Source organism: Streptomyces sp. NPDC007907 (assembly GCF_042959365.1).
GTDB classification, from domain to species: Bacteria; Actinomycetota; Actinomycetes; order Streptomycetales; family Streptomycetaceae; genus Streptomyces; species Streptomyces indiaensis.
The window spans coordinates 812,740-867,945 of record NZ_JBIBKR010000002.1 but is presented as its reverse complement, the minus strand read 5'-3'; the positions used below and the strand labels follow the sequence as shown (position 1 = coordinate 867,945).

At 70.7% G+C, this 55,206-nt stretch carries 53 protein-coding genes and 4 pseudogenes (1 of these 57 only partly in view); 30 read left to right on the top strand and 27 right to left on the bottom strand.

Going from position 1 to position 55,206, the window contains the following annotated elements:
- A protein-coding gene (locus tag ACFZDI_RS10080; RefSeq protein WP_391249537.1) for a MerR family transcriptional regulator crosses the window boundary here: on the bottom strand, positions 1–707 show its 5' portion. Its footprint begins 238 nt before the window's first position; the window shows 707 of its 945 coding nt (coding positions 1–707); it begins with the start codon at positions 705–707; its stop codon lies beyond the left edge, outside the window.
- A 122-nt stretch (positions 708–829) separates the two neighbouring features.
- Between ACFZDI_RS10080 and ACFZDI_RS10075 the strand changes: the two genes are divergently transcribed.
- Positions 830–2,353 carry an alpha/beta hydrolase gene (locus ACFZDI_RS10075; RefSeq protein WP_391249130.1) on the top strand — a complete coding sequence of 508 codons (1,524 nt, stop codon included), beginning with the start codon at positions 830–832 and terminating at the stop codon, positions 2,351–2,353.
- Positions 2,354–2,510: 157 nt separating this feature from the next.
- Positions 2,511–3,575, top strand: a complete 1,065-nt coding sequence (locus tag ACFZDI_RS10070; protein WP_391249128.1) for a fatty acid desaturase — start codon at positions 2,511–2,513, stop codon at positions 3,573–3,575.
- A 55-nt stretch (positions 3,576–3,630) separates the two neighbouring features.
- On the opposite strand, the gene ACFZDI_RS10065 is transcribed toward ACFZDI_RS10070, so the two are convergent.
- The 3 genes from ACFZDI_RS10065 to ACFZDI_RS10055 all read right to left on the bottom strand — a co-directional run bounded on the left by ACFZDI_RS10065 (position 3,631) and on the right by ACFZDI_RS10055 (position 5,681).
- Positions 3,631–3,867: a hypothetical protein gene (locus ACFZDI_RS10065; RefSeq protein ID WP_234750102.1), complete on the bottom strand. Its 237-nt coding sequence runs from the start codon at positions 3,865–3,867 to the stop codon at positions 3,631–3,633.
- 91 nt (positions 3,868–3,958) lie between these two features.
- Positions 3,959–5,233, bottom strand: a complete 1,275-nt coding sequence (locus ACFZDI_RS10060; protein ID WP_391249126.1) for an NlpC/P60 family protein — start codon at positions 5,231–5,233, stop codon at positions 3,959–3,961.
- 259 nt (positions 5,234–5,492) lie between these two features.
- Positions 5,493–5,681, bottom strand: coding sequence for a hypothetical protein (locus ACFZDI_RS10055; RefSeq protein ID WP_234750266.1), 189 nt, complete (start codon positions 5,679–5,681; stop codon positions 5,493–5,495).
- 181 nt (positions 5,682–5,862) lie between these two features.
- Here ACFZDI_RS10055 and ACFZDI_RS10050 point away from each other — a divergent pair, with 181 nt between their 5' ends.
- A complete protein-coding gene (locus ACFZDI_RS10050; RefSeq protein ID WP_391249124.1) occupies positions 5,863–7,089 on the top strand; it encodes a magnesium transporter MgtE N-terminal domain-containing protein in 1,227 nt (408 codons plus the stop codon).
- Between the two features lie 141 nt (positions 7,090–7,230).
- Positions 7,231–7,821, top strand: coding sequence for a hypothetical protein (locus ACFZDI_RS10045; RefSeq protein ID WP_391249121.1), 591 nt, complete (start codon positions 7,231–7,233; stop codon positions 7,819–7,821).
- A gap of 325 nt (positions 7,822–8,146) precedes the next feature.
- Here the strand turns inward: ACFZDI_RS10045 and ACFZDI_RS10040 are convergent, their stop codons facing one another.
- The 3 genes from ACFZDI_RS10040 to ACFZDI_RS10030 form a co-directional block, all read right to left on the bottom strand.
- Positions 8,147–11,560 carry a CHAT domain-containing protein gene (locus tag ACFZDI_RS10040; RefSeq protein ID WP_391249119.1) on the bottom strand — a complete coding sequence of 1,138 codons (3,414 nt, stop codon included), beginning with the start codon at positions 11,558–11,560 and terminating at the stop codon, positions 8,147–8,149.
- A gap of 135 nt (positions 11,561–11,695) precedes the next feature.
- A complete protein-coding gene (locus ACFZDI_RS10035) occupies positions 11,696–12,415 on the bottom strand; it encodes a PspA/IM30 family protein (protein ID WP_391249117.1) in 720 nt (239 codons plus the stop codon).
- 3 nt (positions 12,416–12,418) lie between these two features.
- Positions 12,419–13,054, bottom strand: coding sequence for a hypothetical protein (locus ACFZDI_RS10030; protein WP_391249114.1), 636 nt, complete (start codon positions 13,052–13,054; stop codon positions 12,419–12,421).
- 447 nt (positions 13,055–13,501) lie between these two features.
- On the opposite strand from ACFZDI_RS10030, the gene ACFZDI_RS10025 reads away from it, so the two are divergent.
- The 4 genes and pseudogenes from ACFZDI_RS10025 to ACFZDI_RS10010 all read left to right on the top strand — a co-directional run.
- Complete coding sequence (locus ACFZDI_RS10025) at positions 13,502–13,663, top strand: AbgT family transporter (protein WP_391249112.1); 162 nt, start codon at positions 13,502–13,504, stop codon at positions 13,661–13,663.
- Between the two features lie 20 nt (positions 13,664–13,683).
- Positions 13,684–14,070 (top strand): DUF5937 family protein, encoded by a 387-nt coding sequence (locus tag ACFZDI_RS10020; RefSeq protein ID WP_391249110.1) that lies wholly within the window; start codon positions 13,684–13,686, stop codon positions 14,068–14,070.
- 60 nt (positions 14,071–14,130) lie between these two features.
- Complete coding sequence (locus tag ACFZDI_RS10015; RefSeq protein ID WP_391249108.1) at positions 14,131–14,427, top strand: DUF5937 family protein; 297 nt, start codon at positions 14,131–14,133, stop codon at positions 14,425–14,427.
- Between the two features lie 94 nt (positions 14,428–14,521).
- Positions 14,522–14,590 (top strand): annotated as a pseudogene (locus ACFZDI_RS10010) (hypothetical protein); the annotation flags it as partial.
- Between the two features lie 177 nt (positions 14,591–14,767).
- On the opposite strand, the gene ACFZDI_RS10005 reads toward ACFZDI_RS10010, so the two are convergent.
- Positions 14,768–15,169, bottom strand: a complete 402-nt coding sequence (locus ACFZDI_RS10005) for a hypothetical protein (RefSeq protein WP_391249106.1) — start codon at positions 15,167–15,169, stop codon at positions 14,768–14,770.
- 195 nt (positions 15,170–15,364) lie between these two features.
- On the opposite strand from ACFZDI_RS10005, the gene ACFZDI_RS10000 reads away from it, so the two are divergent.
- On the top strand, positions 15,365–16,366 hold the full coding sequence (locus tag ACFZDI_RS10000; RefSeq protein ID WP_391249103.1) for a TIGR00341 family protein: 1,002 nt from the start codon (positions 15,365–15,367) through the stop codon (positions 16,364–16,366).
- A gap of 156 nt (positions 16,367–16,522) precedes the next feature.
- Positions 16,523–17,410 carry a universal stress protein gene (locus ACFZDI_RS09995; protein WP_391249101.1) on the top strand — a complete coding sequence of 296 codons (888 nt, stop codon included), beginning with the start codon at positions 16,523–16,525 and terminating at the stop codon, positions 17,408–17,410.
- A gap of 4 nt (positions 17,411–17,414) precedes the next feature.
- Here ACFZDI_RS09995 and ACFZDI_RS09990 read toward each other — a convergent pair whose 3' ends face one another.
- A complete protein-coding gene (locus tag ACFZDI_RS09990; RefSeq protein ID WP_234845997.1) occupies positions 17,415–18,440 on the bottom strand; it encodes a 6-phosphofructokinase in 1,026 nt (341 codons plus the stop codon).
- Positions 18,441–18,695: 255 nt separating this feature from the next.
- On the opposite strand from ACFZDI_RS09990, the gene ppk2 reads away from it, so the two are divergent.
- On the top strand, positions 18,696–19,499 hold the full coding sequence (ppk2, locus tag ACFZDI_RS09985) for a polyphosphate kinase 2 (protein ID WP_234845998.1): 804 nt from the start codon (positions 18,696–18,698) through the stop codon (positions 19,497–19,499).
- A gap of 207 nt (positions 19,500–19,706) precedes the next feature.
- Positions 19,707–19,910: a hypothetical protein gene (locus tag ACFZDI_RS09980; protein WP_391249098.1), complete on the top strand. Its 204-nt coding sequence runs from the start codon at positions 19,707–19,709 to the stop codon at positions 19,908–19,910.
- Between the two features lie 39 nt (positions 19,911–19,949).
- Here the strand turns inward: ACFZDI_RS09980 and ACFZDI_RS09975 are convergent, their stop codons facing one another.
- Positions 19,950–20,411: a hypothetical protein gene (locus ACFZDI_RS09975; protein ID WP_391249096.1), complete on the bottom strand. Its 462-nt coding sequence runs from the start codon at positions 20,409–20,411 to the stop codon at positions 19,950–19,952.
- 189 nt (positions 20,412–20,600) lie between these two features.
- Between ACFZDI_RS09975 and ACFZDI_RS09970 the strand changes: the two genes are divergently transcribed.
- Both ACFZDI_RS09970 and ACFZDI_RS09965 read left to right on the top strand, forming a co-directional pair.
- Positions 20,601–21,437 carry a DUF2182 domain-containing protein gene (locus tag ACFZDI_RS09970; protein ID WP_391249094.1) on the top strand — a complete coding sequence of 279 codons (837 nt, stop codon included), beginning with the start codon at positions 20,601–20,603 and terminating at the stop codon, positions 21,435–21,437.
- A gap of 110 nt (positions 21,438–21,547) precedes the next feature.
- Positions 21,548–22,204: a DUF1326 domain-containing protein gene (locus ACFZDI_RS09965; protein ID WP_234846002.1), complete on the top strand. Its 657-nt coding sequence runs from the start codon at positions 21,548–21,550 to the stop codon at positions 22,202–22,204.
- An 84-nt stretch (positions 22,205–22,288) separates the two neighbouring features.
- Here the strand turns inward: ACFZDI_RS09965 and ACFZDI_RS09960 are convergent, their stop codons facing one another.
- Positions 22,289–23,743 carry a tannase/feruloyl esterase family alpha/beta hydrolase gene (locus tag ACFZDI_RS09960; protein ID WP_391249092.1) on the bottom strand — a complete coding sequence of 485 codons (1,455 nt, stop codon included), beginning with the start codon at positions 23,741–23,743 and terminating at the stop codon, positions 22,289–22,291.
- A 337-nt stretch (positions 23,744–24,080) separates the two neighbouring features.
- Here ACFZDI_RS09960 and ACFZDI_RS09955 point away from each other — a divergent pair.
- A pseudogene (locus tag ACFZDI_RS09955) lies at positions 24,081–25,091 on the top strand (alpha/beta hydrolase family esterase); the annotation flags it as partial.
- Between the two features lie 36 nt (positions 25,092–25,127).
- On the opposite strand, the gene ACFZDI_RS09950 reads toward ACFZDI_RS09955, so the two are convergent.
- Positions 25,128–25,562 carry a VOC family protein gene (locus tag ACFZDI_RS09950; RefSeq protein ID WP_234846004.1) on the bottom strand — a complete coding sequence of 145 codons (435 nt, stop codon included), beginning with the start codon at positions 25,560–25,562 and terminating at the stop codon, positions 25,128–25,130.
- A gap of 168 nt (positions 25,563–25,730) precedes the next feature.
- Here ACFZDI_RS09950 and ACFZDI_RS09945 point away from each other — a divergent pair.
- Positions 25,731–26,281 (top strand): annotated as a pseudogene (locus ACFZDI_RS09945) (alpha/beta hydrolase).
- 54 nt (positions 26,282–26,335) lie between these two features.
- Here ACFZDI_RS09945 and ACFZDI_RS09940 read toward each other — a convergent pair.
- Both ACFZDI_RS09940 and ACFZDI_RS09935 read right to left on the bottom strand, forming a co-directional pair.
- Positions 26,336–26,977, bottom strand: coding sequence for a hypothetical protein (locus ACFZDI_RS09940; protein WP_391249090.1), 642 nt, complete (start codon positions 26,975–26,977; stop codon positions 26,336–26,338).
- 317 nt (positions 26,978–27,294) lie between these two features.
- Positions 27,295–27,879 carry a hypothetical protein gene (locus ACFZDI_RS09935; protein ID WP_391249088.1) on the bottom strand — a complete coding sequence of 195 codons (585 nt, stop codon included), beginning with the start codon at positions 27,877–27,879 and terminating at the stop codon, positions 27,295–27,297.
- Between the two features lie 194 nt (positions 27,880–28,073).
- On the opposite strand from ACFZDI_RS09935, the gene ACFZDI_RS09930 reads away from it, so the two are divergent.
- A complete protein-coding gene (locus ACFZDI_RS09930) occupies positions 28,074–29,249 on the top strand; it encodes a spore photoproduct lyase family protein (protein ID WP_391249086.1) in 1,176 nt (391 codons plus the stop codon).
- A gap of 260 nt (positions 29,250–29,509) precedes the next feature.
- Here ACFZDI_RS09930 and ACFZDI_RS09925 read toward each other — a convergent pair whose 3' ends face one another.
- From ACFZDI_RS09925 to ACFZDI_RS09910, 4 genes are all read right to left on the bottom strand, one after another.
- Positions 29,510–29,902 (bottom strand): DUF6281 family protein, encoded by a 393-nt coding sequence (locus tag ACFZDI_RS09925; RefSeq protein WP_391249084.1) that lies wholly within the window; start codon positions 29,900–29,902, stop codon positions 29,510–29,512.
- A 192-nt stretch (positions 29,903–30,094) separates the two neighbouring features.
- The gene (locus ACFZDI_RS09920) at positions 30,095–30,970 is read right to left on the bottom strand and encodes a geranyl diphosphate 2-C-methyltransferase (protein WP_391249082.1); all 876 of its coding nucleotides are present in this window, start codon (positions 30,968–30,970) and stop codon (positions 30,095–30,097) included.
- Positions 30,971–30,987: 17 nt separating this feature from the next.
- On the bottom strand, positions 30,988–32,472 hold the full coding sequence (locus tag ACFZDI_RS09915) for a family 2 encapsulin nanocompartment cargo protein terpene cyclase (protein ID WP_391249080.1): 1,485 nt from the start codon (positions 32,470–32,472) through the stop codon (positions 30,988–30,990).
- 136 nt (positions 32,473–32,608) lie between these two features.
- A complete protein-coding gene (locus tag ACFZDI_RS09910; protein WP_391249078.1) occupies positions 32,609–34,024 on the bottom strand; it encodes a family 2B encapsulin nanocompartment shell protein in 1,416 nt (471 codons plus the stop codon).
- Between the two features lie 246 nt (positions 34,025–34,270).
- Between ACFZDI_RS09910 and ACFZDI_RS09905 the strand changes: the two genes are divergently transcribed.
- The 4 genes from ACFZDI_RS09905 to ACFZDI_RS09890 all read left to right on the top strand — a co-directional run bounded on the left by ACFZDI_RS09905 (position 34,271) and on the right by ACFZDI_RS09890 (position 38,177).
- Entirely contained in the window at positions 34,271–34,801 is a 531-nt protein-coding gene (locus ACFZDI_RS09905; RefSeq protein ID WP_391249076.1) for an AAA family ATPase, read from the top strand.
- Positions 34,798–35,223, top strand: a complete 426-nt coding sequence (locus ACFZDI_RS09900) for a glutaredoxin domain-containing protein (protein WP_391249074.1) — start codon at positions 34,798–34,800, stop codon at positions 35,221–35,223. Before ACFZDI_RS09905 ends, ACFZDI_RS09900 begins: the two co-directional genes overlap by 4 nt.
- Before the next feature lie 179 nt (positions 35,224–35,402).
- The gene (locus ACFZDI_RS09895) at positions 35,403–36,554 is read left to right on the top strand and encodes a trypsin-like serine protease (protein ID WP_391249072.1); all 1,152 of its coding nucleotides are present in this window, start codon (positions 35,403–35,405) and stop codon (positions 36,552–36,554) included.
- A 276-nt stretch (positions 36,555–36,830) separates the two neighbouring features.
- Positions 36,831–38,177 (top strand): jacalin-like lectin, encoded by a 1,347-nt coding sequence (locus ACFZDI_RS09890; protein WP_391249070.1) that lies wholly within the window; start codon positions 36,831–36,833, stop codon positions 38,175–38,177.
- 71 nt (positions 38,178–38,248) lie between these two features.
- Here the strand turns inward: ACFZDI_RS09890 and ACFZDI_RS09885 are convergent, their stop codons facing one another.
- Positions 38,249–38,743: a MarR family transcriptional regulator gene (locus ACFZDI_RS09885; RefSeq protein WP_391249068.1), complete on the bottom strand. Its 495-nt coding sequence runs from the start codon at positions 38,741–38,743 to the stop codon at positions 38,249–38,251.
- Between the two features lie 233 nt (positions 38,744–38,976).
- Between ACFZDI_RS09885 and ACFZDI_RS09880 the strand changes: the two genes are divergently transcribed.
- Positions 38,977–39,348, top strand: a complete 372-nt coding sequence (locus ACFZDI_RS09880; RefSeq protein WP_391249066.1) for a hypothetical protein — start codon at positions 38,977–38,979, stop codon at positions 39,346–39,348.
- 29 nt (positions 39,349–39,377) lie between these two features.
- Here the strand turns inward: ACFZDI_RS09880 and ACFZDI_RS09875 are convergent, their stop codons facing one another.
- Positions 39,378–40,574: a cytochrome P450 gene (locus tag ACFZDI_RS09875; RefSeq protein ID WP_391249064.1), complete on the bottom strand. Its 1,197-nt coding sequence runs from the start codon at positions 40,572–40,574 to the stop codon at positions 39,378–39,380.
- A 155-nt stretch (positions 40,575–40,729) separates the two neighbouring features.
- Between ACFZDI_RS09875 and ACFZDI_RS09870 the strand changes: the two genes are divergently transcribed.
- Complete coding sequence (locus ACFZDI_RS09870) at positions 40,730–42,235, top strand: FAD-dependent oxidoreductase (RefSeq protein WP_391249062.1); 1,506 nt, start codon at positions 40,730–40,732, stop codon at positions 42,233–42,235.
- 87 nt (positions 42,236–42,322) lie between these two features.
- Here the strand turns inward: ACFZDI_RS09870 and ACFZDI_RS09865 are convergent, their stop codons facing one another.
- On the bottom strand, positions 42,323–42,490 hold the full coding sequence (locus ACFZDI_RS09865) for a hypothetical protein (RefSeq protein ID WP_234846026.1): 168 nt from the start codon (positions 42,488–42,490) through the stop codon (positions 42,323–42,325).
- A 282-nt stretch (positions 42,491–42,772) separates the two neighbouring features.
- Between ACFZDI_RS09865 and ACFZDI_RS09860 the strand changes: the two genes are divergently transcribed.
- Entirely contained in the window at positions 42,773–43,426 is a 654-nt protein-coding gene (locus tag ACFZDI_RS09860; protein ID WP_391249060.1) for a hypothetical protein, read from the top strand.
- An 85-nt stretch (positions 43,427–43,511) separates the two neighbouring features.
- On the top strand, positions 43,512–44,066 hold the full coding sequence (locus tag ACFZDI_RS09855; RefSeq protein WP_391249058.1) for a GNAT family N-acetyltransferase: 555 nt from the start codon (positions 43,512–43,514) through the stop codon (positions 44,064–44,066).
- On the opposite strand, the gene ACFZDI_RS09850 is transcribed toward ACFZDI_RS09855, so the two are convergent.
- The 5 genes and pseudogenes from ACFZDI_RS09850 to ACFZDI_RS09830 form a co-directional block, all read right to left on the bottom strand.
- Positions 43,981–44,235 carry a hypothetical protein gene (locus ACFZDI_RS09850; RefSeq protein ID WP_391249535.1) on the bottom strand — a complete coding sequence of 85 codons (255 nt, stop codon included), beginning with the start codon at positions 44,233–44,235 and terminating at the stop codon, positions 43,981–43,983. The two genes, ACFZDI_RS09855 and ACFZDI_RS09850, sit on opposite strands and share 86 nt — an antisense overlap.
- A 46-nt stretch (positions 44,236–44,281) precedes the next feature.
- A complete protein-coding gene (locus ACFZDI_RS09845; RefSeq protein ID WP_391249056.1) occupies positions 44,282–44,698 on the bottom strand; it encodes a DUF5994 family protein in 417 nt (138 codons plus the stop codon).
- Between the two features lie 39 nt (positions 44,699–44,737).
- Positions 44,738–45,748: a fatty acid desaturase gene (locus tag ACFZDI_RS09840; RefSeq protein ID WP_391249054.1), complete on the bottom strand. Its 1,011-nt coding sequence runs from the start codon at positions 45,746–45,748 to the stop codon at positions 44,738–44,740.
- Positions 45,749–46,316: 568 nt separating this feature from the next.
- Positions 46,317–46,727, bottom strand: a pseudogene (locus ACFZDI_RS09835) (DUF5994 family protein); the annotation flags it as partial.
- A gap of 59 nt (positions 46,728–46,786) precedes the next feature.
- A complete protein-coding gene (locus ACFZDI_RS09830) occupies positions 46,787–47,038 on the bottom strand; it encodes a hypothetical protein (protein ID WP_234846032.1) in 252 nt (83 codons plus the stop codon).
- A 979-nt stretch (positions 47,039–48,017) separates the two neighbouring features.
- Between ACFZDI_RS09830 and ACFZDI_RS09825 the strand changes: the two genes are divergently transcribed.
- A complete protein-coding gene (locus ACFZDI_RS09825; protein WP_391249052.1) occupies positions 48,018–48,692 on the top strand; it encodes a hypothetical protein in 675 nt (224 codons plus the stop codon).
- Positions 48,693–48,724: 32 nt separating this feature from the next.
- Here the strand turns inward: ACFZDI_RS09825 and ACFZDI_RS09820 are convergent, their stop codons facing one another.
- Positions 48,725–50,560, bottom strand: coding sequence for a SpoIIE family protein phosphatase (locus tag ACFZDI_RS09820; RefSeq protein ID WP_391249050.1), 1,836 nt, complete (start codon positions 50,558–50,560; stop codon positions 48,725–48,727).
- 408 nt (positions 50,561–50,968) lie between these two features.
- Here ACFZDI_RS09820 and ACFZDI_RS09815 point away from each other — a divergent pair, with 408 nt between their 5' ends.
- The 4 genes from ACFZDI_RS09815 (at position 50,969) to ACFZDI_RS09800 (ending at position 55,024) form a co-directional block, all read left to right on the top strand.
- A complete protein-coding gene (locus tag ACFZDI_RS09815; RefSeq protein ID WP_391249048.1) occupies positions 50,969–51,565 on the top strand; it encodes a DUF5994 family protein in 597 nt (198 codons plus the stop codon).
- A 661-nt stretch (positions 51,566–52,226) separates the two neighbouring features.
- Positions 52,227–52,697, top strand: coding sequence for a hypothetical protein (locus ACFZDI_RS09810; protein ID WP_391249045.1), 471 nt, complete (start codon positions 52,227–52,229; stop codon positions 52,695–52,697).
- 112 nt (positions 52,698–52,809) lie between these two features.
- Complete coding sequence (locus tag ACFZDI_RS09805) at positions 52,810–53,910, top strand: right-handed parallel beta-helix repeat-containing protein (RefSeq protein ID WP_391249042.1); 1,101 nt, start codon at positions 52,810–52,812, stop codon at positions 53,908–53,910.
- Positions 53,911–53,995: 85 nt separating this feature from the next.
- Positions 53,996–55,024 carry a methyltransferase gene (locus ACFZDI_RS09800; protein ID WP_391249040.1) on the top strand — a complete coding sequence of 343 codons (1,029 nt, stop codon included), beginning with the start codon at positions 53,996–53,998 and terminating at the stop codon, positions 55,022–55,024.
- Positions 55,025–55,206: the final 182 nt, after the last annotated feature.

Below are 55,206 nucleotides of genomic sequence, written 5' to 3'. Positions count from 1 at the left end.
GGCTGCGGGGCACGTGCCCGGCGCAGATGGGGAGTTGCGAGTTCGAAGGCCTCGATGAGGCCCGCGTACAGCACGACGGCGCCGTCGGCCCCCGCCACTCGGTGCACCTCCGGTTGGGGCTGCCGGCCGTCCGGGCAGGGCGCGGTCGTCATCGCGTGCAGCCGGGCGAAGGCCAGTACCTGAGAGGGGTGCGGCTCGTCCGGCGGCTGAGGGACGGCCGCCTCCAGGAATGCCGTGGTGGCCCGGCGCGGCATACGCGGTGGCAGCCAGGCACGCCAGAACCTGGCCAGGGGTGCGGTGCTCGGCGGGGTGTTCAACGCACTGAGCAGCCGCAACCGACCGGCGCGCCGGCCCGGCGGGCAGTCGCGCACCAGTTGGAGTGCTGCCTCGCGCCAGCGCAGGGTCTTCAGTTCGCTGCCTAGCTCGCTCAGACGGCTGTCGAGGGCACTCTCCAGCGCACGGCCGGCTGCCTCCTCGTCGTCCAGGACGCGGCGTATCTCGGGCAGGGGCAGGTCGAGGGAGCGCAGGGAACGGATCAGCTGCAGACGTTCCAGGGCCGGGGGGCCGTAGCGGCGGTGCCCGCCACTGCTGCGCGCGGCCTCCGGGAGCAGGCCTTGGTCGGAGTAGAAGCGGACGGTCTTCACGGTGGCACCGGCGCGCTCGGCGAGCTCCCCGATGCTCCACAACAGCTCATGAGCAGTGGACAGTTGAACCTCCCTTTAGGGGAGTTCCTACGGTACCGGGACGCGGGCCGGGGCAGACGCCGTGGTCCGCGGACGATGACGTACGCGACCGGCGCGCGTCACGAGACCAGTCCGGGGAGGACTTTGTGCACGTGTTCATCATGGTGGCGGGTGCGTTCACCGGGACCCATGTCTGGCAGGAGACGGCCGCGCGGCTGGTCGCGGCGGGCGGCACGGCACAGGTGGTGCCGCTGACGGACCTCGACCCGGACCGGTCCGCCACGGCGCCGCACGTCGGTCTGGAGACGCACATCGAGGACGTGCTCGCGGCGATCGACGCGGTGGACGCGACGTCCGGGCGGCAGATCGTGCTCGTCGGTCACGACTACGGGATCCACCCGGTGCTCGGCGCCGCCGACCGGCGTGCGGAGCGCATCGCGCGGGTCGTCTGTCTGGACAGCGGGATGCCGCAGAACGGTGTTCCGGCGCTGGCCGCCGTGCCGGACCAAGTGCTGCGTGCGCAGCTCGCCGAACGGGCCGAGGCAGGTGAGCGCGAGGGGGTGCTGGCGCCACCGGCCCTTGAGGAGTGGGAACGCTGGGGCAGCACCGATGGCGTCGGTGAGGCGGACCTGGCGCGGCTGACCGCCCTGGCGGTCCCGCAGCCGCTGGGCACCCTGTTCCAGCCACTGCGGCTGACCGGAGCGGTGGCAGCGATTCCCGTCACCGGCGTGCTGTGTACCCGCAACGGTGCCAGCATCGACATGCTGCAAAGGCTCGTCGACTTCGGCGATCCCGCGCTGGCCGTCCTGACGCAACCTCAGGTCACCTTCTTCGAGCTGCCCACCGGGCACTGGCCGATGTTGTCCTGTCCTGGCGCGCTGGCGGAGGTGCTGTTGCAGGCCGCTGCCGGTGATGGGCACCGTCTGCGGCCGGCCGGCGACGACGCGTCGACGCCCGCCCATCTGCGTCCGTTCCCCGTGGATGTACCCGAACTGCCGCGCGACCGCCAGGGTCCTGTCGATCTGTACGTCCCCGAGGGCGAGGGCCCGCGACCGGCCGTGGTGTTCGTGCACGGCGGGCCGGTGCCCGAGGGAGCCCGGCCGAGCCCGCGCGAGTGGCCGACCCTGATGGGACACGCCCGCCTGGCCGCCGCCGAGGGCATGGTCGGCGTGAGCCTCGAGCACGGTCTCCACGACGTCGCGGACTACGAGCGTGCCGCCGCGGACATCGCCGCCGGGGTGGACAGGGTGCGGGCCGACCCCCGGGTGGACCCCGACCGGGTCGCCCTGTGGTTCTTCTCCGGCAGCGGCCCCCTCACCGCGGACTGGCTGGCACAGCCGCCCGCCTGGCTGCGCTGCCTGGCCGCCTCCTACCCCGTCCTGGCTCCCCTTCCCGCCTGGGGCATGGCCGGCAGCCGCTTCCATCCCGCCAGGGCGATCCGACAGGCCGGGTCTCTGCCCGTCGTCGTCCTCCGTGCCGGGCTGGAGTCACCCGAGATCGCCGCGACCGTCGACGCGTTCGTGACCGCGGCCGACGAGTGCGCGGCGCGGCTCGAACTGGTCGACGTGCCCAACGGCCACCACGGGTTCGAAACCATCGACCCACCGGAGGAGACGGTCCCTGCCGTGCGCCGGGTGATGCGCTCAGTGGTCACCCACCTGACCGGGTGACTCCTCCGGTCACGGCGGCGGACTCAGCGCCGTGACGGAAGGCGATGCGGCGGGCCTGCTGCGGTTCTCCCCCCGCAACCGTGGCGGCGCTGGCACCACCTCATGCAGGGGGCGGACACCATTCTGCCGCCGGAGCGTGACTTCGATACTGAGCACCATGACCCATTCACTGGTGCTTCCGGCAGGCCCGCCCACGCGAGGAGAACGACAGAGGAAGAACAAGGGGAGTGACTTCTCCGCATTGTCACGGCGCATAGCCGAGGCCGGGCTTCTCCGGCGCCGTCCGCTGTATTACACGGTCCGTTTCGGACTGGTCGCCCTCGCACTCGCCGGGTGCGTCGGCGCGTTCATCGCACTGGGGGACACCTGGGGCCAGCTGTTCGTCGCCGTCGCCCTGGCCGTGGTCTTCGGCCAGCTCGGACTGGCCGCCCACGACCTCGCTCACCGGCAGGTCTTCTCCGGTCGGCGGTCCAGTGAGGCGGGGGGACTGCTGGTCGCCGACCTGTTGCTGGGCATGAGCTACGGGTGGTGGATGAACAAGCACACCCGGCACCACGCGAACCCCAACCACGAGGGAAAGGACCCGGACGTCTCGCCGGACATCCTCGTCTGGTCGCGTCGGCAGGCGCGCACCGCCCGGGGTCTGCCGCGTTTCATCGGAAAGCACCAAGCCGTGCTGTTCTTCCCGCTGTTGACCCTGGAAGGGCTGAACCTGAGCTTCAGCAGCTTCCGGTCCCTGAAAAGTCCGTCGATGAAAAAGCCGGCACTGGAAGGCTCCCTGCTGGTGGCGCATTTCGTGGTGTACTTCGGGGGACTGTTCACCGTCCTCTCCCCCGCCAAGGCGCTTCTCTTCCTCGCCGTCCACCAAGGCCTGTTCGGGATCTACCTCGGTTCGGTGTTCGCACCCAACCACAAGGGGATGCCGATGATCGAGGAGGGGACCTCGCTGGACTTCCTGCGCCGCCAGGTCCTCACCTCACGCAACGTCCGGGGTGGCGCACTGGTCGACGCCTTCATGGGCGGGCTCAACTACCAGATCGAGCACCACCTCTTCCCGAGCATGCCGACACCCGCGCTCGCCGGGGCCCAGGTCATCACCGAGCGGTACTGCGCGGAGTTGGGCATCCCCTACCACCAGACCGGGCTGATCGCCTCGCACCGGGAGGCGCTGCGTCACCTCAGGAGCGTCGGCGAGCCGCTGCGTGCCCGGGCAGACGGCTGAACCGGTCTCCTCGGCCGCATGGGCAGGCACCATCAGGGGCGCGTACGGCCCGATGTCACTCCGCCGCTTCACCTCGGCGGCGGGCCCGCGCCCGTTCACCCGCACCCCGTGCCTTGCCCATGAGCCGGTCCCGACCCCACGACAGCAGGAAGGCCAGGGGCGTGACGAGGAGACCGAGCAGCAGTGCCTGGTCCCAGTCCATGCCGTCTCTTCGATAGCGCAGCATCAATACGATCAGGGCGTAGGCCAGCACGACGAACAGGGCGATCTTCAACGGTTTGGGCACTGTCATGAGCCCTCAAGTGCCCTGCTTCCTCAGGGACACGGCGGAATCTCGCCCCTCACTTCTCCCCCCGAGGCCCGTCGGCAGCCGAAGCCAGGTGTCAGACCGGGCGGATCGCGCCCTTGATCGCCGCCTGGCCGGCGAAGAACACCGACTCCTCACAGATGAGCGCTCCCGGACCCGGGGCGTGGATCATCATGCCGTCGCCGCTCCAGATGCCGACGTGACTGAGGTCGTCATGGAAGAAGACCAGGTCGCCGACCTGGACATCGGCGAGCGAGACCTGCACTCCGGCCCCCCACTGGGCCTGGGTGCTCCGGGGAAGCATGACACCGACAGCCTTCCACGCGGCCTGCGTGAGCCCGGGGGCGTCGTACGAGCCGGGCCCGACCGCACCCCACACGCAGGGCCGACCGATCTGCGCCCGGGCGAAGACGATGACCCGCTCGGCCTGTGTGCTGTGGCCGCCGGCCGGCACCGGCCAGGAACCGGCGAAGTCGCCCGGTGTGTAGGTGGTGGAGGGCGGTTGGTGCGCGGCGAGGCTTTCCGGGGCGGGCGGGGCGGCGGCAACTGCCAGTGCGGCAGGGGCGGATGCAGTGACCGGCTCTGTGGCCGCCTCCGCCAGGGCGGTCGCCGCCGGCCACGGTGCCGGGATGTCGGGCAAGCCCACCTCACTGTAGGGGGCGGTCACTTCGACCGAACGACCGTCGCTGTAGAAGGCGGTGGGGTCGAGTGACGGAGACGCGGCGTACGGCGCGGTGAGCTGTGGGCCGGACTCCCAGGCGGGCCCGGGTGCGGGCGCTGCCGGTACGGGCGTTGGTGCGGGCTCGTACAGCGACCACGGCGCCCCATCGCCGTCGAAGGCCGACGGTGCCTCGGCTGCCGGTGCGCTTGCGACCGGCCGGAGCTCGCCCTCCGCAGCCTCTGCGGTACGCGGGCCGGGGAGCTCGGGGAGGAGTTCGGTGGCCGGGGCCGGGGCCGGGACCGATCCGGCGGTCAGCTCCAGCGCACCACCGGTGGACGCCTTGGGTGCTTCGAGGGCGCGGAGTTCCTCGGGACGCTCAGCGGGGCGCACGGGACGTGCTTTCTGGGGCGCGCGGTCGGGGCGGACCGGCGCCTTTCGCTGCGCGTGCCAGGCCGGCACGGACGGGCCGAACTTGGCGCGGGCGGCGTCGAACCACTGGCGGGCGAAGCTTCCGACCGCCGGCTCCATCTCGTCCTCGGACCGGCTTTGGACGGCCGCGCCCCGTTGACGCGGGATCGCGAGGGCGCGGGTCGCGTTGAAGGTGCCCGTATCGCTCTCGGCCCGGTCGTAGAGGTTGTTGACCCGCCGCCGGACCTCCTCGGGGCTCGGCGCCTCGCTCTCACTGGCCAACGCGGGCACCAGCCAAGGGGGTCACTCCGGGGAGCGGGGTTCGTTCCAGCGCCATGGAGAGGCACTCCTTCCGTCCGAGAGCGCACGAGAACCACCCGTCCATCGGCAGAAGTCGTGCAGGCGGTAACCAACTTAACCAACTTGTGAGCCTTCCGTGAAGATCGAAGTCGTGAATGCCCTATATGCTTCTGTGACCTTCACCCCTCCCGCCGCGCCACCGAGACGTTCTGTAACCGCCCTGGAGCCTGCGCGTGACGCCCTATCGGCGTTCGAGGAAGCTCGCCATGGTCAACAGCAGCAGCATGGTGCCGGAGAACGCGCCGGCACCGACCAACACGGCGTGTGCGGGCGTCGCACCGTCGAGCCGGGCGAGCAGACCACCACCCAGGCCCACGACGACTGCGAGTTGCAGCATCAGTGCCAGCCAGATCATCCGGGTGCCGGACATGTGGAAGACCCCCCCTTGAATCGACGCGGCCACAACAGGCGCGCCCCCAGGAAACGGGGGAACCGCCGGCGCGATCCATGGAACAGGGACGACTCCGGTCTCTTCCGCACGAAGACCTCGGACATGGGACACCATGGGACACGATGAGTCAGGCGTCGGACAGGATGGGAAGGTGCGGGACGTGACTTCACCGTCGGCGGCGGGAGGCGCCGCCCGGCCGGACCTGCGACCGGATCCGGAGACCGTCACCAGCGTATCCGAACTCGGTTACCAATTACGCCTGTTACGCCTCGCGGCAGGTGCGCCCACTCTCCGCCGGATGGAGGCCTCGGCGGCTGAAGGTGGCACGTCCCTCCCCCGCAGCACCATCAGCAACGCCATGTCCGGCAGGCATCTGCCCGCCCTGAGCACCGTCTTGGCGTTCGTGTCGGTCTGCGGATGTCCCGCACATGAGATCAGCCGGTGGCGGGCGGCTTGGCAGCGTGCGTACGCCGATCGCTACATGCATCCTTGGGACCCGGTGCGGTCAGCCCCTCACGTCACGGCAGCCCCTCCGGGCGACGGCGGTGCGGAGACGGCGGACGAGGTGGATGCGGAGGCGACGGACGGTGTCCTCGCCGCGCGGATCGCTTCCCTCCCCCTCGTCCAGTCCGCCGAGCGGCTCACGGCGCTGGGCCCCCACCGGGCCGCAGCGATTCTCACTGCTCTGGGCGCGGGCCCGGCGTCCGCGCGGATGGCCCTGATGCCGCACGAGCAGACCAGAACGATCCTGGTGGTGATGACGCCGGACGTGGCCGCGGAGTGCATGGCGCGGTGGAACGAGGAGAGGGTCCTCTCCCTGGTGTCGGACATGGCCGAGGACGCTGCGGCTGCCCGGATGACCGAACTGCCCCAGGCGACCGCCGCCGGTCTTCTGATCCGGATGACGGCGTCCAAGCGCAACACGATCCTGACGTTCCTGGCCCCGCACCTGGTCAGCCGGCTGCTGGCTGAGCTGAGCGACGACGACGCACTCGAACTGCTGCGGACGATGGACGTGCGGATGGCCGCCCGCGTGTGGTCGGACCGACTCCTCAGGCTCCTGCTCGCCTGCGCCGACACCGCGTGGGCGGTCGATGTGCTGAACGCGAAGGACCCCGGCAGCCTGTTCCCCATGCTGGAACGCGCGACCGACGAAGAGCGTTTCGCCACGTTCCGCATGGTCGACCCCGTGCAGCGGGGCGAACTGATCCGTTTCATCGAACCCGACGAGCCACGCTACTGGGGCTGGATGAAGGCGATCGGCAAGGACAGTGTGACCGAAGCCATCGAAGCACTGGAACCCGCCCACGCCGCTGACGTGCTCGCGCTCGCCCGACGGACGTGGGGGTCGTCGTTCCCCGACCCACGGCAGCAGACCCAGGCCTGATCGAGGCGGCCCCACCGCCACTTCCCCACCGGGGCGTTGCAGCACGGCCCCGGCGGGCGCCTGCCCGAGTCCGCTCTTTACACAAAGCACCTCCGTGGTGACACTGGGTCCTCATCGTTGGGTCTCGAGGGGGCGCGCCACGTGAGCGACAGTCCATCGGAGTGGGCAAAGCCGACACCGCTCGGATACGGAAGCGCCTCCGAGGCAGCCCACTTCGTCGCAGCTCCACTGCTTGCCGGAGCCTGTATCGCCACGGTCGGCGTACTGGGTTCCGATGGTGACAAGTTCCGCTGGCCAGGCCCCGCGATGCTGCTGCTAACTCTTGCCTTCGTCGTCCTGATCGCGAGCGTGCAGTACGGGTTCCACGCTCGTCGGCACTTCTATTCCCCCGCCGATATCGACGACTGGTACCCGCCCGGCGCGCGTCGGCCGACCGAGGAGACCCTTCGCTCGGCGCAGCGGCGAGACCTCGCGGAGTGGCGGCGTATGAGCCGGCGAGGGAGCACGGCCTACAACATGGGCATCGTGCTGCTCGGTACGGGCGTCACACTGGTGCTGGCCCCGCCCGAAACTGCGTCCCTCGAGCACGCCACCTGCCGTTGGGCAGCGGTCACCGTGACGGCGGTGGGAAGTCTGGCGGAGCTCGAGTGGATCCTGCGCCAGGAGCGGGTGCGCAGGGCTCTCGTCCGAGTGGCTCGAAGTGCCAATGCAGGAGGAAACCCTGATGACTGATCACCGGCACGATCAGTACGCGGCGACGTCTCCAAGTCCGGCGTTCACGCGTTGCTGCGACTGCGGAGGCCCGTTGCTCTTCCGAGGTCGGCCCTTCAAACCTCAATGGCGCATGTGGGGGATCGACGGCGCCCAGATCGTCGCAGAGTCTTCGTATGACCACGCGGACAACTGCGAGGTCTCGACCGTTCCGGCCGCCAGGCTGCTCGGCTTGGACAGGGAGCATGCCTTGGCGGAGGCGCGCCGTCTGCGGGCGGAAGAGGGAGAAGGTTCCCCAGCACCGTCGGATCCGTGAAACCACGAGGGGATCCCGGTTCGGGCAGGATCACGATGATTCCCCCACGGTTCGCGTCAGCTCGTCGACGAGACGCTGAGCCTCCACCGCCTGCGCGCGGTAGGGCTCCGCGAGCAACCGGAAATCGCGCAGGGCCTGTTGCGCATAGAGGAGCGCATCTTCCACCCGACCGGCGCGGTGCACGAGAAAGTCCGCGAAGTCCATCCGACTCTGTGCGGCGCGAGCGGTGTGACCCGCGCGCTCGTGATCCCGGACAGCCTGACGGAAGTGCCGGGCGGCCATGTCTGTCACGTCGATCCGCTGGTACACCCCGCCGAGTTGGTGGTGCAGGGACGCCGTGAGGTGAGCGGTTCCGTCATCATCCGGGAACAGGGCAAGCGCCTCGGTGTAGCAGCTCTGGGCCAGGAGCAGTTCAGCAATCGCCTCCTTCGGTAGGGGCACGGTGACCCGGCCGGAGCGACTCGTGTCGAGTGCCCCGGACTCGACGAGCCCCTGCAGGTGCTCGGCGCTGAGTCGGCCCGCCCGCTGTACGTGGAGGGCGCCCGACCCGTCCAAGGCGCGCGCCAGGGTGAGGTGGTCATTGGTCCCCCGCGTCAGGGCTTCCCCCCGATCGAAGCAGTCCTTCGCCATGTCCTCGAAGCGTGGGGAACGCCGGGCCCGATACCAGTGGCCGAGCCGAATGCGTGCTGTTGCCTCGAGAGTCCGGTCGCCGCTGCGGTGCGCGAGTTCGACCGCCCGCTGAAGACTGGACTCGGTGTTCTCGACAAGCAAGCGCTGCACGTCCTGGCGTGGGTCCGCCCCGGTCACGGTGCGCGACGAGGCGGGCATTCGATCGCGGTCCGTACGCCCTGGCTCCGGGCCCGTGACCGAGTGATCGGGCCGCGCCCGCTCGGTCTCGGTCAGATACTGGGCGAGGACAGCATGGAGGGAGGGGTCTCGGAACACCAGGTCGGGGCGTGGAGTGCCGGAGCCGGGGACGAGCAGTACGGGGGACAGACCCTCGACCAGGCTGCGCCACCGCTCCCGCCGTCCTCTCTCCAAGTACAGCATGCGCAGCGCCTGCATCGGGCCCATGACCTCTTCCGCGCGTGCGTGCTCCAGGGCGAACCTTCGTGCCTGAAGCAGGTTGTCCTCTTCCAGCGCGATGAGGTCGAGGACTGCTCTGCCTCCCTCGTTGTACGTGCGGAACAGAGCGTGCCCGTACTGATCGTAAATTGCGCTGAGGACTGTGCGTACCGTCGCCGACAGGTCGTGTACCCAGTCCTCCAGCAGCGGGCGTAGAGCTGTGGGTAGCAAGGGGTGGATCGCGTGGCAGCCGCTGCTGATCGGGGGGAGCCAGCCCAGGGCCGTCACCGCGGCGAGGAGGCGGGCGGCGCTGTCCCGGTCCAGGGCAGGTACGTACCGGCCGGCACGGGTGTATTGAAGTCGCCGGGTCAGATCCGACAGCGGCAGGGCGGCGACGGTGGCGCGGAAGAAGAGCAGGAGGCTCAGCGCCCGCTGTTCTCGCTCGTCGAGGCTGTCGCGCAGAGCCAGGGTGATGGCAGCGGAGTCCGGCGCCCCTTCTCCGGGGCGGAGCGGTCGACCGGTGCCGCTGTGCAGCGTCTCCAGCCAGGCGTCGACCCCGCCTGCTCGTTCCATGTCGGGCAACTGGCGGCACAGGGCATGCAGGGCCATGGGATTCCCCTGGCTGAATCGGATCACTGGCTCGGGCAGAGCAGGCACGTCCGGCCCCAAGACGCGTGCCGCCAGTTCCGCCCGTTCGGCAACGCCCAGGGACCTCACTGCGACGCGCTCGAGTGGCCCCGGTAACCAGGACATCTCGCAGCGGGCGGTGAGCAACAGCCGTACCGGCCCCCCGGCTAAGTCGGCGAGCAGGCCGGCCAGGTGGGCGCGCTCGGCGGAACTCCACGTGTCGGCTGAGTCGGCGTCGTCCCAGATCCACAGGACGGAAGCCGGTGATGCCGCGTCGGAGGGCGGCAGCGGTGGCGTCTCCAGACATCGCCCTACGGCATCCAGCTCAAAGCAACCGGTGGTCCGCAGGGAGGTGAAGATCACCGGCCCGGACACGCCTCCGGTCCGGCGGTACCAGCGGGCGAAGTCCGTGGCCGTGGCTGTCTTGCCGCTCCCAACCTCACCGTGCAAGAGCACTGGCCGGTGGCGGTCGAACGCCCGGTCCACCACGATGATCGTGTCGTCTCCGCCCACGAAACCGATGGCCGGTGGGGGCGGCAGGTACGTGTCCCCGGGGTGGGTGGCCAGGCCCGGCGACGCGGGTCGGGACAGGGCCGCTGGTCGGCCCGTCCCGTCGAACAGTTGCAGGGGACCGCGCTGGTACACCACGGGGACCAGCCACTCGTCCGTGCGTGGTCCCGATCCGCCCGGCACGGCCAGGACGGTGCGGGCCTGCGTCACCGCCTCAGCCACCTCGGCGCCGTCCACGAGCCGTTCGTACAGCACGGACACGAAGGTGGCAGCAGCGGAGACGTACACGTTGTAACGCATCGCCACGACGGTGTCGAGGCCCGCACGCAGGGCGTTGCGTGCCAGAGAGCCGAACCCCCGCGGCTGTCGTGGGCCGGAGTCCGGGTCCGCCACAGGAGCGGGGGCGTAGGGGGCGCTCGGGTCGACGCGGTCCGAGCGGCACGCGTTCACGATGAGGACGGGCACGCCGGCCCGAGTGAGCAGCGCACCGAACTCTCCCCCGGTGACTCGACGGGCGTTCGTCTCGGAACCGGGGTCCTCGAACAACGCCGCGCCCTGCGGGGGCTGCCCGGGCAGCCCCGGCAGGGAGCCAAACACGCCGTGTCCGTCGAAATGGACGATGTGGAAGGGCTCGCCCCGCTGCCGGGCGGCCAGCAGGGTGCGTTCGAGTTGCTCGTACGTCGGCGGACGCAGAACCTGGAGGTGTACGTCCGCCCGCCGCTCGGTGGACCCGAGCAGCCGGCGTGCGACGGATCGGAAGGGCACGTCCCGTTCGTTCAATGGCCGACAGATGACGAGCAGGATTCTGAGCGCATCCCCATGGCTGGGTGTCCTGCGCTCTTGGGCGTTTTGTCCTGACGGCAGCACATGAGTGAACGAGCGGGCCGCCAGCGACAGGACGGGCCCGTTGGGCGCCCGCAGCAGTTCGAACGGCACACCCACCAGGTCGTTGAGATCGGAGCCGACCTCGACCCGAAGGTCCCCCATCTGTTCTCTGGCCCGTCGCCACAGCGCCCGGGCATCCTCCGAGGAGTCGAACAGCCCACGGAACAGCGCCTCACCGAGTTCGTGGATGCGCACAGAGCAGCGCGCGGCGATGACCGGCGCCGGGTCGGACGGGAACTCGCGGTAGTCCTCGAGGTACCACCGGATCTCCTCCTGGTCCTGTGGACTGATCTCCAGCTCGGGCACGAGGACCAAGGCGCTGTCCCGCCGCGCGCCGTCGCGGAGAACGATCTCCACGGAGTCGGCATCCTTATCCCCTGAGCTCAACCCGATACGCATGACCCTTTGCTCGGACCGTGACACAGCCCTCCCCCTCACTTCCCTGTGCCGTTTCCGCCGGCAGTCCCGCCGTTGCACGGGCGTGCAGCGATGTCAGTACTCCGTCAAGCCGCGGTAGCCGTTCAGTTCCTCGTCGATCCGGGTCTCCTGGTTGGAGTAGCGCAGGTCCGCGATCTGCATGTCCTCACGGTCGAAGGCGGTGGTAGAGCGGGCCTCCGCCTCTGCCGCGAAATCGCGGACCCGTGCGGTCAAATCGGCGCCCAAGGCGTCAAAGTCCCGGAGCCTGTCCGCCAGATCCGCCTGCTGCCGGTGGGCCTCCGCGGCCCGGTAGTGCCATTCCAGGGTGTTCAGCTTCCGCTGGAGGTTCGCGCGGTATTCGCGCAGCAGTGTCTGGCACTGCTGGTATCTCCGCACGGTTTCCTCGGCCATGACGAGATCCGCCTCGCTGGAGGCGAGATCGGCGCGTAGGCGGTGGGCGCGTTTCAAGGCGGTGCGGGCCTTGGGGGGCGGGTCCTGTGTTTCTCCGATGCCCTTCATCGCGGCCGCCGCCTGGGCGGTCAGGTCCCGTTCTTCGGCGGCTGTGTCCGCCCGGTACCGCCTCAGCGCGTTCCGGTCCGTCAATACCTGCACGATCCGCCGTTCGCCGTCCTGCGACAGAGTGTCAAGCTGCCCGATCATGTGCTGCGCCGGGCGTAGTCCGGACGCGCCCACACTGTCGAGGGCCTGGAATAACTCGATAACCTGACGGGCCCAGCCCAGGGCCTCGCCCCAGCGTGCGGGAAGCCCGCCGTTGTGCTCCGGCGGTGTGGCCATGCGTTACTCCTCTTCCATGCCTTGGGAGAGTTCCCGGATGGTTTCGGCCAGCGCGAGCATGTGGCGACCCGCGGTGTCGGCCTCGTGGGCGGTGCTCCCCGCCGCCATGGCGACGCCCAGGTTGTGGTGCAGCGCGTCGGCCGCCTCACCGATGCGGTGCAGACGAGACGCGTCCCGCTCCAGCAGCAGGCGCGGCTCCTCAGGCAACTGCCGCCAGTCGTAACCGAAAAAGCGGGCGAGCGAGACCACTTTGACCGTCACCAGGCTCAGGGCCGTCATGGCGGAGGCGGCACCGGCCCGCACCTCGTCCGTCAGCGCCCGCGGTACGGCGGCACGTTCCGCCACGCCCGTCCCGGCGTGCAGCCTCAGCAGACAGCGGGCCGACTGCACCAGCGGGTCACGTATCGGCCATTTCGGCAACTCAGCCGCCGTCGCCTCCAGATGGTGGGCGTCGCTCGACTGCACGGCGCGGATGATTTCAGTGCTCATCCAAGACGGGTCGGTGACCTGCGCGAGCCGCGCTGACTGCGCGGCGGCGGCCTGGGCCTTCTTACGCGCCTTCTCCTCTTCTTCCTTCTTTTCCGAACTGATGAGCCATACGACGGCTCCGACGCATAAGAGAATGATGAACAGTTCCAAGTTGCCTCCGGCGGAAGGGACCCTTGGCTCGGCCACAGCCATGGTGGCAGGGCAAGGAGCAGATGCGCCATTGGCGCGCATCGCCGGATTGGTCCGTGGCACCCTGGCCTGTTGGTCTTTGGGTTGACGCCTCCTCAGGATTTGCTCATCGCAAGGCGGATGAGCCGCCTTCCAGCCAGATCCTCAGGTGGGACGGGTGTATGGCGTCCATGTGGATTGTGTTCGTGGCCACGGTCGTGCGGCGGGCTGTCGCCTCCGGCTCGCCCGGGTTGGTTGACGTCGCGGGGGAAGTGGCTGGAGGAGTTGTCCAGGCGCATGCGGTGTCCCGTGGCACCAGCGCTGATGCCGATGCTGCTCGGTACCACCCCGGCCACGACGATGCGCTCTACCGCATCTCCGACTCCTGCACGAACTCCATCACACCGATGAGCACGTCGTTCATGCTGTGTGCTGGCTACCTGCAGGCCCCCTGCGCCGCGGGCGGGAATCGGCACACTGATCTCCTTCGCCCTGCCCTTCGCCATGATCACGCTGGCGGTCTGGGTGCTGATGTTCTTCGTCTGGTACCTGCTGGGCATTCCGCTCCGCCCAGGGACGCCAGTGCGGTAGTTCCGCCGTACGGTGACAGCGTGAACATCGTCCTCGACCTCGGAGGACTCGGCCCCGCGGACCTCGCGGCCGGGTCCTCCGCGCTGCCGGAACTGATGGCCAGCCTGAATGTGCTCGCCGAACCCGAACACCTTCCGGAGGCCGCCGACTGGGCGGCCCGCGCCACCTCGGCGGACCCCGAGCTGCACGACGAAGTCCTCTTCTTCGCTCCGCTGTGGGCCCGCTTCCGCTGTCGTTCTTCCCCCGCGCCTTGCCGCTCGCGGCGGGCCTGGACGAGGAACTGGCCGCGATCTCGACACTGCAGGGCGATGAATTCCTGGAGATGGTGGCCCCCGGGCGTTCTCGGAACCATGGCGCTGCCCGACCCGCCGGCCCACGAGATACGTGCCGGAACCACCGCTGCCTAGGACTACACGCGCCGCTGTCTGCGCCGTTCCTACGCCCGCGGGGAACTGGCGTGATAGTTGATGGCGGCCCCGCTGGAGTTGCGGGACCGGCTTCTGACGGTACGGCGGGCCGCCGACACCGCGTTCTTCACCGAGGACTGGCGGCGGCTGGGGCCGGCCCTCGGGGACCACGCCCGGGAAGTGCGCCGCAGGCCGGCAGCCCGCTCGCCCGCCGACGTGCTCGCCGAGCTGCTGCCGACGACGGTGCGTGTCGGGCCAGGAGAACGCATCCGCCTGGACAAGCTGCAGACCGGCGAGGTGAGGGTCGCTCCGCGACCCCTGGTCCTCATCCGTCGGCCCGGGTGCGGCCGCATCTGACGGTCAAGCACAAGCACGCCTCCTGCGTGACGGTGCAGTACCCGGTGCCCGCCGCGACTCCGGGCGGTCAGCTCACCTGACCTCACCCGCCCGGATGGAGCTGTGCCGTCATCTGTTGGGCGAGCCCATCACCACCTCTGAGGTCACCGCCCGGCTCGGCTCCAGCGAACCTCAGGTCTCCCGTGCTCTGCGGACCCTGCGCGATGCTGGTCTCGTGCGCTCGACCCGGGAAGGGAGCTGGTGCGTCACCGGCTCGCCACCGATGTCCTCCGCCGGCTCGGGCACGACGTGCTGTCGACCGTGGCCCTCTGAGTCGCCCGGCCGGTGCCACGGACCCACATCACTCCCGTACGACGCACAGCGCCCAGATGACGAAGGCGTACAGCGCGATCAGGACGAGGGACCACACCGGGTAGTACGGGATGGACAGGAAGTTGGCGACGATGAGCAGTGCCGCAATGGCCACGCCGACCACCCTGGCCCACAGCGCGCGCGAGAAGAGCCCGGCGCTCACGCCCAGCGCGACCACGCCGAGGACCAGCTGGATCCAGCCCCAGCTGGTGAGGTCGAACTTGAAGATGTAGTTGGGTGTGGAGACGTAGACGTCGTCGTCGGCGATGGCCATGATGCCCCGGAAGAGGTCCAGGATGCCTGCGACGAACAGCAGGACGGCGGCGAACGTCACCAGGCCTCCGGCGGCCGCTTCGGACCCCCGCGAACGATGATGGGTGGCTGTTGCCATGTCCACTTCCTCACTTCCGCCTCGTACGGGTTCCGCGTCGTACAGCGAGTCGTGCAACCCCTCCGATCATGGGGGGCGGCCCGCGCCGGGTGCTCACCCGTGACGGGTGAGGTTCGTGAGGCCGTCCCCGCGCCGCGATGCCCTGTGCACGTGTCCTGCGCCTGAGGAACGGGCGGGGCGTGATTGTTTGGAGGCATGATCAGCAAGGTTCGCGCGCACGTTCTGCCGGTCTCCCAACGCCGCTCGCTGGACGACCTGACCCAGGATCTGGATCTGTCGTCCGGGGACACCGCCTCCAAGCGCTCGGCCTTCTGGACCATGCTGACGCTGTCGTCGGTCATCGCGGCCGGCGGAGTGATCACCGACTCGACGGCGACCGTGATCGGCGCCATGATCATCGCGCCGCTGTCCACGCCGATCATGGGCATCGCCCTCGGCTCGGTGCAGCGCCGTCGCACCGGTTCGCTCCTGATCGTCCTCCTCGCGTGCCTTTTGGTGATCGCGGTCGGGATGGTCATGTCGGTGTTTCTGCCCGGTGACTACGACCTGCTGTCCAACAGCCAGATCTCGTCCCGTACGTCGCCGGGGCTGATGGACCTGATCGCAGCCCTGGCCACCGGCTTGGCAGGCGCGGTGGCGCTGTCCCGGCGGGATGTCGCCGCCGTCCTGCCCGGAGTCGCGATCGCCATCTCCCTCGTACCGCCCCTCGTGGTGGTCGGGGTGTGCCTGGGGAAGCTGGCGGGGTGGCCGGCGCTGGGCGCACTGGCCCTGTTCGTGTCGAACCTCTTCGCCCTGGTCTTCGCGGGCATGGTCGTCTTCGCCTCCCTCGGTTACGCCACGCAGGTCGACACCGCAGCCGGGCGTCCCACGCGCAGGGCGTATGCGGCCATGGCCCTGCTCTTCGTCGTCGTCCTCGTGCCCCTGACGGCCAACACCGCGCTCACATTGCTGCTCAACGCGTGGACCAGCCGCACCAGGGACGCGGCGCAGGAGTGGCTCGCCGACGAGCCCGGCGCGGAGGTCACGAGTGTCGACGCGAACGCCCGGACGATGTACATCCACGTGCGCACCCCGGGAGAACTACCGCCGGTGGGGTCCCTTCTCGACCGGCTCGAGGGACGGATCCCGGACGGCGTCCCCGTCGTGGTGGACTCCTCGCGTGGTCGGCGCATCGACGCCGGAACGGTCGGCGACTGACCGGTCCCGTGGCACCGGAGCCGTGGGGCCCGCCGGGGCCTCACGCACGGTGTCCGCGTCCTCGTCCGCCCGGGCGCCGGAGCGGTCCCGGCGTGGAACAGTGGAGACGAGGAGAGACGGCGCCCTCGAGGTGCGGGCCGGACGAAGGAGGCCGGGATGCGTCCCCCTGTTCTCGCGGGTATCGACGGATCCGAGTGCGCGGCGGCAGCCGCCGAGTGGGCAGCGCGGGAGGCCGCGCTGCGCGGCACCGCCCTGCGGCTGCTGCATGTGTCGCCGCAGCTCGCAGGGCCCACCGTTCCGGATCCGGCGCTGGAACGCCTGCACGTGATGGGCGCCCGACTGGTGCAACGGACGGTCGAGAGTCTCACCGCGCGCCATCCGGACCTCGACGTGAAGGGCGAGCAGGCGGACGAGCCCCCGGCCCTCGCTCTCCTCGGCGCGGCACGCGCCGCCGAACTGCTCGTCGTGGGCTCGCGCGGCACAGGCGGTTTCCGGGATCTGGTGGTGGGCTCGGTCGCCCTGCGGATGGCGGCGGCGGCCCCGTGCCCGGTCGTGTTCGTCTCTCCCCCGGCCGACACCTCCAACGACGGAACGTCCCCGCCGCGCGGCACCGGCCAGATCGTGCTGGGCTTCGACGCCCACCGGCCGGCCGGCGAACCGGCGGACTTCGCCTTCCGGACCGCCGAAGCCCGCGCGGCACGCCTGTACGTGGTGCAGGCCTGGGCCCTGCCCGCGGAATCCGTCTCCCCCCGCACGTTCGTGGTGACCGAGGAGGACCGCGCCACCTGGGAGGACCAGGAGGTTCTCGGGCTGTCCGACGCGCTGCGGCCGTGGCGGGAGAAGTATCCAGGCGTGCGGGCGGCGACCGATGTCATGCTGCTCCATGCCGCGGAGGCGCTCCTGAACGCCTCCCGTGATGCGGACCTGCTCGTCGTGGGGCGCCACACCGACCCACGGGCTCCCGAGGGCCGGCTGGGTCCCGTCGCGCACGCCGTGCTGCACCATGCCCGCTGTCCGGTCGCGGTCGTTCCGCACGGCGCATGACGGCTCAGCCGAAGAACACCTCGAACTCGTCGTACAGCGACGGATCCACCACCTTGTTCCGCGCTGTGGCGTCCGCCAGCGGCACGCGGACGATGCGGGTGCTCTCGAGGGCCACCATGCAGCCGAAGTCCCGGTCCTTCACGGCGTCGATCGCGTGCAGCCCGAAGCGGGTGGCCAGCCATCGGTCGAAGGCACTCGGCGTGCCACCGCGCTGGATGTGCCCGAGCACGGTGGTGCGGGCGTCCTTCTCGGTGCGTGCGGAGATCTCCTGGGCCAGCCATTCGCCGATGCCGGACAGCCGTACGTGTCCGAACTCGTCCAGCGACTGGTCCTTGACGATCATCTGCCCTTCCTTGGGGACGGCTCCCTCGGCCACGACGACGATCGGCGCGTAGTTGATCTGGAACCGGCTCTTCACCAGTTCACAGACCTGTTCGATGTCGAAGGGCCGCTCGGGGATGAGGATCACGTTGGCGCCGCCCGCGATGCCGGCGTGCAGGGCGATCCAGCCGGAGTGGCGCCCCATCACTTCCACGACCAGGGCCCGCATGTGGGATTCGGCGGTGGTGTGGAGGCGGTCGATGGCCTCGGTCGCGATGCCGACGGCGGTGTCGAAGCCGAAGGTGTAATCGGTCCCAGTGACGTCGTTGTCGATGGTCTTCGGCACGCCGACCAGGTTGATCCCCTGTCGGCTGAGTTCCACGGCCGCCCCCAGGGTGTCCTCTCCGCCGATGACGACGAGCGCGTCCAGCTCGTGCGCGGCGAGGGTGTCACGTACGCGTTCCAGGCCGTTCTCGTGCTTGAACGGGTTCGTGCGGGAGGAGCCGAGGATGGTCCCGCCCCGGGGCAGGATCCCGCGCACGCCGGCGATGTCCAGGGGGACGACGTCGTTCTTGAGCAGACCCAGCCAGCCGTCGCGCACGCCGACGAATTCGAACGCGTACTCCTGGACGCCCTTGCGGACGACACTGCGGATCACGGCGTTGAGTCCGGGGCAGTCACCGCCGCCGGTCAGCACTCCGACCTTCATGGCCCTCTCCCGTTCGCCGCACGCTCCGTCGGACGGCGGCCCTCGTGACGGCCGTGGCACGCAGCCGGGGCAGGGGAACCGCCGCCTCGCTCCCAGCCTCCCTCGGTTCCGTCCGCGGTGGCCACTCGAAGGCCGCCGCTCAGGACCGCGGCCGGCTCGACCCGCGAGTGCGGCGGTCGTCCGTCGTGCGGGCGTGCCCGCACGCCAGTACGGTGCCTGCACGGCGTCCCGAGGAATCCCGGAGCGGGAGACGGCATGACGGACAGCAAGTCGGCGAAGCTGCCACGCAAGGTCTACGAGAAGGAACTGCTGCGTCTGCAGACGGAGTTGGTGAAGCTCCAGGAGTGGGTGCGGGCCGAGGGAGCCCGGCTGGTCATCGTGTTCGAGGGGCGCGACGCGGCCGGCAAGGGCGGGACCATCAAACGGGTCACCGAGCACCTCAACCCGCGCATCGCCCGGATCGTCGCGCTGCCGAAGCCCACCGAGCGCGAACGCACCCAGTGGTACTTCCAGCGGTACGTCGAGCACCTGCCGGCCGCCGGGGAGCTCGTCCTGTTCGACCGGTCCTGGTACAACCGGGCCGGTGTCGAGCACGTGATGGGGTTCTGCACCAAGGAGGAGTACCAGCTCTTCCTGCGGCAGTGCCCGATCTTCGAGCGGATGCTCGTGGAGGACGGCATCCTGCTGCGCAAGTACTGGTTCTCGGTCAGCGACACCGAGCAGCAGGAGCGCTTCCGCAAGCGCTTGGAGGACCCGCTGCGCCACTGGAAGCTCTCACCGATGGACCTGGAGTCGATCACCCATTGGGAGGCGTACTCGCGCGCCAAGGACGAGATGCTGGTGCACACCGACGTCACCGAGGCGCCGTGGTACGTCGTCGAGAGCGACGACAAGCGCCGCGCCCGGCTGAACATGATCGCCCACCTGCTGGGATCCGTGCCGTACCACGAGGTGCCCCCGCCGGTGCTGGAGCTGCCGGACCGACCGCCCTCGACCGGCTACCAGCGACCGCCACGTGATCTGCAGACCTACGTTCCCGACCATGCCGCGAGGCTGTGAGCGCTCCGACCGGACCCTTACCGGGCTCGCTTCCGGCACCCGGCCCCGGCCGTCCGCTGTCTCGCGCGTCCGACCGGGTGCCTGGGTGAACCTGCGCACCGTGTTCGGCACCCGCTCGGTCGACAGGTGGCTCAACGACAGGCTTGTCTTCACCGACGGGCGGCGTGGGCCCGGAGATGGCACGCCTACCTCATCGTCAACCTCTCCGTGTGTGCCGGGAGATACCACCCCGCGCCCCGGCAGGGCACGACCGAGATGTCGTACGAGGTGAGCCACCTGCTCGTACGACGGCCCGCCACGGTGAACGCCGCGGCTGACGCCACGTCCGAAGCCGGTGGCCAGGAAGTGCCCGCCGCCAGGGGCGGCGAGCAGCCGACGCACACGGCTCAGGAGGACTCCGCCTCACCGTGAGCAGGAGTGCCATGGCAAGGGCCGGCGCAGGTTGCCTGATCAGCTCTCCTCGCGCCACCACCCGGGAGACAAGCTGAGGCTCCGCACCTCACCCGTCTGCCCCGGGGCGTCCTCGTCCGCGCGGACGAAGATCCGCACGCCGGACTCCGGCACGCGGTAGCGATGAATGTCCCCGGTCGTGCCGTCCTCGTCCGGCTCGGGTGCGATCGTGCAGCCGAGCCCGATGATCGCGGAAGCCAGGTCCTCGAAGCGGGCCGAGGGTGCGAACAGGCCGTACGCGCCGCGCAGCGCAGCCGGCACGGACCCCTCGGTGTCCCGTCGCAGCCGGTGCACCTGCACGCCCACCCCGTAGCAGGGCCAGGTGCCGTCCTCTTCCTGGAACGACAGCTCCACGAGACCGTAGTCCCGGCGCAGCAGTCCCCCGTCCGCCACGTCGAGGAAATCGGAGCCGAGTGCGGTCTCCCAGTCGGCGGGCTGCGCGCCGACGCCGACGCCCAGCACGTCGCCGCGGGTGGCGACGTGGGCTTAGAAGTCCAGCTCGGACATCCGGGTATCCCTTCCCCCCTGCCGCATGTGGCCGATCCGAGGCGACTCGTGACGAATACCGAGCGGTAGCTTACTCGGGCACGGCGCGGAGTCGCGGTGGGGCAAGGGGCGTGCTGTGCTGGTGGGGAGGCAGGGAGTGCATCGATGCGGCATGTCCGGAGTTCCGTCCTCGTCTCCGCCCGGTCGCCCGCCCCGACCGGAGCGGGCGGGGGGTTGCTGCCGACGCGGGAGCTCGCGGTCGCCTGGTCGCTGGTCGTTCTGATCGCCGTGCCCGCCTGGGTGCTGACCGTCGGGCAGGCCCGGGACATGGGCGTCGAACCCGGGACCATGGGTCTGGCACTGCCCCTGTTCCTGTTGCTCTGGGTGACGATGATGGCGGCCATGATGCTGCCGTCCATGGCGCCGGTCGCCCTCACCTGGGTTCGGGGCCTCGGGCGCCGGTCGTCCGGGTGGAGCCGGGCAGGGCACACCGTGGAGTTCGTGGGCGGATATCTGCTGGTGTGGACGGCGTTCGGACTGCTCGCCTTCGTCGCTCTGGACCTCACCGGCGACCTGGTGGCCGATCATCCGACGGCGGGACGCTGGATCGGCGCGGTGGCCTTCCTGCTGGCGGGCCTCTACCAACTGGGCCCTCTCAAGAACGTCTGTCTGCGGCACTGCCGCGACCCCATGAGCCAGTTGGTGCGCTACGCCGGGTTCCGGCAGCCGGCCCGCGATCTGCGGGTGGGCCTCCACCACGGCGGCTACTGCGTCGGCTGCTGCGCGGGACTGATGGTCGTCCTCGTACCGCTCGGAGTCATGAACGTGGCGGCGATGGCCGGGCTGGCAGTGGTGATCTTCGTGGAGAAGTTGTGGTCACGGGGACCCCTGCTCGCTGGAGTGGTGGGTGTTGCGTTCCTCGTCCTCGCCGTGCTGGCGCCGTTCCAGGACTGGCTGCTGCCGGGCCTGCAGGAGTCCGCGCCATCGATGGACGACATGTGACCGCGTGCGGCAGGCTGGAAGGGAGGCCGCCTCGCGATCCGCGTGCGGGCTCGGGACGCGCGGTCTCGCCACTCCGATGGAGCCCCTCGAGCTCGACGGGAGGATGCGAGATGACGGAACAGGACAGCGCCGGTACCGGCTGGCATCTGGCGGGCGACTGGTTCGACGTGTGCAAGTGCGCCATACCGTGCCCGTGCACGTTCGCGCAGCCGCCGACCTACGGTGACTGCGAAGGCGTGCTGGTCTGGCACATCCGTGAGGGCAACTACGGCGACGTGCGCCTCGACGACCTCAACGTCCTGATGCTGGGCGCGTTCGTGGGCAACGTCTGGGCCGGCGAGCACAGTGACGCGTACGCCGCGGTGTTCCTCGACGAGCGCGCCGACGACCGGCAGCGCGCCGCGCTCGGGGCCGTCTTCGGCGGTGAGGCGGGAGGCTGGCCGGCGCGGTTCGGCGAGATGCTCCGGCCCGAGATGCGCGGCATGGAGTTCGCGCCGATCCGCGTGGAGATCGACGAGGACCTCGCCACCTGGCGGGCAGAGGTCCCCGGCCGGGTCACGGCCGCCGCAGAAGCACTTACCGGGCCGACGAGCCCGGAGGGCAGCCGCGTCCAACTCCACAACGCCCCGGGCGCCGAGGTGGGACCGGGCCAGGTCGCCACCTGGGGACGGGCCACCGCGGACCGCGCCGACGCCTTCGGCTTCTCCTGGGAACGGTCGGGAAAGTCGAGCAAACACTTCCCCTTCGACTGGACCGGACCCGACTGAGCCGGCCCGGACCGGAAGGAGCTGGACCGGAAGGAGCTGGACCGGACCCGACCGAGCTGAGGCCCGCAGGGCGTGTCGGGCCGTTCAGCGCCTGGGCGGAGGGGCGGCGTCCGCGTGGGCGGAAAAGGGGCAGGCGTCGAGGAGTGTCGCCGGGTCCGCTTCAGGAGGCAGCGGGACGGTGTGGGAGCCGGGCGGACGGTGCCCCGGCCGGCTGATCCACTTCTCCAGCGCCGTGAAGGCCGTGCGGTGGCACGGCGTGAGCGGACGCAGTCGGTCCGGGTGGGTGTCGACGAGGGCGTCCGTGTGGGTGCCGCCCTCGATGCGGTAGTAGCGGTGCAGCGCGCCCCGGCCGGCCTGGCGCACCATACGGGCGTAGACGTCGGAGTCCTGGGAGATCGGCAGCAGGACGTCCAGGGTGCCGTGCAGGGTGATCAACGGTTTGCCGATCCGGCCGGTCAACGCGATCTTCTCCACGGCTTCACGGACTTCGCCGGGCCGGGTGGCATAGTCGTAGTCGGCGTCGCAGGCAGGTGTGCCCGGCGCGCAGAAGGGCGTGCCCGCCTCGGTCGTGCCGTCGAAACCGGGGTCCAGTTCCTCACGGTAGATGCGCTGGGTCAGGTCCCAGTAGATCGTGTGGTGGTACGGCCAGAGGAACTCGGAACCGGCTGGAAAACCGGCGGTGTGCAGGGCTTCGCGCGCCGCGTCGGCTTCCTCGCCCTCGCCGGCGTACACGGGGTAATTGCGAAGCGCCCTCGGCAGGAATTCCAGCAGGGTGGGACCGTCGGAGTGCCACAGCGTGCCTTCCCAGTCGACTCCCCCGTCGTAGAGGCCGGGGTGGTTCTCCAGCTGCCAGCGCACGAGGTATCCGCCGTTGGACATGCCGGTGACCAGGGTGCGTGACGGCGGACGGTGGTAGTGCCGGGCGACTGTGGCACGGGCGGCCCGGGTGAGCTGGGTGAGCCGGCTGTTCCATTCCGCGATGGCGTCGCCCGGCTCCTTGCCGTCGCGGTGGAAGGTGATGCCGGTATTGCCCTTGTCGGTGGCGGCGTAGGCGTAGCCGCGGGACAGCACCCAGTCGGCGATGGCCCGGTCGTTGGCGTACTGCTCCCGGTTGCCGGGGGTGCCGGCGACCACCAGGCCGCCGTTCCAGCGGTCGGGCAGTCGGATGACGAACTGGGCGTCGTGGTTCCATCCGTTGTTGGTGTTGGTGGTCGACGTGTCCGGGAAGTAGCCGTCGAGCTGGACGCCGGGGACGCCGCGGGGAACGGCCAGGTCCCTCGGCGTGAGGCCCGCCCAGTCCGCCGGGTCGGTGTGGCCCGAGGCCACGGTGCCGGCCGTGGTCAACTCGTCCAGGCATGCGGCCCGTTGATACTCCGCCCCCGGGACGCGCACCTGGTTGACACGCGCGCAGAGGCCGCCGTCCGCACGCGCCGGCGCCCCCGTGGCGGGCCCGGGTGTGAGCGTGAGGGCGGCCAGCGCGAGGGCCGCCGGCCCGCCGCGTCTCCAGGATCGTGGCCCAGGGCGGAACGAGAAGCGCATGGCGTGAACCTCCGCGGTCGGTAGGGGGAGTGCGCGGAAGGCTATGACGCAGCTTCGCCGCGACATATGGGGTGACCGACCATCGTCCGAAGCCGCGGAGTGTTTGCGGGCACCACCTGGCGAGGGGGCCGATCGGTGCCGTGCCCGCGAGGAGCCGGGCCCTGAGGACTCCTGCCCTACAGCAGCCTTCACGGGCCGGGAATGTCCTGCCGTCACACAAGTTCTCGCCCTTGGTGGCTGCCACCTCCATGCCGGCCCCGGCACGCGAACCCCGATGATGCTGGCCCGGTCACCGGCTGCCGGTACCGGAGTCCCCCCACATCAGGAGGCAGTCGCCATGGGACAGACACGTCTTCCGTTCCCGCTAAACATCGTCCGGGGCGTACGCCGTTGGGCCACCGCCACTGCCGGTGCTCTGGCCCTGACCGGTGGCCTGCTCGCCGCCGGCCCTCAGGCATCCGCCGCGGGTCTGACCCAGGTCACCGGCTTCGGCACCAACCCCGGCAACCCGTCGATGTACACCTACGCGCCCGACGCGCTGCCCGCCGACGCCCCGCTGGTCGTCGCCCTGCACGGCTGCACGCAGAGCGCGAACGACTACTACGCGCACTCCGGCTGGCCCGAGTTCGCCGACGCCTACGGCTTCGCACTGGTCCTCCCCCAGACGAGCAGCGCCAACAACGCCAACTCCTGTTTCAACTGGTTCGAGCCGGGCGACAGCGGACGTGATCAGGGTGAGGCACTGTCGGTCAAGCAGATGGTGGACAAGGCCCTCGCGCTGTACGGAGGCGACACCCGGCGCGTGTACATCACCGGCCTGTCCGCGGGCGGTGCCATGACGGCGAACATGCTGGCCGCCTATCCCGACGTCTTCGCGGGCGGGGCCATCGGCTCCGGAATGCCGGCGCGTTGCGCGAGCAGCCTGATCACGGCCTACACCTGTATGTACAGCCCGCCGGACAAGAGCCCCGCGCAGTGGGGACAGTCGGTGCGTTCCGCCGCTCCGGCCGGCACGACCTCCTGGCCGCGTGTGGCCATCTGGCAGGGCACCGCCGACACGACCGTGAGGCCCGCGAACGCCGCGGAGCTGCGCGACCAGTGGACGAACGTGTGGGGCATCGGCCAGACGCCCTCCCGCACGGAGAGCCTCGGCGGGGACACCACGCTGAGCGTGTACGACGACGCCTCCGGCCGACCCGCCGTCGAGGTGTACTCCGTGTCCGGCATGAGGCACGGACTGGCCGTCGACCCGGGCAGCGGCACCGAACAGTGCGGCAGCTCCGGCACCTACTACCTCGACACCATCTGCTCCAGCTACCACACCGCCCGTTTCTGGGGGCTGGACGGTTGGAAGGAGGACGGTGCGGAGTGACCGTCACCTCTGTCAGTCGAGACAGAACTCGTTGCCCTCGATGTCCTGCATGGTGATGCACGACTCGTTCTCGTCATCGGCGAGCAGCGTCTTCACGTGTACTGCGCCGAGTGCGACAAGTCGTGCGCATTCGGCCTCCAGCACGGCGAGGCGCTCCTCGCCCACGAGACCCGTGCCGACGCGCACATCGAGATGCACTCGGTTCTTCACGACCTTGCCCTCGGGGACGCGCTGGAAGAGCAGCCGCGGGCCCTCGCCCGAGGGGTCACTGCATGCGAAGTAGACGACCTGTTCCTCCGGTGGCAGCGAGCGGTGGTAGTCCTCCCACGTGGCGAACCCCTCCGGGACCGGCGGCACGACGTACCCCAGCACCTCGCACCAGAAAGCGGCGAGTCGCGCTGGTTCCGCGCAGTCGAAGGTCACTTGGAACTTCTTGATCGACGGCATCGAGGCACCATAGCAGTGGGCCCCGGGCCGGGCCGCTCCATTTCGCCCGCGCGAAAACCGGCGCGCTCGACGACATCGCCGTCGAGGCGCTGCTCCGAAGTGAAGTGCGTGGTCGTGCCTTTCAGGAGCGCTCGTGAACGGCGCTCCCGGACGACCTATCGCCCGACCATGACCCCATTCACCCTGGGCGAGATCCCCGGCCCTTTGTGGACGCCTGGCTCCATACGGCCCCCGGGTCCTGATGTCCCACAACAACGGCCTGCTGAAGGCGGATCCCCGGCTGGGGGGCCGGGCCGTCCGAGGAGTTCCTGGAGTCGTTCATCGGCCCGCTGGTCGAGAACACGGTGCCGGAATGGCTGGCCACTCTGCACGCTCTCCTTCAACTGCCCGGGCTCGGCGGCCGGGTCGGGGACTCCGGAGGGTGGACCGCCCACGGCATTCGACTGGCGGTGACAGAGCCGCGCATCGCGGCCGCGGAGTTCTTCGCCGGGGGGTATGTGCCCCGTGCTCAGCGTGAGGAGGCCCGGCACGTCACCGTTCCGCTGTTGTTCCTGCTGCAGTGGGACGACGAAGGCAACCCCGGCCAGCGGGCCCTGGACCTGTTCGACGCCTTCAGCGGCAAGGAGAAGACGCTGCACGCCAATAGCGGAGGACACACCGGCACCCCGTGGTTCGCGTGGGAGGACGGGTGCCGGTTCCTGGACCGGCACCTGAAGTGAGACCGGGCCGTCTGCCGGGCGGCGGTGAGCTTCAGGTGCGGCGGGGAGCTACCGTCATGCGTCGGGGCCGCAGCCTTCCACCGGGCGCTGGGCGTGGGTGACCTGCCTCCGCAGCGGCTGCATCTCGTTGCTCAACGCCCGCTGCCCCGTCATCTCTTCCGGGGTGCTCCAGCCGTGGACGAGTGCGCCGGTGTGTTCGCGGCTCCATGGCCGGCCCTCCGCATCGCGGAACCACAGCATTTCCGCGTCGAGCGCGGTGTCAGGTGTCCACGCCGGGCCGATGTCCTTGCGGACCACCTCGGCGGGGAGGGAGACGGCGGAGCAGGGCGGCAGAGCGCGAATGTTCAGCACGGGTAGGGCGTACACAGAGGCGCTCTTCTGCTTGGAGGCTCCGGGGACGGCGCTGACCTTCACGTAGACATCTGAGATGGGAGACTGCGAGCGGTTGGTGAGGACCAGGCCGGCGCCGCCGTTCTTCTCCCGCTTGAGCCAGATCGACACCCGCTCGGCTTGCCGGCTGTCCAGCTCGTAGTCGTCCTGCACGGACTGATTCAGCTGATCCCGGGCCGTCTGGTAGCCGTAGTAGGTGCTGATGCCGGTGAAGAACAGTCCGGCCACGGCCGCGATGCCAGTCAGCAGCGTCGCGGTCCCGTTCCAGTCGACCGCCCGCCCACCGCGTGACCGCGTCGCAGGCACGTCCGGCTCGGGCGCCTCGGCCCTCGCCGAAGGGCGCACCCGCCTGCGCATCGGGCAGGGCCGGCTGGGCCTGAGACGCACTCGCTCCCGTCGCATGCGTCTCCTCTCGTGCCCCCTGGGGCCTCGGCCCGTGCAGGGCATGTGATGCGCCCACACTGGCTCGCCGGAGAAGGCCCACGGGCACGGAGTCCTGTTCTGTCCGCTGGGGACCGACTCTGTCCGGTCCGTGGCCCGCGCGAGATCGTTTTCTTCTGTTCGGTCGGCAACTTCCGGGCGTGTGATGACCCGGGGCTGAGCGGCGGGGCTATCGGCGGGCGTTACGTTGGCCGCTCGCTGCGCCGCAGGGCTCGACGCTGCTTTCCCGGCAGGGTCGCGGCCAGCTCTCCCACCAGGGAGACGTCGTGGCCGTCGCCGTCCCGGCTCCCTGAGCACCACCACACCGGCGGGCCCAACGCGTCCGTGTCGTCAGCGGTTCCCGCGCGACGAGGGTGCATCCCAATCTTGTGTTCTCGGCAGACCGGCCAGACCTGCCGGAGCAGCTCCATGATCGTGGATTGCGCGGCGTCCGCGACCACGGTCAGGACCGTCGCCGCATCGTGCGGTTCCGGAGGGTCGCCCTCCTCGAGATCACACGCGTTGACCGCGTTGCCGTGCCAGCGGCCGTCGGGCATCGCCACGTAGACCTGATCCCTGTCGCTTCCGTCCGGGGACAGGGGCTGCCCGGTCGGGTCCACCATCAGGATCAGCGGTTCCCGGTCCGGCGGGGTCGCCGTCAGGTCACGATTGACCGCGGCGAGTGCGGCCTCCAGCTCCGGCCACTGGCCGGGCGCGGCTCGTCCGGGCCGGGAAAGATCCTGCCCGTCGTACGCCGGGTCGCCGCTGAGGTTCGAGAAGGTGTCCACCGGTGCATCGTCCCAGCTCTGCACCAGCGGCGCGGAGCCAGGGGGACCCGGTGCGGGGCTCTGGACGCCCTCGGCGTCACGGCGTCGGCTCGCCGCACCGCGGACGCGGTGTGTGCCCCGTACAGTTAAGTGACGGGAGAGCCTCCCACCCGGCAGCCCTCCCGTCCCCTCGCACGATCCGTACGGGAGCCTTCATGCACCACGAGCCCGGCAGCCCGGACGACGACCCCGGCGCGCTGTTCGGGCTCGACGCCCTCTCCCCCGGCCCCGTCGCGACCGACCGGTCCTCCTCGTTCCGCACCTCCCCCGAGGCGCGCCGGATGCTGCCCGTGCGGGAGATCTACGCCGAGCCCGCGGCTGCCGCGTCCCCACGGGGCCGGCAGATCAGCGCCCGCTTCCCCGAGGCCCGGATGACCATGGTCGACTCGCACTGGCGCATTCCGGGGCTGCACGGCAACCAGGGCAACATCGAGCGCTGGGTGCGCATCAAGGGGGAGACGCTGGTGCTGGGCGAGAAGAAGACCCTCACCACACGCCCCAACGGCCGGTCCGCCGACTGGATCGCCCCCGGCGCGTCCAACGGCTGCGCCATGGCCTGTGCCTACTGCTACGTGCCCCGGCGCAAGGGGTACGCCAACCCCGTCACCGTCTTCACCAACACGGACCGGATCATCGCCCACCTCGCCCGCCACGTGGCACGACAAGGGCGCAAGCCCGAGCCGAACCAGTGCGATCCCGAGGCGTGGGTGTACGACATCGGGGAGAACGGCGACTGCTCGGTGGACGCGCTGATCTGCGACAACACCGCGGACCTCGTGCACGCCTTCCGGCAGTGGCCCACGGCCAAGGCGTCGTTCGCCACCAAGTTCGTCAACCCCGGCCTGCTGGCCCTCGACCCGCGCGGCCGCACGCGCATCCGGTTCTCGCTGATGCCACCGGACGACGCCCGGCTGCTCGACGTGCGCACCTCCCCCGTAGCCGAGCGGATCGGCGCCGCCGCGGACTTCCTCGACGCGGGGTACGAGGTGCATTTCAATCTCTCCCCCGTGGTCATCCGCCCCGGCTGGCAGGACGCCTGGGCGGAGCTGCTGACGCACCTCGACGACGTTCTGCCCCGGCGGGTGAAGGAGCAGGCCGCCGCGGAGGTGATCATGCTGACCCACAACCAGGAGCTGCACGAGGTCAACCTCGGCTGGCACCCCCGGGCCGAGGAGGCCCTGTGGCGGCCGGACCTTCAGCAGGCCAAGCGCTCCGAGAACGGCGCCCGCAACGTCCGCTACCGCAACGGCGTCAAGGGGGAGGCCGTGCAGACACTGCGCGCTCTCATCGACCGCCATGCGCCGTGGCTGCGGGTGCGGTACGCCTTCTGAGCGGCGCAGCCGGGCCGGCCCCGGCCGGTCACCCGCCTCGCGCAGCACCCGGAAGCGGTACGTACGCGTGGCCTTCTTCACGGGCAGGTCGAACGAGCCGCAGGCACGCTCCTGCCCCTCGGGGCCACTCGCGCCGAGCCGGGCGCCTGGCAGCGCCAGGTGCACCGCGCCGGGACCTGGAGATCCACTGGCTGACTCCGCTCACCGCGGACGCATCGGCCCGCGGCGCACGGCAGGACCCGTAGCGCCGCACCGCGTGGTCACCAGGAGCCGGCGATCAGCTTCTTCACCTCGGGGGGCAGCCCGCTGCCGGAGTGGACCGCGACGAACCGCACATCGCCGGGTGCGTCACCGACGGCGACCGCCACGTCGGGAGAGACGCCGTCCACCGCGTAGGCGGTCGTCGTGCACGGGCCCTCTCCCTTGTTCCGGTCGCCGGTGTCGTCGCAGGGCGGCTGGGTCGCCGCTCCCAGTCTGGTGCCGAGGCCGAATTGCACATGGGGCACATCCCGGTAGGTGCGTCCTGCGTAGGTCACCACGTAGACGCACGACGGCACGGCCTCGCCGCTGTCGTCCTCCGGCTGGCAGGCGGACACCGACGCCGCTGCGGCTGCCGTCAGCAGTGCGATCACGGATCGCTTGGCCCAGCTCATGGACCGGCCTCCCGATGGAATCCCGAACCGACACGTCTGGGTCCGGAGGCATGTCCGGACTCAGCGAGGCCACTCCGACACCTCATCCCTACCGACGGAGTCGAGGCCGTTTTCGTTCGGGCGTCCGCCGGGCGCGGACACACCTCGCGGGGCCGGGGCCGCACCGACGGCCCCGGCCCCTTGAGGTCGGGCTCACACGCGGTCGGCCGCGATCAGGACGTACTGGAAGGAGCCGTCCCGGTAGGACTCGATGAACGCCTCCTCGATCCCGGTGACGAGCGACGACGTGGCCCGCAGTTCCCAGTAGGGCAGGGTCTCCGGGGTGAGGTCGACGATGGTCTGCGGCACGAGCCGGTTGTCGGCCATGGCGCGCAGGTACTCGCGGCGGGAGTGGATGTTGCACTCGAAGTGGGCGTTGATCTGGGAGACCCATTTCGACGGCTGGCCGTAGCGGGGGTTCCAGCAGCCGGTGATCGTGACGTACCGGCCGCCCACCTTGAGGAAGCGGGAGTGCTCGGCGAACAGGTCGTGCAGGTCGACGTACATGGTCGACTCGTTGTTCCAAGAGGCGGCGACGCTGCCCTTGTCGAAGGGCGTGTCGAGCATGTTGCACACGCGGGAGCGGACGTGGTCGTCGATCCGCAGTTCCCCTGCGCGCCTGTTGCCGAACTCGGCCTGGGTGGCGGACAGCGTGACGCCTTCGACCTTGCAGCCGAAGCGACGGTGCGCCATGACCATGGACCCGCCGCGCCCGCAGCCGGCGTCGACGAGCGTGTCGTCGGGCCCGATCGGGCCGAGGTGGTCCAGGAGGAACTCCGCCTGCGCCGACTCCAGCCGGTGCAGCTCCGCGATGAGCTTCTTCTCGTACTCGCTGTGGGCCGGGTCGCCGAGCGCGGCGTGGTCGACGGCGCCGATGCCGTAGTGGTGGTGGTAGAGACCGTCCACGTCACCGAGGCGCAGGTTGACCGGCCGCGCCTCGTTGTTCCAGTACCGGGCGATGTCCCCCTGGTACGGCGTCGCCGGGGCCGGGATCTTCGCGGTGACGGTGGAGGTCGTTTCAGTGGTCACAGAGAGGTGTCCGTTCTTTACCAGAAGTCGGGCAGGGTGTAGCGGTAGGTGTTGGTGCGGTGCCAGTCGTGGTTGCCGTCGACCCACGCGGCCACGCCCTTGAGGAAACGCAGCACGGGCGGCAGGGGGCAGGCCTCGGCGAGCTCGGCCGCGGCGGCCTCGAAGGCGTGCTGGAGTTCGTTGTGGACGTCGATGGCCTTGAGGTAGGCGTCGCGTTCGGAGAGCTGCTCGCGTTCCGCGATCACCACCGGCAGGTTCAGATGGCGGCCGGGGCTGTTGAGTTCCTTGGTGTACGAGTAGAGGTCGTTGACGATGGTGGTCGCGTTGCCGGCGAGTGCGATGACCCGCTGCATGTCCGGCCGGGCGTGCAGGTCCGCGGGCAGTTCGTACCCGCCGACGGTGTCGGTGATCGTGGGACAGGGGCGGAAGTTGTTGAACTGGCGCATGGCCAGGTACTCCCACACCACCGGGACGTGACCGGTCTGCGCCCAGGCGGCTTCGGCGAGGTAGCCCATGTGCAGCCGGGCCATGTCGTGCCGGTAGCGGTCGGCCTGGGAGGGGGTGGCGGCGTCGACGAAGTAGCCCATCGCGCTGTCGTACGCCCGGCGTGGGGCGTCCGACGTGAGCGACTCCTGCCATGCCGGCATGTACTCCGCGGTGGTGTGGAAGGGATCGAGGGCCGTGTGGGCGAGGAGGAGGCGGCCCCCGAGGCCGACGGGTGACCCGCCGTGGTCCTCGCAGTAGCAGTCGTCCAGCGCGTTCTCCGCGACCATCAGCCGTGTGGCGAGCATCAGGTGGTCGACCGTCGGGGCGTCCGGATGGCAGGCGACCATGTAGCGGCCGACGGAGAAGCCGTCGAACTGCCCTTCCCACTCCTCGGGGTAGAGCTGGACCTCGTCCTCGGCCCAGCGTTTGATCCGGCGGCTCACCTCCTCGACGCGCGCGGGGTCGGGCTCCGGGACGGGGTGGTAGTACAGGCCGGGGACGGCTTGCGCGGCGGCGGGCTGCGCGGGGGCGGCCCGGGGCGCCGGGTCCGGGAGCGTGGGTTTGTACCTGCGCGCCACGGACAGCGAGGCCGTGCCCGGTCCGGTCGGTCCGCGCAGGACCCGCTGGAGTGCGGAGTCGGGCTCGGCCGTGTCGGGCATGTTCCGTACGGCGGAGTCGGCCTTGGCCGTGTCGGGCATGTTCCGTACGGCGGAGGCGGCCGCAGCCGCGGCGGACATGACCTGGAGGTCCCGTCCGGCCGGGACCGCGTCGGGCATGTCCTGGGCGTGCGGTAGGGGCGCTGCCGTGTCACACGCGTTCCGTACTGCGGCGGCCGTCGGTGCCGACGGCGGGGCGGGGACGGTGACCGGGGGATGCAGTCCGGCCAGGAAGTGCAGCGCGGTGGGTGTGACCGAAAGGTCGGGGACCACCGGCGTGCGGGCGTCGGGCGCGGGCAGGGGCGGCGGCGTCGGCTGTTGCTCGGGGAGGGATGGTCCGAGGGGCCCGGAGTCGGGCATCGGCGGCTCCTTGCTGGGTGGGATGGGCGCACCGCGGTACGGGGGCGTGACAGGCTGCCCGGCTTGCCGCGGCCAGGGCTTCAGCGCGGCCCCGAGTGATGGGCGTGAGCAGGATTGGGGCCTGCCCGACCTGGCTTCAGCGCGGCCTGGGGGCGATCTGCACGTTCTCCATCACGCCGAGGGCGTCGGGCAGGAGCACGGCGGCGGAGTAGTAGGTGGTGACGAGGTAGGAGATGATCGCCTGTTCGTTGATGCCCGTGAACCGCACGGAGAGCCCCGGTTCGTACTCGTCGGGCAGTCCGGTCTGCCGCAGACCGATGACGCCCTGGTTCTCCTCGCCGGTGCGCATCGCGATGATGGAGCTGGTCTGTTCCCTGCTGATCGGGATCTTGTTGCAGGGCAGGATGGGCACGCCGCGCCAGGCGGGGACGGACTGTCCGCCGAGGTCGACGTGGTCGGGGTAGAGGCCGCAGGCGTTGAGGCCGCGTCCGATGGCGGCGATGGTCCTGGGGTGGGCGAGGAACAGTTTGGTGCCGCGCCTGCGGCAGAGCAGGTCGTCCATGTCGTCCGGGGTCGGCGGGCCGGAGCGGGGCTGGATGCGCTGCTTGAAGTCGGCGTTGTGCAGCAGCCCGAACTCGCGGTTGTTGATCAGCTCGTGCTCCTGCCGCTCACGCAAGGCCTCGACGGTGAGCCGCAGTTGCTCCTCGCTCTGGTTCATCGGGCCGTTGTAGAGGTCGGCGACCCGCGTGTGGATCCTCAGAACGGTCTGGGCGACCGAGAGTTCGTACTCGCGCGGCTCGAGTTCGTAGTCGACGAAGGTGCCGGGCAGTTCCGCTTCGCCGACGTGGCCGGCCGACACGGCGATCTCGGCCTCGCCGTGCTTATTCTGCCGCTGCCGCGCACGGGAGGTGAACTCCTCGATGTGGGCCTGCAGATGGGGCGCGGAGGCCCGGACCGCGGCGAAGTCGGCGTGGGAGAGGGTGAGAAGCGTGCCGGACGTCTCCGCGGTGACCGTGCACGCGTGGCGGGCCTCGGAGTCCAGCAGCGCGTGGTCTGCGAAGTGGTCGCCGTCCGCGAGGACGCCGACGGCGTTCTCTCCACCGTATCTGCCCTCGGAGGTCTGGCTGACCCGGCCGTGGGCGATCAGGTGGATCCGGTCCGCGGGGCTGCCTCGCTCGACGAGGACCTCGCCCGCCGAGAAGTCGCGCTGCGTGCAGCGGTCGGCCAGGGCGGTGAGGACGTCCGTGTCCTCGAAGCCGCGCAGCAGGGCCAGTTCCCCGAGTTCCCGGGGGATCACACGGACCGTGGCGCCTTCCTGGACGAACTCGATGTGCCCGTCACCGACGGTGTGGCGCAACCGCCGGTTGACCCGGTAGGCGCCGCCCTTGGCCTCGACCCAGGGCAGCATCCGCAGCAGCCAGCGGGAGGTGATCTCCTGCATCTGCGGGGCCGACTTGGTGGTGGTGGCGAGGTTGCGTGCGGCAGCGGTGCTCAGGGACTGCTGCGGCGGGTCGGCGGTGGTCCGGGCTTCCGGGATGCTGTCGACGGTCATCGAGGGCAGGTGCTCCTTGCATGACGGGTCGTCCGGTGCACACGGGTGCGTCGACCGGGAGACAGGGAGGGGTGGGCAACCAGCGGGAAGGATCACGCGGATCCGCCCCACCTGCAGAAAGCTAACCGCTGAGAGGGCCGCATCGGCCACGGAGACGAGATGCTTACCTCGAAGCAGTGACAATCAGTTGAACGCGGTTTATCGGTCCGCCCACCTGTCTTCGCCCGTGCCGTAGGGTCAGGACGCGTGATCGTATGGCTCAACGGCACGCATGGCGCGGGCAAGACGACGACCAGTGCCCTCGTGCAGCAACTGATCCCGGACGCGCGGGTGTTCGACGCCGAGAAGGTCGGCGAGACGCTCATGGACATCACGCCGGAGCTGCCCGGAGCCGGCAGGGAGAACTTCCAGCACTGGCCGCCTTGGCGTCCACTCGTGGTCGAGACGGCACGCCGTGTACTCGACTACGCCGGCGGCACGCTGGTCGTCCCCATGACGGTGCTGGTCGAACAGTACTGGCGGGAGATCAGCGCGGGGCTCGCCCAGCATTCCATCGAGGTGCGGCACTTCGTGCTCCACGCCGACCAGGACACCCTCCGCGCGCGCATCGAGGGGGAACACATCGTGCCCTCCCCTTTCCGTCTCGCGCACCTCGCGCCCTACGCGGAGGCGGCCCGCAGCTGGCTGCACGCCGCGGCCGAGGTCGTCGACACCACGCACCTCACGCCCGCCGAGGCCGCTCTGCGGATCGCCGAGTCCGTCAGGGCACGGCCATGATGCGTGTGTGGGCCCCGCCGGCCTTGCTGGTGGTCTGCGGCTCACTCCTCGCGACGGGACCGATCTCCGCGGGGAGCCCGGGCGCGGCCGCGGCGCTCCTGGTGGCGTTCCTGCTGCTGGCGGCCGTCTCCTCGCCCCTGGTCTTCCCGAGGTCGATCGGTGCGCTGGAGGCGCAGCGCCGCAGCGCGGTCGACGGCCGGCCGGTCGTGTTCTGGCGGCCGGGCTGCACGTACTGTCTGCGCCTGCGTATCCGGCTGGGGCGCAGTGCCTGCCGGTTGTACTGGGTCGACGTGTGGCGGGACCCGGCCGGGTCGGCGGCGGTCAGGGAAGTCAACGACGGCAACGAGACCGTGCCGACCGTCGTCGTGGGCGGACGGCCGCACACCAACCCCGACCCGGCATGGGTGCGCGATCAGCTCTGATCCTTCCCGTGGCCAGGAAGCGACGGCCGCAGCCCGGTCACCGCAAGGGCACCGACAACGGCCGACGACAGGCCTGGACCCTTTCCCGATCCGGGGCTAGGCTCTGCCGGGCGTATCCGAGAGCGCTCTCAAGCTCTGCTGTTCCACCCCCACCTGATGGAACAACGAAGGGGCATCCCTTGAGACGCACCACAAGCCTGCGCACCGCCGTGTCCGCGCTCCTCCTGCTCGGCACCTGGGCGACCGCGAGCGCCCTGCCGGCTTCCGCGGCGGACTCTCCCGCGCGCCCCGCCCAAGCACCCGCCTCCCCCGAGCTGCTCGCCGCGATGCAGCGCGACTTGGGGCTGACCCGTGACGAGGCGGAAGCGCGCCTGGTCGCGGAGAAGACCGCAACGGACGTCGAACGCACGGCACGGAAGGCCGCGGGTTCGGCCTACAGCGGCTCCTGGTTCGACGCCCGCGAGGGCAGACTCACCGTCGCCCTCACCCGCGCCTCGCGCACCGACGCCGTACGCGCGACCGGGGCGGCCGTACGCCTCGTGCGGTACGACGCGCGGCACCTCGACGCGGCGAAGGAGCGCATCGACGCCCTGGACGCGCCTGCGGGCGTGGCCGGTTGGCACGTGGACCCGAAGGCCAACAAGGTCGTCGTCAGCGTCGTCGCCGCGCACCGCGACGACAACGATGTCCGGGCCTTCCTCTCCCGGGCCCGCCACGCAGGTCCGGTGACGGTGCGGCAGAGTCCCGCCGCACCACGCACCTTCGCCGCCGGCACCGTGGGCGGCGACCCCTTCTACACCGGCAACGTCCGCTGCTCCATCGGCTTCTCGGTGCACGGCGGCTTCGTCACCGCCGGGCACTGCGGCAGGCCGAGCGCCGCGGTGTACGGCTGGGACCGGTCCTACATCGGCAATGTCCAGGGCTCCTCCTTCCCGGGCGACGACTACGCCTGGGTGAACGTGGGCAGCGGCTGGTGGACCGTCCCGGTGGTGCTCGGCTGGGGCACGATCCCCGACCGGCTCGTACGCGGCTCCGCCGAGGCCCCGGTGGGTGCCTCCGTCTGCCGCTCCGGTTCCACCACGCACTGGCACTGCGGCACCGTGCTGGCGAAGAACGAGACGGTGAACTACAGCGAGGGCGCCGTCCACCAGATGACGAAGACGAGCGTCTGCGCCGAGCCCGGCGACTCCGGCGGCTCCTTCATCAGCGGTGACCAGGCCCAGGGCGTCACCTCCGGCGGCTGGGGCAACTGCGGCAGCGGCGGCGAGACCTGGCACCAGCCCGTCAACGAGATCCTCAACCGGTACGGGCTGAGGCTGCACACGGCCTGACCTCACCCGCACACCGGGCGGGCTCCGGTTGGCCTCGGCGCACCACGGCCACCGGAGCCCGCCCGGACCCCACCCGGTCCTCCACGGCGGCGGGGGGACCATCAGGTATTTCCATGGGGATGTTTCGGTCGCACCCGGGCCGCCACGCCCGGTGAGTGGCTGGTCCGGACCCGTCGGTCAAGATTCGGTCTCGCTCGGCCGGGCGGGGGAACGCCAGGGAGTTACCCGCGGTAAGTTCCGGCTCCCCACTCCCCGTTGTCAGGAGTCCCGGTTCTCATGCGCCGACTTCTAGCCTCCGTCGCGGTGGTCTCGGCCGCGATCGGCGGGTTCATCACGAACATCTCCCCCGCCGCTGCCGCCGACCCCGCGTCCGGTTCCTTCAGCGTTCTCGCCTACAACGTGGCGGGCCTGCCGGAGAGCATCTCCAGCGCTCCCACTCCCCGCGAGCCCGCCACCACCGACATCGGCCGGCGGATCGCGCCGTACGACATCGTCAACGTCCAGGAGGACTTCAACTACCACGCCTTCCTCTACGCCGGCGACACCGCACACGCCCACCGCACGCCCACCAGCGGCGGTGCGGGAATCGGCAGCGGTCTCAACACCCTGGCCAAACTCCCCTACGACACCGACGACTTCGAGCGGGTGCGCTGGAAGTCCTGCCAGCTCGACTCGGGGGACTGCCTCACGCCCAAGGGGTTCACCTTCATCCGCCAGCGCCTCGCCGAGGGCGTGTACGTGGACTTCTACAACCTGCACACCAACGCCGGGACGAACCCCGGCGACCTGGCCTCGCGGGCGGACAACCTCAACCAGCTGACAGCCTTCATCAAGAGTCATTCGGCCGGGAACGCCGTCGTCGTCATGGGCGACACCAACACCCGCTACACGCGCTCGGGCGACACCATCGCCGAGTTCGCCGCCGCGAACGGCCTGACGGATCCCTGGGTCCGGCTCGTCCGCGGCGGCGTACCGCCCGCCAAAGGCAGCGACGCCCTGGTCTGCGACCAGACGGGCCCCACGGTGCCCAACACCTGCGAGGTCGTGGACAAGGTGCTGTACCGCGGCAGCAGACTCGTCTCGCTCGACGCCACCTCCTACAACAACGAGCACGCCGGATTCCTCACCGACGACGGGCTCATGCTGTCCGACCACGATCCGATCAGCGTGGGCTTCTCCTGGTCGCGCTCCGCGGACTTCCAGCTCAGCGAACAGTTCGGCGGACCGCACGGCGACCACTACACCGACATCGACGCCGTACCGGCGGGCGCGCGCCCGGTGAGTGTTTCGCTCCGCAGCGGCACCCGTGTCGACGGTGTCGGCCTGACGCTCGGCGACGGCAAGGTCATCCGCCACGGCGGGACCGGTGGCACGGTGTCGTCCCTGAACCTGGGCAGCGGGGAGTATCTCAGCTCCGCCCGGCTGTGCCGGGGCGAGAAGAGCGGCCGGACACGGATCTTCTCCGCCACGTTCACCACGAACCTCGGCCGGAGCCTGTCCGGCGGGACCACCACGACCGACTGCGTGACACGCACGGCGCCGTCGGGATGGCAGATCGCCGGCTTCCACGGGCGTGCCGGTGACGAGGTCGACAAGCTGGGCTTCCTCTACACGAGGCGTTGACGCGCTCGCCGACGGCCCTCGGCGCCGGTCCGCCGCCGGCGGCGACGGCCTCTCACCGGCTGTCGCCGCCGTCAGGGCAGGCGCGGAAGCATGTCCCGTGCCGCGTGGCTGAGAACGCGGAGGTTCGCGGCGAACCGCTCCCGGTCCTCGGCCGGCAGGGGCGCAAGGAAGTAGCGCTTGATGTTCTCCACGTGCGCCCGGGCCGCGGCGACCGTGGTCTCCTCCCCCAGCGCGGTCAGGCGCACCAGACGCGCGCGGCGGTCACCGGGGTCCTCGACCCGCTCGACCAGTCCGGCCGCCACCATGCGGTCCACCAGGCGGGTGGCCCCTCCCGTGGTGAGCACCTGTTCCTGGGCGATGGCCCCCATCGACAATCCGGCGTCCCCCGCCCTGCCCAGGATGAGCAACACCTCGAACGTCAGATGGCTGATGCCGCACTCCGCCTCCAGCGCCCGGCCCAGGATGTACTCCAGCCGGTTCGCGGCCCCCTGCAGCCGGCCGAAGGCCAGAACCAGGGCGTCGTTCGCCGCTTCTCCCGGCGTCGAGATCTCCGCCTGCCCGTTCACAGCCCCGGCTCCCCTCCGTCGCTTCGCGCACCCACCCTCCCGATCATGCCGCACCGCTCCGGGGGTCATGTGCCGGCTTCGGTGCACCCGCCGAAGGCGATCGTCGGCCGCTACCCCGCACACGTCGGCCCGTTCATCGTCGACCTCACCAACCGATCGCTGTTCGGCGCGACACTCTCCTCGGCACTCGCCCGGAAGGTGTCGAACGCGGCATTCCGCGGTGCAGTCAGGGCATGGCTCCCTCAGTCACGGATGACACTGATGACACGGATGACAAGGATGATCAGGGCGCTCCGGCGTCTCCCGGGCGTGAGCGTCCCTCCCGGCTGATCGATGTCGCCGTCGCCGTGCTGCTGCTGATCGCGGACGCGATCATCGTCGTCGTGGCCGTGACGCTGCTCGTCGCGGTGGGCATGGGCCGGACGCGTTCGTCGGGCGCTCCGGTTCTGACGTGGTTCGTCATCTGGGGTGGTCCGGCCGTCGCGGCGGCCGGCGCTGTCGTGCACGCCCGGCTGAGGATGCCCGTCACCGCCGTCGTGCAAGGGCTGTTCACGCTCGCCTGCACGGTCCTGGCCGTCGCTTGGACGCGCATGCTGCTGTCCTGAGACAGACAGCAGCCCGCGGTGTCACGGTCTCACCACGTCACGGGCAGCTCCAAGGGGAAGCGCCGGATGGTCCGGGTGTCCCAGCGCACGTCCTTCGCCGGTACCGCCAGGCGCAGGCCGGGGAGACGAGTGAACAGGACCTCGATCGCCGTGCCGATCTCCGCCATCGCGAACGTGCTGGCGATGCAGTGGTGGCCGCCCCAGCCGAACGTCATGTGGGGGTGAGAAGCGCGGTCGACGTCGAGGGCGTCCGGGTCGGGGAACACCTCCGGGTCCCGGTTGGCCGCCAGATAGGAGACGTGGACGAAGTCACCCGCGCGGATGAGCACTCCCTCCACTTTCACGTCCTCGAGCGCGACGCGCGGGATACCGACGCCCTTGCGGAACGGGATGTGCCGCAGGAGTTCGTCCAGCATCCGGGGCAGCCGTCCGGGACGGCTCCGCAGCAGGTCGAGAAGTTCGGGGCGAGTCAGCAGGGTGTAGGCGATGTTGCTGATCTGGCACGTGGCGGTGTCATTGCCGCTGAGGATGAGGGTCAGTGCCAGGACGGCCAGCTCGTCGTCGCTCAGGGGCTCCTCCCCCGGCTCGCAGGCCGCCATGGTGGTGATGAGGTCGTCGCCTCCCTCCTTCCGGCGTTCGGCGACGAGCGTGGTGAAGTAGGCGCGCAGGTGCTGCTTGGCCGCGGCCGCCGCCTGCCTGGCTTCGGGCGCGGTGGCGAGCATCTGCTGGGTGTGACGCAGCATCAGGGGCCGGTCTGCGTCAGGGACGTCCAGCAGTGCGCAGATGGTGTGGTTGGGCAGTTGCGCGGACAGGGAGAGGGCCAGGTCGGCCGGCGGGCCCTGCTCGACCATCTCGTCCACGAGACGGTGCGCCACATGCTCGATGGCGGGCGTCATGCGTTTCACGCCGCTCTGTGTGAAGGCCCGGGCGGCGGCATGACGGAGCCGGGTGCTGCGCGGCGGGTCCATGACGTTGAGCGACTCCGGGGAGACGATCGGCTCGGGTGTCATGCGGGGGTAGTCACGGCCGACGATTGCCGCCCGGCTGAACCTCGGGTCGGTCGTCACCTGACGGACCCCCTCGAAGGTCGTGACCAGCCACGCCTCGGCTTCGCCGTAGGGCAGTCGGATACGGCTGACCGGACCGTCGGTCATCAGCCGGCCGAGTGACGGGTCGAAGTCCAGTTGCTCGCTGAAGTCGAAAGGGCAGGCGGCGACGTGAGCCATGGGTACTCCTGAGCGCGTCGGCGGTGCGGCCATGTGGGCGGAACCCGGTGGGCGCGGAGCACGGCTGCCCGACCCACGGGGGACATTTCGCATGGTGCGGCAGAGCGCCGCTCCATGCACCCAGTGCCGGGTCAAACGGCAGAAAGCGGGGAGACATGCCCGACACCACCCCTCCGACACCGCAGCCGCCGGCCGTGGACGTGCTGGTCGTCGGCGCCGGACCCACCGGACTCACCCTCGCCTGCGACCTCGCCAGGCGTGGTCTGCGTACGCATGTCGTCGAGGCCGGCGACCGGCTCCTCGCCGGTTCACGCGGCAAGAGCCTGCAGTCCCGCACGCTGGAGGTGTTCGACGACCTGGGGGTCGCCGACGCGCTGCGGGCCGCGGGCTCCCTCTTCCCGCCCATGCAGACCTGGCGCGACGGGGTGCGCCAAGGCGAGTGGCAGTTGATCGAGCCGGACCCGCAGGCCCCGGTGTCGCGTCATCCACGTCCGTGGCTGGTTCCCCAGTGGCGCACGCTGGAGATCCTGCGCGAGCGGCTGCTGAATCTGGGCGGCACGCTGGAGTGCGGCGTGCGGCTCACCTCTCTCACGCAGTCGGACACGCACGTGAGCGCGGAGGTGACGCACTCCGACGGTGGCCGTCACCTGGTGTCGGCGCGCTACCTGGTCGGCGCGGACGGCAGCCGCAGCACGGTGCGTGAGTCGCTGGGCATCGCCTTGAAGGGCGAGGACGGCGGGCTGCGCTCGGCAGTGGTGGCGGACGTACGCGTGCGGGGGCTGGACCGCGACAACTGGCACGTCTGGCCGGACCCGGCAGGTGAACTGCTGCTGTGTCCGCTGCCCGGGACCGCCGACTTCCAGCTGAACGCCAAGATCACCGGCGAGGAGTTCACGGCGACGCCCGAGACCGTGCGCGCTCTGATCGCCGCCCGTACCCATCTGTCCGCGGACGCGGTCACGGCCGTGGGGTGGTTCTCGTTCTACCGGCCTCGTACGGCCATGGCCGAACGCTTCCGCCACGGACGGGTCTTCCTCGCCGGGGACGCCGCCCATGTGCACCCGCCCGGTGGTGGCCAAGGGCTGAACATCGGCGTGCAGGATGCGTACAACCTCGGCTGGAAGCTGGGTCAGGTGGTGCGCCACGACGCCCCGGACGCGCTGCTGGACAGTTACGAGGTCGAGCGCCGGGCCGCCGCGGCGGACACCCTGGAGCTCAGCACCCGCCTGTACCGGGCGGGCCGCACGTCCCGGGACCCCCACGAGCAGGCCCGGTACCGGGGGCGTGTCTGCCACCTGCTGTCGGTGCACTACCGCGACAGTGAGCTGTCGACGGACGCCCGTGAACGGCGTTCTCCGGCCGGTGTCCGGGCCGGTGACCGTGTGCCCGACCTGCCGTGTGCCACCACCGAGGGCCCCTGCGGGAATCTGTTCGAGCTGCTGCGCGGCCCGGACTTCACGTTGCTCGCGGTGAACTGTGCATTGCCCGCCGCGGCAGCGGGTCTCCGGACGCACCAGGTGACCGGCGGGCCGTTGGCCCAGGAGCTGGGTACCGGGCTGTTCGTCATCCGCCCCGACCACCACATCGGTCTGGCCGCTGACAGCGCCGAGTACCTGGAGCACTATCTGGCGCAAGTCGGCTCGGAGGGCGGCGAGATGTAGCCGTCCCCCTTTCGTCTGTGCCGTCGCGGGCGCTTCGGCCGGTGCAGGTCCGGTGAGGAGTCATCACCGGACCTGCGGAGCACCAGGTCAGCGTCGGCGGGCCCAGCCGGCACCGACGCCGGCCACCTGCAGTGCCAGGCACATCAGTCCCAGCAACATGACGTTCGTCGAAGAGAACACATCGTTGGTGCCGATCTCGGCCGCGTTGATCAGGAACGCCAGGAAGAACAACACCGCCGCGACTATGCCGAGCATGACAAGCTCCTCTCGAAGGGGATGCAGCCCGTATGCCCCGCCTCCACGTTCGCAGACACCGGGTGTTCGCCTGCTTGTGCGGGTGCCGATGAAGTCTTCTGTCGGCTGCGATGTGCACTTCCGAAGTCAACTCGACCTAGGACAGGAATTGTTGGTGCTGCATCTCGCTGACGGGAGGCTGCCACCGGGCAAAAGAGCGCTGCTCGACGGGAACAAGCTGCTGCTCTTGTCCGTACCATCTCCCACCAAGGCATCGTGCGGTACACAGGAAAGGGCAGTGCCATGTCCGAGACAGCAGCTCCCGCCACCGAACTGGCTTCCCAGTACATCGCCCAGGTGACGGGCGACCTCGACGCGAACCTCAAGGAGCAGGAACGCATCAGCGCGGAGATCGCCTCCCTGCAGGAGCAGCTTGCCGCTCTGCAGCATGACCACGGCGTGCTGGTCAGCATGCAGCAGGCCCTCGGCATCACCCAGGCGCGGAGTGGGTCCGCTGCCGAGTCCAGGAGCGCCGTGGTGCCCTCGCCGCGTCGGAAGAAGGCCGCCGCCGCGGCCGGGGGGAAGCAGAAGACACGCAAGGCGACTGCCGCTCCCGCGAAGAAGGCGCCCAGGAAGTCCGCGGCCAAGACGACGAACGCGGCCAAGACCGCGAACACGCCCAAGGCGGCCGACCTGACCCTGGTGGAACTCATCCGCCGCCACCTCGCCGAGCAGAAGGAACCGCGCTCCGCCGCCGAGATCTCCACGGCCCTCGGCCAGGCCCACCCCGACCGCGACATCTCCCCCAAGGTCGTGCGCGTCACCCTCGAGGGCCTCGTGGCCAAGAGCGGCGCCGAGCGCTCCAAGCAGGGCAGGTCCGTCTTCTACAGCGCGCCGGCGCAGAAGGATGCGCCCGCACCCGAGGCCGAGACACAGGCCGAGACGACCGCCGGCTGACAACCGACAGCACGAGGCAACGACAGTCCTGCTTCCGACGATCCTGGTCCCCCCATGAGGTTGGCTGCGCGGTACGTTGCGCGACATGACTCAACTCGATCCCGCCGAGTGGCCACCCGCCCCCCTACGGACCGAACGGCTCGTGCTTCGTGGGGCGGAGGCGCGGGATCGTGTGGCGTTCATCGAGCTGTTCGCCTCGCCGGAGGTGGGCACCTACGTCGGTGGCGCCCGGCCGCGTGACGAGCTCGAGCGGGCGGTTCCCGAGGTGCCCGGGCGGCGGCCCGGGGTCTTCGTGATCGATCTCGGCGGAGCGATGATCGGCATGATCACGCTCGACCGGCGTGACGCGGAGCGTCCGGGACACGTCCGGCCGGAAGGCGAGGAGGCCGAACTCGGTTACCTGCTGCTGCCGGAGGCGTGGGGGCACGGATACGCCGCCGAGGCGTGCGCGGCGGTACTGGACTGGTTCGCCGACGTGCTTCCCGGCGAGCCGGTGGTGCTGTGCACCCAGACCGCCGACGAGCGCGCGATGCGCCTCGCGGCGAAACTGGGCTTCACCGAGGTGGAGCGGTTCGAGGACTACGGCGCCGAACAGTGGTTGGGCGTGCGGGAGTCGCGGAACATGTCGACCTCCCGCTGAGCACCGTCTCCCCTGCCGTTTCCCACGGGGCCAGACCTTCGGTCGGCTGTGCCGCCGGCTGCGGGCGGCTCTCCGGGGACTCCAGTCGGAGCATGGCCGCCTCGTCCGGGGTTGCAGGGGCAGCCTGGTAGACGACCATGCGCTGCCCGCCCGTCCGGGCCAGTCGCATGACCTCGTAGGTCAGGGTCATCGGGCCGACCCTTCCTCCTGGCGGGTCAGGCGCGGTCGCCGAGCACGGCGGTCATGATCGGTTCGGCCGCCTCCTCGGTGGTGTCGGGCGGCACGACGAGCAAGTCCCAGCGGCCGTGGCCGGGTGCTAGCAGGACGACGGTGTCCGGGGCGTGCGCTGCGACCGTCTTCCGCAGTCGTACGACCTGGTTGGCGACGAGCATCCGGCCAGGTGCCGCGGACCAGGCCGCTCCGTTCACCGTGACGCCGGCGATGTGTCCCCAGGCGCGCGGCAGTGCGGCGAGCAGCTGCGGAAGCTCTGCCAGGAGGTCGTACGAACGCGGCCACCACACCCCGTCGAGGCGCCGTGGCAGCACGCTGTGGGGCGCGAGCCGCAGGCGTAGGAGAGGGCGGATGGACGGTACGGGAGGTGCGGGCGGTGCCGGTGGCGCTGTGGTGATCATGGCGTTTCCTTCGACGGGTTGTGGAGCGGTGGGTTCGGGTCAGGCCCGGCGGGCGGCGAGCCGGTCCGACGTGGGCCAGCGCACGTCCTGCACCCAGCCGAGCCGTTCGAGGAGTCGGATGACGGCGGCCGAGGGGTCGATCTGGCCCCGGTCGACGCCGTGCCGGGCGCTGGTGGGGTCGGCGTGGTGCAGGTTGTGCCAGCTCTCGCCGAAGGAGAGCAGGGCGAGCGGCCACAGGTTGGTGGCCCGGTCGTGGCGGCGGGTACGGAAGGGCCGCTTGCCCAGCACGTGGCACAGGGAGTTGACGCTCCACGTCACGTGATGGAGCAGGGCGATGCGGACGAGCCCTGCCCACAGCGCGGCCGTCAGCGCGTGGACCCACGTGCCGCCGACTGCCCAGCCGATCCCGAAGGGCAGTGCGAGTGTGAGGACGCACAGGGCCGGGAAGGCGCGGGCGACAGCGCGTATGTCGCGGTCGGCCAGCAGGTCGGGGGCGTACCGGTCGGCGGGCGTGGGGTCGTTGCGGAACAGCCAGCCGACGTGGGCGTCCAGCAGGCCGCGCAACTGGCCGCGCAGATGGGTGCCGTAGCGGTACGGGGAGTGAGGGTCGCCGGGCCGGTCCGTGAAGGCGTGGTGGCGACGGTGCGTGGCGACCCAGCTGATCACGTCCCCCTGGAAGCTCATCGACCCGGCCACCGCCAGCGCGATACGCACCGGCCGGACCGCCCGGTAGCCGCCGTGGGTCAGGCCGCGGTGGAAGCCGACGGTGACGCCGAGGCCCGTGACCACGTAGAGGACGAGCGCAAGGACGATGTCGGCGGGCCGGATGAGGCTTCCCCACAGCCACCAGCCCGCCGCGCCGAGCGCCAGGAACGGCAGGACTACGATCGCCGCCGTCACCGCCACGTACACGCGCTCGGCACCGCCGCGTGCGGGCGCCGGGCCGCCGGACGGGAAGGGCACCGTTCCGTCGTAAGCCCGGGGCGGGCCCACGGGATCCGGCGGGGCCTCCGCCGGTGAGGGAACGGTCGCGGACGAATCGAGCGGCATGACGGGGCTCCTCAGCCTCGGTGAAGGGGGTTCCTCCCGCCGGGCCGAGACGATAGGCCGGGGAGGCGCGGCCGGGGGGGCGGCTGCTGTGGTGGCGTGGACGAGCGGCCGTCGGGTGGGGCCACGCTCTCCTGCGCGGCTGGGGGGGCGGTGTTCCGGCTGCGCTCTGTGTGCCGGTCGCCTGCGAAACGTGGTGCCACGACACCCGCGTCGAAGTTAGGTCGAAGTTAGGCCGCAGAGGCTGCCGTGACCGTGATGCGGAACCTGTCCGGGCGACGACCGTCCGGAGTCGTGGTGCGCCGGGAGCGAAAGCCGGTCCGTCGCCGGTATGCGTCGTGCCCTCGGTTCCTTCAGCGTACCTGGCGGGAAGCGAGAAGTGAGTCGCGGACCGTAACAGTTGCCGGAGCGGAGAGGGGGCCCAGGCTCGCCTCGGTGCTCCGCCCTCGACCTCCCACTGCTCCGTCTGCCCTTGCTCGCGTACGGCCTCGCCCTTGGCGTGGAGGCGTTGCTCGGCCGCCAGGAGCTCGCTCCCAGTGAGGTGGAGCGCGGGGTCGGCAGCCGCGGCCATGAGCCGTGCGGCCGTGGCGGTCTCGGTCCGGGGTGGGACGACGAGCAGGTCCCAGCGTCCGACGCCGTACGAGAAGAGCCGAATCGTGTGCGGGTCGAAACCGGAGGCGAACCACGCGGCCTTCACCGTGTGCCCGGGCACGGGCAGCTCGCAGGGCGCCGCCGCCCAGGTGTCGCGGTGGGACGCCATCCGCGACACGCGTCCTCGCGTCGCGTCGAACGCCTCGATGAGTGCGGGCAGTTCGGCCAACAGGTCATCGCTGCGCGGCCACCAGGCGCCGCAGAGAGGGCCGGGCGGGAAGGTCGGCGGGCGCAAGGCGAGCCGGGCAGGGACCGGTGGCGTGCGTACCGGGCGGCTGGGGGCGCGGTCGCCGGTCCTCGGCGGTGGGCCCGTGCCGGTGTGCGGGTTCATGGTCGCGGTTCCTGTCCTCGGGCGGCCGTCCTACGACTGCCGGTGCTGCTGGGCCGGCGTCAGCCAGGCTCGTCGGTGTGGGCGCGTCGCGCCTGGGTGTGGCTGGTGGCCAGCCAAGACGACTGGGTGAAGGTCTCTTCGCCGACATGCCCGGTGTCGACGGTGAGATGGAGCAGGGTGCCCTGCCCGCCGGGGCCCACGGGGTAGCTGCGGGGCTCGTCGCAGCGGAGGCTCCGGCGCAGTAGCTGCGCCACTCGTTGGGCGATGTCGGGGCTGGCGGCGATGATGCGGACCTCCGCGAGGTCGCCCATGGGGAGATCGCCGTCGGCGGTCTCGTACGTCTGTGAATCTTCGCTAGTGCCGTGACTGGTGCCGGTGCCTTGGCTGCGGCTGCGGTTTCGGCGGAGCGGCGCGGGCACGGAAGTGACGTCTGTTCTGTCGGCCATCTCGACCTCAACGTCCCGCGGTGTTCCGCGTGCTGTGCGTCGTCCGTTCCTGGTGGCGGCGCGGTCGGAAGCGCCCCCGCCCGCTGTCGCGATGGTCGCGACGGTCGAGCGAGGCGGACGGGGTGGAGTGTGATGGGGGCGGCGGGGTGGTGCCGGCGGCTCGGTCGTCGGCGGCTGGGGGGCCGGGAAGGAAGCGGCTGCAGGAACGCAAAGCGGTCCTTTCGCTGTGTGCGGAGTTGAGCCGGTGGATCACGTACGCTCCGGCGGCGATGAGCACGAGGAGCACGGCGATGCTGAGGTCGATGTCCACGGCGGTCACGACCTGACGGTCGGTCGAACGCGAGAAGAGCTTGGGAGAGGTGAACCCGCCGTCCCTCGGCCTCGGGGTGGTGGATTGGTGCCGGTGGTGCCGTTCGTGCTCGTGGCGCCGGTGCTGAGGAGCTGCAGTACGGCCCTGCGCGGGTCGGGCACCGGCCACGCGTCGGGGGCGGGGAAGGAATCAAGGGCCGGGGCCATCGTGCTGACCTGTCTCCGGAAGCTCCTGCGCTGCGCGAGGCTTCCGGCGAAGTGTCTCGCCGAGGACGAGACCAGCGCGGAAGCCGGTGTGCGACATGCCCTCGGTACCTCCACCGTACTCCTGTGCGCCCCCGACTGTCGGGAAGCGGAGGGAACCGCCGTACCCGCCTCGGTGTTCTCGTCCACCGTCGGTACCGAAGGGGGGTGCGGCCGCGGGAGTACGGTTGAAGACACCGAGGGCGTCGCGCGCCGACTCCGACACCGGTGCCGCTCTCGGCGACCGACGACGCCGGGCCGGGTCCGTCCGTGCCCGAAGAGGGCTTGCCTCATGATCGTGAACGTGTCGGCTGCGCCGACGACCACAGAACCCCTCGGGCGTCCCGTCGGTTCGCACCCGCCCGCGACGCGGAAGCCCGGCCCGAGGCCGGAACGGGGCTCATCGCCGCGGGAAGGGCAACGCGTCCGTCCGCTGACCCGGCGTCAGATCGAGGACCATCTGCAGGAACTGGGTGATCTGTACGCGGAGACGTCCGGCGGTGGCCCCTGGGTGTGGAACCAAGCCCGCAGCGCCTTCCTGCGGCGGCTTGCGGCCGACGCACGGCGACCGGGGTTCGAGCTGCTGATCGCGGAGACCACCGCGCTGACCGGTTGCGCCTACGGCTTCCCCGTAGGCGGCGACGGCCCCTGGTGGGAGGGCTTCGACGGATACCTTCCGGGGCGGCTGCTCCGGCTTGCCGCCTCCGGACGCCTCTTCGTGATCTCCGGGATCCACGTCCCCTCCCGGGTACGCAGGCAGAACCAGGACCGTGCCTGGAACCTCGCCCGGCGCCTGCAGACACGACTGCTCACCGACCACGGTGCCGCCGTCGCCGTCACGCTGGTGAAGCGCTCCGACCACAGGACCGTCGAGGCGCTGCGGTCCTGGGGATGGCGGTACGTCGAAGGCGACACACCGCGGACGGCCCCGCTCGGCCCGTTCCGCGTCCTGGTCCTCGACGCCTGAGCCCCCGGCCCGCCTCACCGCGGTCACCGCCTTCAGGGCGACGGCAGACGCAGGGTCAGGAGGGCCACGTCGTCGGTGCTGCCGGGCGGCATGCGGGCGGGCAGTTGGTCGCACAGCGTGTCCAGCGGTTCATGGGCGAGAGCGAGGGCGTGGCGGCGCAGACGGGCGAGGCCGGTGTCCAGGTCGCTGCCGGGGATCTCGATCAGGCCGTCGGTGTAGAGCAGGAGAGTGGAACCCGGTGGAAGGGGCCGGGCGGCGCTCGGCCGGCTGCCGCCGGTGCCCGGAGGGACACCGAGGACGACTCCCTGTCCCGCTTCGAGGTACTGCGCCTGCCCGTCCCGGGTCAGCAGCAGAGGCGGCGGGTGCCCCGCGCTGGTCCACCGCAGCGTCCAGGGACCGGTGTGCGGGTCGCCTTCGAGCAGAGCGAGAACGAGGGTGGCCATGGGGACGGTGGTGATGGCGGGCATGGCGTCGTCGAGGCGGTCGACGACGGCGCCGGGCGGGCCGGTGTGGTCCCAGGCCAGCGAGCGCAGGATGCCGTGCAGTTGCGCCATTCCGGCCGCCGCGGTCAGGTCGTGGCCCACGACATCGCCGATGACCAGCGCGAGCGTGCCGTCCTTCCGCTGGAACGCGTCGTACCAGTCGCCGCCCACCTGGGAGCCGGCCGGGGCGGGCCGGTAGCGGGCGGCCAGCCGCAGGCTGCCGGGCTGAGGCGGCGGGGCCAGCAGGTTGCGCTGCATGGCCTCGGCGACGGCGCGCTGGCGGCCGAACCGCCGTGCGTTGTCGATGACCAGGCCGACCCGGCGGCCGATGTCGCTCACGACGTCCAGGTCGTTGGTGTCGAAGGGGTGCTCCGGGTCCGTGCGCACCACCGTCAGGGCGCCGGTGATCTGCCCTCGGGGGCCGAGCGGCACCGTGACGGCCGACGTCGAGCCCACTGTCCGCAGGAAGTCGTCGTGGACGGCGGCCAGGGGAGAAGCGGGCAGTGCGGCCGGGTCCGCCTCCTGCTGCAGTACGGGATCAGCGCCGTTGAGCACCTGGACGAGCGGTGAGTGATCTCCCTCCCCCGCCTCGGTAAGACGCTGGTGCCCGCCCTCCAGTCCGGCCACCCGGCCCGCCGGACCGGTCACCGCCACCCGGTGGACCTGCCCGGAACCGACAAGGAGATCCACCGCCGCCCAGTCGGCGAGGCGGGGAACCAGCAGGCGGCCCAGCCGGACGAGGGCCTCATCGGTCTCCAGGGTCTGGCTGAGTACGTCCGTGATCTCCGCGACCAGCGTCAGCCGCTCGGTGAGGTCCTCCAGAGCACGTGTGTAGGCCGCACGCTCCCGACGCGCGCTGCGCTCGCCGGCGGTGTCGGTGAACAGCACGGCCATGCCGATGAAGGCGCCGTCGTCCGTCACAGGGGTAGCGGACCAGGAGATCGCGATCAGGCGACCGTCACCGCGCAGACAGATGTCGCCCTCCTCGCGTGCCTCGGACCTCTCGGCCACGGCCCGCAGCAGCGGGCACTGCTCCCGGGGGATCCTGCCGCCGTGCGCATCCCGGTGCAGCAGGTCGTGTGCGTCCTCCCCGCGCATCGCCGGGGCGGCGCGGCCGAGCAGCCGCACGGCCGCCGGATTGACCGCGAGGATCCGTCCGGCGGGATCCACCACGACCAGGGCCGTGCCCAGTGGCCCGACGACCGGCTGCCGGCTTCCCCTTTCGGCCCCTGGTCGGCCTCCCTCGTCTCCCGCACCCTTCACCTTGCCACCGCCTCCGTCAGGGAAACCCTCGTCGAAGCCCGCAGGAGCATCGGGGGACCGACACACCACTGGATCGATATTCCCCCGACTCGGCGGATCAGTTCGGCGACGTCGCGCGGCCATGTCGTTCCCCCGGCGCGAGACCCTGCGACCACCCTGCTGCGGCACGGGCTCAGCCTGCCGGAACAACCCCCCTCCGTGAAGGCGGCTTCGGCCTGAGCGGGTGACGGGTGACGGGTGACGGGTGACGGGTGACGGGTGACGAGAATCGAACTCGCCCTCCCAGCTTGGGAAGTGCCGGCGCTGGGCAGGCACAAGGAAACTCGCCCGGAATCGTTGCCTCAGGGACGACGGTCCAACGGAGGAACGCATGGGAGCGTTCCTCCGCTGTCCGCACGGTCCGTCGGGCCTGTTCGAGGAGTACGCTGGATTTACCGAGGATATTTCGAACACCGGCTTCCAGGCTCGTGTCGTTTTCGGCGATTCAATATTCCGGGCCGACCCTGGTCGGCCCGGGGCAGGGTACGCGTCATGATGGCGACCATTTCCCACCCGCCGACGACCGAAGCCGATGACCGGCTCTCCTCGCTCTCTCCGCGTCTGTCGCTGGCTCCCATCGGCTCCGCGCCGGCGCTGCTGGACGGCGCCTGGTGGCCCCGCTCCCGCGATCTGGAGGCGGAACTCCCGTCACTGGTCGCCGTACTGGAACCGCTGTGGGGACGGATCACCCGGGTCACGGTGAATCCCGCGCAGTGGCCGGTCATCCCACGCAAGGTGCCCGTCGCCGGGCGTCTGATGCACGTGGGCTGGTTCCGGGACGAGCAGGACCCGCATGAACTGCTGTTGCTCTCCTACCACGTGGGCCGCTGGAACCTCTTGGTCGTCCCGCCACAGACGGCTCCCGACTCGGCCGCCTGGCTGATGGCCGCCGCGAGCGACCCGCGCGGTACGTCGAGCGCCAGCCGGTTGATGGAGGAGGCGGAGCGCCTGCGGACGCTGCGCGACGCCGACCGGGCCGTGGAAGCGGTGTGGGACTCCGAAGGAGGGCACGGGTCCCGCGACGCGGCCGCACCTCCACGGGTGCCGGCCATGACCGGCACGGTGGGGCAGCAACCGAGGGGAAGGTGAGGATGGTGGAGACCTTCGTGACGGTGGCCGTGATCGTGGGACTCATCGTGGTCGGGGCGTTCCTGATCCGCCTGCTGAACTCCCAGCACGGCGACCGCATGGCCGGCGTGCGTTACCTCCGCACCGGGATGCCTGTCGCGGGACCGGCTCCGTCGGCTCGGCGAAGGGCCCGCGGCAGGGTGACGACGAGCGGCACCCGCCGCCCCGACCGCCCCGGGCTCGGCGCAATGAGCTGCTCCCAAGTTCTGTCGCCCCCGGCTGAGAAGCCACGCTGGACGGCTAGGTAGTCGCTCTTCTGGCCGGTCCTGAGGCGCTGCACGTGTGGCACGGGAAGCAGAGCACCCACATCCAGCTTCGCTCCCTTCCTTCGGGAGGGCATGTGCAAGTCGGCGACTTCCCTTCACCTCGACCAGCCGGACTCCCGAATTCGCCGGGTGCGTGCCGAACAGATCAGGCAGGCGGCGGGTCTTGGCTCAACCTGGAGCAGCTCCGGGCCGTGCTGCTCGCGGTCGCCGCGCTCGCCAGGCTCCTGCTCCCCCGCGACTGACATGACTCACCACATCACTGGGGGACGCGGCCGCCCGCCGCGGCCCGGCCTCGAGGCCGGGCCGCGGCAAGTGGTCTGGGGGCAGGATGAGGACCTCGATGAGGAGGGGTGGGAATGAGTTACGGCCTGCAGGCAGTGATCGCGGTCGAGGAGACACTGCATGTCGTCTCACGGGACCTGGCCGCTGCCCGGCCGGCGTCGGTCGGACAGGGTCTGGCGCTGGTGCCGATGACGTACGCGCTGTTCGATGCCGTCGCAGACGGCAGCGGGGTGGGCGCGTCGGGGTTCCGGCGGCTGACGGGCGGGTTCGAGCAAACCCTGGCCCGCTGGTCGGAGGCTGGGCCGGTGGCGTACGTGGAGTCGGAGTACTTCGGCGGTGTGGGCGAGCAGCGGGCCGTCGTGTGGGAAGGCGGCGCGGTCGTGCTCGGGCCGCTCCACGTGGACGAGGGTGAGCCGTTCGCGTCGGCCGGGAGCCCGGTGTCTCAGGCGCTGCGGCGACTGGGGGCTGTGGCGTGTGCCGGCCGGGACGAGTTCTCGGCCGTGGGCCTGGACCGTCACCGGCATACCGAGGCGTGGATCGCCTGACGCGTGCCTCTCGCGGTGCTGAAGCGGACAGAGGTCGGGATCCGGGCGGGGGCCACGCCGCCGGATGGACCAACCCGCCGGTTCCGGGCTATGGGGACATAACCTGCGCGATATGAAGAAATGTCATATCGCACCTCTGGCGTGCCTTGGGGCGCTGCTCGGGACGGGGCTCGGCGCCGCTCCGAACACCGCCGACCACACGGTCCATGTCGTCATTCCGGGAGAATCGATCCAGGAGGCGGTGGACGCGGCCCGGCCGGGCGACACCGTTCTGCTGGCGCGCGGCATTCACCACGCGAGCGTCGACATCACCACCCCAGGGCTGACCCTGAAGGGCATGGGCCGAGGCACGGTGCTCAGGCCGGCGGCGGGCACGAGCACGACCACCGCCCCGAGCACCGCCCCGGACACCCCGTCCGGCGCCGCCGGCTGTGCCGCGGCCGGCAACGGCATCTGTGTCGGGGGCGCGAAGGACCACAACGTCGACGGCGTCACCATCGCCTCCCTGACGGTGACCGGCTTCCCCAAGACCGGCGTCTACGCCAACCAGGCCGACCGGTTGACCGTGCGCAATGTCACCGCGGCCGAGAACGGGGTGTGGGGCATCGCCACGGAGCACTCGCGCCGTGGCCTGTTCCGCGACAACACCGCCCGCGGCAACGGCGACGCGGGCCTGTTCCTCGCCAACACGGTGACACAGGAGCAGGGCGCCGCCGACACCGAGGGGACGGTCGTGGCGCGCAACCGGCTGGAGGGCAACCGGATCGGCGTCACCGTCCGCCGGCTGCGCAACCTGACCGTGAAGGGCAACCACCTCACCGGCAACTGCGCGGCGGTCTTCGTCGTCGGTGACGAGAACAAGCCGAAGGCCGGCTTCGTGACCGTGCGCGGCAACCGCATCGAGCGCAACAACAAGTCCTGCCCGAAGACCGCCCGGCTGGACGCCCTGCAGGGATCCGGCATCGTCGTGACGGGCGCCGACGACAACCTGATCACGCACAACGTGATCAGGGACAACGTCGGCACCTCCCCCTTGTCGGGCGGCATCGTCTTGTTCAAGAGCTTCGTGGGCACGACCAGCGAGCGGAACCGGATCAGCGGCAACCTGCTGGAGGGCAACTCCCCGGCGGACCTGGTCAACACCGACCCCGGTCAGGGCAACACGTTCCAGGGCAACCACTGCGCGTCGTCCCTGCCCGCCGGACTGTGCTGACCGTTCCCCCCGCTCCTCTTCGCACCGGGACCGGCACGTACCCGGTAGCCCCCTGCTGCACCTGACCCAAGAAGGAAGGCGGCACATGACGACCACTCAGCCCGCTCCCGCGCCCTCCATGCGGCTGCGGGAACTCGCATTCGGGGCGGCATGTGCCGCCGCCCTCCGCGCGGCCGCCCGGCTGGGCGTCGCCGACGCGCTCGGTGACGATCCCATGGCCGTGGAGGACCTCGCGGCCGCGGTGAAGGCCGAACCTCGCCCGCTGCGCCGGCTCCTGAGGGCGCTGTCCTGCTACGGCGTCTTCGCCGAGCACCCGGACGGGACCTTCGCGCACACCGACGTCTCGCGTCTGCTGCGCGAGGACGACCCCGACAGCCTGCGCGCCATCACGCTGTGGTGCACCGAGCCGTGGACCTGGGACGTCTGGCCGAAGCTGGACGAGGCCGTGCGCACCGGCCACAACGTGGTGGAGGACCTGTACGGCAAGGAGTTCTTCCCCTACCTCAACGAGGACGCCCCGGAGTCGGCCGACGTCTTCAACCGCGCCATGACGACCTCCAGCGTGCAGTCGGCGCGCGACGTCGCGGAGTTCCTCGACCTGTCGGGGAGCGCGTCGGTCGCCGACATCGGCGGTGGCCAGGGGCACGTGGTCGCGAGCCTGCTGGACAAGTACCCCACGATGCACGGGACGCTGCTGGACCTCCCGCGGGTGGTGGAGAACGCCGTCCCGAGACTGCGCGCCGGCGGTGACCTCGCGGACCGCGCACGGGTGGTGCCCGGCGACGTCCGGACGGCCGTCCCGGTGAAGGCCGACGTCTACGTCATCAAGAACATCCTGGAATGGGACGACGAGAGCACGGCCCGCACCCTGCGCAACGTCCGCGAGGCCGGCGGCCCCGGGACGCGGGTCGTGGTCATCGAGAACCTCGTCGACGACACGCCGTCCATGCGGTTCAGCACCGCGATGGACCTGCTGCTGCTCCTCAACGTCGGCGGGGCGAAGCACACCACCCGGAGCATGGTGGACCGGCTGACAGAGGCAGGCCTGGTCATCGACGACATCAGCCCGGTCAACCCGTACCTGCACGCGTTCGACTGCCACGTTCCCGGCTGATCCGACCGCGCACCGCGGAGCACTGGCGCCCCGTGGCTCCCCCCCAGGTACGACCGGTCGCCGGGGGCGCCCCCGCGGGGGCCCCCCCCCCCGGGGGGCCCCCCGGGGGGGGGGCCCCCGGGGGGGGGGCCCCCGCCGGGGATCGCGGGGCCCAGGGGGGCGTGGGGGGGCCCCCCGGGTCG

What these genes read in the sequence shown, in the direction of transcription:
- ACFZDI_RS09860 (WP_391249060.1), top strand. Translation starts at nt 42,773, where the DNA reads ATGTCCGAGACAGCAGCTCCCGCCACCGAACTGGCTTCCCAGTACATC.
- ACFZDI_RS09960 (WP_391249092.1), bottom strand. Translation starts at nt 23,743, where the DNA reads ATGCGCTTCTCGTTCCGCCCTGGGCCACGATCCTGGAGACGCGGCGGG.
- ACFZDI_RS09950 (WP_234846004.1), bottom strand. Translation starts at nt 25,562, where the DNA reads ATGCCGTCGATCAAGAAGTTCCAAGTGACCTTCGACTGCGCGGAACCA.
- ACFZDI_RS09970 (WP_391249094.1), top strand. Translation starts at nt 20,601, where the DNA reads ATGCGGCATGTCCGGAGTTCCGTCCTCGTCTCCGCCCGGTCGCCCGCC.
- ACFZDI_RS09930 (WP_391249086.1), top strand. Translation starts at nt 28,074, where the DNA reads ATGCACCACGAGCCCGGCAGCCCGGACGACGACCCCGGCGCGCTGTTC.
- ACFZDI_RS09890 (WP_391249070.1), top strand. Translation starts at nt 36,831, where the DNA reads ATGCGCCGACTTCTAGCCTCCGTCGCGGTGGTCTCGGCCGCGATCGGC.
- ACFZDI_RS09990 (WP_234845997.1), bottom strand. Translation starts at nt 18,440, where the DNA reads ATGAAGGTCGGAGTGCTGACCGGCGGCGGTGACTGCCCCGGACTCAAC.
- ACFZDI_RS10055 (WP_234750266.1), bottom strand. Translation starts at nt 5,681, where the DNA reads ATGTCCGGCACCCGGATGATCTGGCTGGCACTGATGCTGCAACTCGCA.
- ACFZDI_RS09925 (WP_391249084.1), bottom strand. Translation starts at nt 29,902, where the DNA reads ATGAGCTGGGCCAAGCGATCCGTGATCGCACTGCTGACGGCAGCCGCA.
- ACFZDI_RS10070 (WP_391249128.1), top strand. Translation starts at nt 2,511, where the DNA reads ATGACCCATTCACTGGTGCTTCCGGCAGGCCCGCCCACGCGAGGAGAA.
- ACFZDI_RS09845 (WP_391249056.1), bottom strand. Translation starts at nt 44,698, where the DNA reads ATGATCACCACAGCGCCACCGGCACCGCCCGCACCTCCCGTACCGTCC.
- ACFZDI_RS09810 (WP_391249045.1), top strand. Translation starts at nt 52,227, where the DNA reads ATGAGTTACGGCCTGCAGGCAGTGATCGCGGTCGAGGAGACACTGCAT.
- ACFZDI_RS10000 (WP_391249103.1), top strand. Translation starts at nt 15,365, where the DNA reads ATGATCAGCAAGGTTCGCGCGCACGTTCTGCCGGTCTCCCAACGCCGC.
- ACFZDI_RS09915 (WP_391249080.1), bottom strand. Translation starts at nt 32,472, where the DNA reads ATGCCCGACTCCGGGCCCCTCGGACCATCCCTCCCCGAGCAACAGCCG.
- ACFZDI_RS09840 (WP_391249054.1), bottom strand. Translation starts at nt 45,748, where the DNA reads ATGCCGCTCGATTCGTCCGCGACCGTTCCCTCACCGGCGGAGGCCCCG.
- ACFZDI_RS09880 (WP_391249066.1), top strand. Translation starts at nt 38,977, where the DNA reads ATGGCTCCCTCAGTCACGGATGACACTGATGACACGGATGACAAGGAT.
- ACFZDI_RS09815 (WP_391249048.1), top strand. Translation starts at nt 50,969, where the DNA reads ATGATGGCGACCATTTCCCACCCGCCGACGACCGAAGCCGATGACCGG.
- ACFZDI_RS09965 (WP_234846002.1), top strand. Translation starts at nt 21,548, where the DNA reads ATGACGGAACAGGACAGCGCCGGTACCGGCTGGCATCTGGCGGGCGAC.
- ACFZDI_RS09855 (WP_391249058.1), top strand. Translation starts at nt 43,512, where the DNA reads ATGACTCAACTCGATCCCGCCGAGTGGCCACCCGCCCCCCTACGGACC.
- ACFZDI_RS09900 (WP_391249074.1), top strand. Translation starts at nt 34,798, where the DNA reads ATGATGCGTGTGTGGGCCCCGCCGGCCTTGCTGGTGGTCTGCGGCTCA.
- ACFZDI_RS09875 (WP_391249064.1), bottom strand. Translation starts at nt 40,574, where the DNA reads ATGGCTCACGTCGCCGCCTGCCCTTTCGACTTCAGCGAGCAACTGGAC.
- ACFZDI_RS10035 (WP_391249117.1), bottom strand. Translation starts at nt 12,415, where the DNA reads ATGGCCACACCGCCGGAGCACAACGGCGGGCTTCCCGCACGCTGGGGC.
- ACFZDI_RS10065 (WP_234750102.1), bottom strand. Translation starts at nt 3,867, where the DNA reads ATGACAGTGCCCAAACCGTTGAAGATCGCCCTGTTCGTCGTGCTGGCC.
- ACFZDI_RS09820 (WP_391249050.1), bottom strand. Translation starts at nt 50,560, where the DNA reads ATGGCCGCGCGACGTCGCCGAACTGATCCGCCGAGTCGGGGGAATATC.
- ACFZDI_RS09825 (WP_391249052.1), top strand. Translation starts at nt 48,018, where the DNA reads ATGATCGTGAACGTGTCGGCTGCGCCGACGACCACAGAACCCCTCGGG.
- ACFZDI_RS09850 (WP_391249535.1), bottom strand. Translation starts at nt 44,235, where the DNA reads ATGCGACTGGCCCGGACGGGCGGGCAGCGCATGGTCGTCTACCAGGCT.
- ACFZDI_RS09870 (WP_391249062.1), top strand. Translation starts at nt 40,730, where the DNA reads ATGCCCGACACCACCCCTCCGACACCGCAGCCGCCGGCCGTGGACGTG.
- ACFZDI_RS09830 (WP_234846032.1), bottom strand. Translation starts at nt 47,038, where the DNA reads ATGGGCGACCTCGCGGAGGTCCGCATCATCGCCGCCAGCCCCGACATC.
- ACFZDI_RS09865 (WP_234846026.1), bottom strand. Translation starts at nt 42,490, where the DNA reads ATGCTCGGCATAGTCGCGGCGGTGTTGTTCTTCCTGGCGTTCCTGATC.
- ACFZDI_RS09995 (WP_391249101.1), top strand. Translation starts at nt 16,523, where the DNA reads ATGCGTCCCCCTGTTCTCGCGGGTATCGACGGATCCGAGTGCGCGGCG.
- ACFZDI_RS09910 (WP_391249078.1), bottom strand. Translation starts at nt 34,024, where the DNA reads ATGACCGTCGACAGCATCCCGGAAGCCCGGACCACCGCCGACCCGCCG.
- ACFZDI_RS09800 (WP_391249040.1), top strand. Translation starts at nt 53,996, where the DNA reads ATGACGACCACTCAGCCCGCTCCCGCGCCCTCCATGCGGCTGCGGGAA.
- ACFZDI_RS10015 (WP_391249108.1), top strand. Translation starts at nt 14,131, where the DNA reads ATGGCGGCCCCGCTGGAGTTGCGGGACCGGCTTCTGACGGTACGGCGG.
- ppk2 (WP_234845998.1), top strand. Translation starts at nt 18,696, where the DNA reads ATGACGGACAGCAAGTCGGCGAAGCTGCCACGCAAGGTCTACGAGAAG.
- ACFZDI_RS10005 (WP_391249106.1), bottom strand. Translation starts at nt 15,169, where the DNA reads ATGGCAACAGCCACCCATCATCGTTCGCGGGGGTCCGAAGCGGCCGCC.
- ACFZDI_RS09805 (WP_391249042.1), top strand. Translation starts at nt 52,810, where the DNA reads ATGAAGAAATGTCATATCGCACCTCTGGCGTGCCTTGGGGCGCTGCTC.